This window comes from Stenotrophomonas sp. SMYL41 (assembly GCF_036319965.1).
GTDB classification, from domain to species: domain Bacteria; phylum Pseudomonadota; class Gammaproteobacteria; order Xanthomonadales; family Xanthomonadaceae; genus Stenotrophomonas; species Stenotrophomonas maltophilia_R.
In genome coordinates this window covers 1-55113 of sequence record NZ_JAWIRX010000024.1, presented here as the reverse complement: position 1 = coordinate 55113, position 55113 = coordinate 1, and the positions used below count along the sequence as shown (strand labels likewise).

56 protein-coding genes (1 of these 56 only partly in view) are annotated in these 55113 nt (G+C 68.2%); 20 read left to right on the top strand and 36 right to left on the bottom strand.

All coding sequences use genetic code 11. From position 1 onward, the window contains the following. Positions 1–179 carry the final stretch of a TonB-dependent vitamin B12 receptor gene (gene btuB / locus V3B30_RS20755; protein ID WP_262083029.1) on the top strand. 1663 nt of this gene lie to the left of the window's left edge, so 179 of the gene's 1842 nt are visible here — the last part of the coding sequence; its start codon lies beyond the left edge, outside the window; it ends in the stop codon at positions 177–179. An 85-nt stretch (positions 180–264) separates the two neighbouring features. Here btuB and gph read toward each other — a convergent pair whose 3' ends face one another. From gph to V3B30_RS20740, 3 genes are all read right to left on the bottom strand, one after another. Beyond that, positions 265–933 carry a phosphoglycolate phosphatase gene (gene gph / locus V3B30_RS20750; RefSeq protein ID WP_262083028.1) on the bottom strand — a complete coding sequence of 223 codons (669 nt, stop codon included), beginning with the start codon at positions 931–933 and terminating at the stop codon, positions 265–267. 76 nt (positions 934–1009) lie between these two features. After that, complete coding sequence (locus V3B30_RS20745) at positions 1010–1801, bottom strand: class I SAM-dependent methyltransferase (protein ID WP_100471170.1); 792 nt, start codon at positions 1799–1801, stop codon at positions 1010–1012. After that, positions 1798–2727 carry a LysR family transcriptional regulator gene (locus tag V3B30_RS20740; RefSeq protein ID WP_262083027.1) on the bottom strand — a complete coding sequence of 310 codons (930 nt, stop codon included), beginning with the start codon at positions 2725–2727 and terminating at the stop codon, positions 1798–1800. The genes V3B30_RS20745 and V3B30_RS20740 overlap by 4 nt, the downstream gene beginning before the upstream one ends. Before the next feature lie 108 nt (positions 2728–2835). On the opposite strand from V3B30_RS20740, the gene V3B30_RS20735 reads away from it, so the two are divergent. Beyond that, a complete protein-coding gene (locus V3B30_RS20735) occupies positions 2836–3474 on the top strand; it encodes an NAD(P)H-binding protein (protein WP_262083026.1) in 639 nt (212 codons plus the stop codon). 91 nt (positions 3475–3565) lie between these two features. Further along, a complete protein-coding gene (locus tag V3B30_RS20730) occupies positions 3566–4477 on the top strand; it encodes an MBL fold metallo-hydrolase (protein WP_262083025.1) in 912 nt (303 codons plus the stop codon). Positions 4478–4819: 342 nt separating this feature from the next. Here the strand turns inward: V3B30_RS20730 and dinB are convergent, their stop codons facing one another. Further along, positions 4820–5914: a DNA polymerase IV gene (dinB, locus tag V3B30_RS20725; protein ID WP_262083024.1), complete on the bottom strand. Its 1095-nt coding sequence runs from the start codon at positions 5912–5914 to the stop codon at positions 4820–4822. 191 nt (positions 5915–6105) lie between these two features. Here dinB and fabA point away from each other — a divergent pair, with 191 nt between their 5' ends. Continuing rightward, positions 6106–6621 (top strand): 3-hydroxyacyl-[acyl-carrier-protein] dehydratase FabA, encoded by a 516-nt coding sequence (gene fabA / locus V3B30_RS20720; RefSeq protein WP_100471165.1) that lies wholly within the window; start codon positions 6106–6108, stop codon positions 6619–6621. Further along, positions 6621–7829 carry a beta-ketoacyl-ACP synthase I gene (gene fabB / locus V3B30_RS20715; RefSeq protein ID WP_262083023.1) on the top strand — a complete coding sequence of 403 codons (1209 nt, stop codon included), beginning with the start codon at positions 6621–6623 and terminating at the stop codon, positions 7827–7829. The genes fabA and fabB overlap by 1 nt, the downstream gene beginning before the upstream one ends. Positions 7830–7942: 113 nt before the next feature. Here fabB and V3B30_RS20710 read toward each other — a convergent pair whose 3' ends face one another. The 3 genes from V3B30_RS20710 to V3B30_RS20700 are packed head-to-tail and all read right to left on the bottom strand — an operon-like array spanning position 7943 to position 10385. Next, positions 7943–8626, bottom strand: a complete 684-nt coding sequence (locus V3B30_RS20710) for an HAD family phosphatase (RefSeq protein WP_262083022.1) — start codon at positions 8624–8626, stop codon at positions 7943–7945. Next, complete coding sequence (locus V3B30_RS20705; RefSeq protein ID WP_262083021.1) at positions 8623–9324, bottom strand: 16S rRNA pseudouridine(516) synthase; 702 nt, start codon at positions 9322–9324, stop codon at positions 8623–8625. The genes V3B30_RS20710 and V3B30_RS20705 overlap by 4 nt, the downstream gene beginning before the upstream one ends. Beyond that, a complete protein-coding gene (locus tag V3B30_RS20700; RefSeq protein WP_100471161.1) occupies positions 9321–10385 on the bottom strand; it encodes a class I SAM-dependent methyltransferase in 1065 nt (354 codons plus the stop codon). Before V3B30_RS20700 ends, V3B30_RS20705 begins: the two co-directional genes overlap by 4 nt. Positions 10386–10543: 158 nt before the next feature. On the opposite strand from V3B30_RS20700, the gene V3B30_RS20695 reads away from it, so the two are divergent. Then, a complete protein-coding gene (locus V3B30_RS20695) occupies positions 10544–10807 on the top strand; it encodes a hypothetical protein (protein WP_005407925.1) in 264 nt (87 codons plus the stop codon). A 49-nt stretch (positions 10808–10856) separates the two neighbouring features. On the opposite strand, the gene V3B30_RS20690 is transcribed toward V3B30_RS20695, so the two are convergent. Both V3B30_RS20690 and V3B30_RS20685 read right to left on the bottom strand, forming a co-directional pair. Next, positions 10857–11150, bottom strand: a complete 294-nt coding sequence (locus V3B30_RS20690) for a DUF3247 family protein (RefSeq protein ID WP_100471160.1) — start codon at positions 11148–11150, stop codon at positions 10857–10859. Between the two features lie 43 nt (positions 11151–11193). Then, positions 11194–13182, bottom strand: a complete 1989-nt coding sequence (locus V3B30_RS20685) for an ATP-binding protein (protein WP_262083020.1) — start codon at positions 13180–13182, stop codon at positions 11194–11196. Positions 13183–13425: 243 nt separating this feature from the next. Between V3B30_RS20685 and V3B30_RS20680 the strand changes: the two genes are divergently transcribed. Then, complete coding sequence (locus V3B30_RS20680; RefSeq protein WP_100471158.1) at positions 13426–13989, top strand: DUF3016 domain-containing protein; 564 nt, start codon at positions 13426–13428, stop codon at positions 13987–13989. Between the two features lie 88 nt (positions 13990–14077). On the opposite strand, the gene alr is transcribed toward V3B30_RS20680, so the two are convergent. After that, positions 14078–15145, bottom strand: coding sequence for an alanine racemase (gene alr, locus V3B30_RS20675; RefSeq protein WP_100471157.1), 1068 nt, complete (start codon positions 15143–15145; stop codon positions 14078–14080). Next, a complete protein-coding gene (locus V3B30_RS20670; protein ID WP_100471156.1) occupies positions 15124–16428 on the bottom strand; it encodes a D-amino acid dehydrogenase in 1305 nt (434 codons plus the stop codon). The genes alr and V3B30_RS20670 overlap by 22 nt, the downstream gene beginning before the upstream one ends. A gap of 149 nt (positions 16429–16577) precedes the next feature. Between V3B30_RS20670 and V3B30_RS20665 the strand changes: the two genes are divergently transcribed. Continuing rightward, on the top strand, positions 16578–17057 hold the full coding sequence (locus V3B30_RS20665; RefSeq protein WP_005407919.1) for a winged helix-turn-helix transcriptional regulator: 480 nt from the start codon (positions 16578–16580) through the stop codon (positions 17055–17057). Between the two features lie 64 nt (positions 17058–17121). On the opposite strand, the gene V3B30_RS20660 is transcribed toward V3B30_RS20665, so the two are convergent. Together V3B30_RS20660 and V3B30_RS20655 are read right to left on the bottom strand one after the other, a co-directional pair. Then, entirely contained in the window at positions 17122–17304 is a 183-nt protein-coding gene (locus V3B30_RS20660; protein WP_032128744.1) for a hypothetical protein, read from the bottom strand. Between the two features lie 144 nt (positions 17305–17448). Continuing rightward, positions 17449–17823: a classical arabinogalactan protein 4 gene (locus V3B30_RS20655; protein WP_262083019.1), complete on the bottom strand. Its 375-nt coding sequence runs from the start codon at positions 17821–17823 to the stop codon at positions 17449–17451. A 139-nt stretch (positions 17824–17962) separates the two neighbouring features. On the opposite strand from V3B30_RS20655, the gene msrB reads away from it, so the two are divergent. The 5 genes from msrB (at position 17963) to V3B30_RS20630 (ending at position 21193) form a co-directional block, all read left to right on the top strand. Beyond that, positions 17963–18430: a peptide-methionine (R)-S-oxide reductase MsrB gene (gene msrB, locus V3B30_RS20650; protein WP_262083018.1), complete on the top strand. Its 468-nt coding sequence runs from the start codon at positions 17963–17965 to the stop codon at positions 18428–18430. A 91-nt stretch (positions 18431–18521) separates the two neighbouring features. Continuing rightward, positions 18522–19376, top strand: a complete 855-nt coding sequence (gene motA, locus V3B30_RS20645; protein WP_005407915.1) for a flagellar motor stator protein MotA — start codon at positions 18522–18524, stop codon at positions 19374–19376. 3 nt (positions 19377–19379) lie between these two features. Further along, positions 19380–20318 (top strand): flagellar motor protein MotB, encoded by a 939-nt coding sequence (gene motB, locus V3B30_RS20640; protein WP_329809772.1) that lies wholly within the window; start codon positions 19380–19382, stop codon positions 20316–20318. Positions 20319–20415: 97 nt separating this feature from the next. Continuing rightward, the gene (locus V3B30_RS20635) at positions 20416–20904 is read left to right on the top strand and encodes a hypothetical protein (protein ID WP_049463467.1); all 489 of its coding nucleotides are present in this window, start codon (positions 20416–20418) and stop codon (positions 20902–20904) included. Between the two features lie 13 nt (positions 20905–20917). Continuing rightward, a complete protein-coding gene (locus V3B30_RS20630; RefSeq protein WP_262083016.1) occupies positions 20918–21193 on the top strand; it encodes a DUF4031 domain-containing protein in 276 nt (91 codons plus the stop codon). A 123-nt stretch (positions 21194–21316) separates the two neighbouring features. Here V3B30_RS20630 and V3B30_RS20625 read toward each other — a convergent pair whose 3' ends face one another. Further along, positions 21317–21859 (bottom strand): hypothetical protein, encoded by a 543-nt coding sequence (locus V3B30_RS20625; protein WP_100471151.1) that lies wholly within the window; start codon positions 21857–21859, stop codon positions 21317–21319. A gap of 90 nt (positions 21860–21949) precedes the next feature. On the opposite strand from V3B30_RS20625, the gene V3B30_RS20620 reads away from it, so the two are divergent. Then, positions 21950–22204: a DUF3297 family protein gene (locus V3B30_RS20620; RefSeq protein WP_262083015.1), complete on the top strand. Its 255-nt coding sequence runs from the start codon at positions 21950–21952 to the stop codon at positions 22202–22204. A 42-nt stretch (positions 22205–22246) separates the two neighbouring features. Here the strand turns inward: V3B30_RS20620 and V3B30_RS20615 are convergent, their stop codons facing one another. The 3 genes from V3B30_RS20615 to V3B30_RS20605 all read right to left on the bottom strand — a co-directional run bounded on the left by V3B30_RS20615 (position 22247) and on the right by V3B30_RS20605 (position 25244). Continuing rightward, positions 22247–23896 (bottom strand): Na+/H+ antiporter, encoded by a 1650-nt coding sequence (locus V3B30_RS20615; RefSeq protein WP_100471150.1) that lies wholly within the window; start codon positions 23894–23896, stop codon positions 22247–22249. Between the two features lie 117 nt (positions 23897–24013). Beyond that, entirely contained in the window at positions 24014–24802 is a 789-nt protein-coding gene (locus tag V3B30_RS20610) for a class III extradiol ring-cleavage dioxygenase (RefSeq protein WP_100471149.1), read from the bottom strand. Positions 24803–24833: 31 nt separating this feature from the next. Then, a complete protein-coding gene (locus V3B30_RS20605; RefSeq protein WP_262083014.1) occupies positions 24834–25244 on the bottom strand; it encodes a DoxX family protein in 411 nt (136 codons plus the stop codon). Between the two features lie 96 nt (positions 25245–25340). Between V3B30_RS20605 and V3B30_RS20600 the strand changes: the two genes are divergently transcribed. After that, positions 25341–26222, top strand: a complete 882-nt coding sequence (locus V3B30_RS20600; protein ID WP_100471147.1) for a LysR family transcriptional regulator — start codon at positions 25341–25343, stop codon at positions 26220–26222. A 47-nt stretch (positions 26223–26269) separates the two neighbouring features. On the opposite strand, the gene V3B30_RS20595 is transcribed toward V3B30_RS20600, so the two are convergent. Next, positions 26270–29332 (bottom strand): EAL domain-containing protein, encoded by a 3063-nt coding sequence (locus V3B30_RS20595; protein ID WP_262083013.1) that lies wholly within the window; start codon positions 29330–29332, stop codon positions 26270–26272. 176 nt (positions 29333–29508) lie between these two features. Between V3B30_RS20595 and V3B30_RS20590 the strand changes: the two genes are divergently transcribed. Further along, a complete protein-coding gene (locus V3B30_RS20590) occupies positions 29509–31620 on the top strand; it encodes a M13 family metallopeptidase (protein WP_262083012.1) in 2112 nt (703 codons plus the stop codon). A 113-nt stretch (positions 31621–31733) separates the two neighbouring features. Here the strand turns inward: V3B30_RS20590 and V3B30_RS20585 are convergent, their stop codons facing one another. Both V3B30_RS20585 and V3B30_RS20580 read right to left on the bottom strand, forming a co-directional pair. Further along, positions 31734–32906: an MFS transporter gene (locus V3B30_RS20585; RefSeq protein WP_262083011.1), complete on the bottom strand. Its 1173-nt coding sequence runs from the start codon at positions 32904–32906 to the stop codon at positions 31734–31736. Further along, positions 32903–34117 carry an MFS transporter gene (locus V3B30_RS20580; protein WP_262083010.1) on the bottom strand — a complete coding sequence of 405 codons (1215 nt, stop codon included), beginning with the start codon at positions 34115–34117 and terminating at the stop codon, positions 32903–32905. The genes V3B30_RS20585 and V3B30_RS20580 overlap by 4 nt, the downstream gene beginning before the upstream one ends. A gap of 133 nt (positions 34118–34250) precedes the next feature. Here V3B30_RS20580 and V3B30_RS20575 point away from each other — a divergent pair, with 133 nt between their 5' ends. After that, positions 34251–34838 (top strand): TetR/AcrR family transcriptional regulator, encoded by a 588-nt coding sequence (locus V3B30_RS20575; RefSeq protein WP_262083009.1) that lies wholly within the window; start codon positions 34251–34253, stop codon positions 34836–34838. Between the two features lie 87 nt (positions 34839–34925). On the opposite strand, the gene V3B30_RS20570 is transcribed toward V3B30_RS20575, so the two are convergent. Further along, a complete protein-coding gene (locus V3B30_RS20570) occupies positions 34926–35855 on the bottom strand; it encodes an oxygenase MpaB family protein (protein ID WP_262083008.1) in 930 nt (309 codons plus the stop codon). A 309-nt stretch (positions 35856–36164) separates the two neighbouring features. On the opposite strand from V3B30_RS20570, the gene V3B30_RS20565 reads away from it, so the two are divergent. After that, positions 36165–36779 (top strand): hypothetical protein, encoded by a 615-nt coding sequence (locus tag V3B30_RS20565; RefSeq protein WP_014035825.1) that lies wholly within the window; start codon positions 36165–36167, stop codon positions 36777–36779. Positions 36780–36818: 39 nt separating this feature from the next. Here V3B30_RS20565 and V3B30_RS20560 read toward each other — a convergent pair whose 3' ends face one another. The 13 genes from V3B30_RS20560 to V3B30_RS20500 form a co-directional block, all read right to left on the bottom strand. Continuing rightward, positions 36819–37163, bottom strand: coding sequence for a hypothetical protein (locus V3B30_RS20560; RefSeq protein WP_262083007.1), 345 nt, complete (start codon positions 37161–37163; stop codon positions 36819–36821). A 35-nt stretch (positions 37164–37198) separates the two neighbouring features. Next, positions 37199–37969 carry a LytTR family DNA-binding domain-containing protein gene (locus V3B30_RS20555; protein ID WP_262083006.1) on the bottom strand — a complete coding sequence of 257 codons (771 nt, stop codon included), beginning with the start codon at positions 37967–37969 and terminating at the stop codon, positions 37199–37201. Continuing rightward, a complete protein-coding gene (locus V3B30_RS20550; protein ID WP_088023868.1) occupies positions 37959–39218 on the bottom strand; it encodes a histidine kinase in 1260 nt (419 codons plus the stop codon). The genes V3B30_RS20555 and V3B30_RS20550 overlap by 11 nt, the downstream gene beginning before the upstream one ends. Before the next feature lie 220 nt (positions 39219–39438). Continuing rightward, the gene (locus V3B30_RS20545) at positions 39439–41088 is read right to left on the bottom strand and encodes a M28 family metallopeptidase (protein WP_100471137.1); all 1650 of its coding nucleotides are present in this window, start codon (positions 41086–41088) and stop codon (positions 39439–39441) included. Between the two features lie 270 nt (positions 41089–41358). Then, on the bottom strand, positions 41359–43011 hold the full coding sequence (locus tag V3B30_RS20540) for a CsgG/HfaB family protein (protein ID WP_262083005.1): 1653 nt from the start codon (positions 43009–43011) through the stop codon (positions 41359–41361). Positions 43012–43027: 16 nt separating this feature from the next. Continuing rightward, complete coding sequence (locus tag V3B30_RS20535) at positions 43028–43714, bottom strand: hypothetical protein (RefSeq protein WP_262083004.1); 687 nt, start codon at positions 43712–43714, stop codon at positions 43028–43030. 99 nt (positions 43715–43813) lie between these two features. After that, complete coding sequence (locus V3B30_RS20530) at positions 43814–44914, bottom strand: hypothetical protein (RefSeq protein WP_262083003.1); 1101 nt, start codon at positions 44912–44914, stop codon at positions 43814–43816. Beyond that, positions 44905–46101: a hypothetical protein gene (locus V3B30_RS20525; protein WP_262083002.1), complete on the bottom strand. Its 1197-nt coding sequence runs from the start codon at positions 46099–46101 to the stop codon at positions 44905–44907. The genes V3B30_RS20530 and V3B30_RS20525 overlap by 10 nt, the downstream gene beginning before the upstream one ends. 106 nt (positions 46102–46207) lie before the next feature. Further along, positions 46208–47470, bottom strand: coding sequence for a sigma-70 family RNA polymerase sigma factor (locus V3B30_RS20520; RefSeq protein ID WP_262083001.1), 1263 nt, complete (start codon positions 47468–47470; stop codon positions 46208–46210). 45 nt (positions 47471–47515) lie between these two features. Continuing rightward, positions 47516–47872 (bottom strand): DUF1428 domain-containing protein, encoded by a 357-nt coding sequence (locus V3B30_RS20515; RefSeq protein WP_262083000.1) that lies wholly within the window; start codon positions 47870–47872, stop codon positions 47516–47518. 23 nt (positions 47873–47895) lie between these two features. Further along, a complete protein-coding gene (locus V3B30_RS20510) occupies positions 47896–48306 on the bottom strand; it encodes a VOC family protein (RefSeq protein ID WP_100471131.1) in 411 nt (136 codons plus the stop codon). 36 nt (positions 48307–48342) lie between these two features. Next, positions 48343–48765, bottom strand: coding sequence for a VOC family protein (locus V3B30_RS20505; RefSeq protein WP_100471130.1), 423 nt, complete (start codon positions 48763–48765; stop codon positions 48343–48345). A gap of 67 nt (positions 48766–48832) precedes the next feature. Continuing rightward, positions 48833–49246 carry a YciI family protein gene (locus V3B30_RS20500; protein WP_100471129.1) on the bottom strand — a complete coding sequence of 138 codons (414 nt, stop codon included), beginning with the start codon at positions 49244–49246 and terminating at the stop codon, positions 48833–48835. Between the two features lie 721 nt (positions 49247–49967). Between V3B30_RS20500 and V3B30_RS20495 the strand changes: the two genes are divergently transcribed. Further along, a complete protein-coding gene (locus tag V3B30_RS20495; protein ID WP_004153945.1) occupies positions 49968–50375 on the top strand; it encodes a YciI family protein in 408 nt (135 codons plus the stop codon). Here V3B30_RS20495 and V3B30_RS20490 read toward each other — a convergent pair. Further along, on the bottom strand, positions 50353–52434 hold the full coding sequence (locus V3B30_RS20490; RefSeq protein WP_262082999.1) for an NHL repeat-containing protein: 2082 nt from the start codon (positions 52432–52434) through the stop codon (positions 50353–50355). The two genes, V3B30_RS20495 and V3B30_RS20490, sit on opposite strands and share 23 nt — an antisense overlap. Positions 52435–52594: 160 nt before the next feature. Between V3B30_RS20490 and V3B30_RS20485 the strand changes: the two genes are divergently transcribed. Continuing rightward, complete coding sequence (locus V3B30_RS20485) at positions 52595–54115, top strand: hypothetical protein (protein WP_262082998.1); 1521 nt, start codon at positions 52595–52597, stop codon at positions 54113–54115. 7 nt (positions 54116–54122) lie between these two features. Here V3B30_RS20485 and V3B30_RS20480 read toward each other — a convergent pair whose 3' ends face one another. Continuing rightward, positions 54123–54899 carry a lytic transglycosylase domain-containing protein gene (locus V3B30_RS20480; RefSeq protein ID WP_262082997.1) on the bottom strand — a complete coding sequence of 259 codons (777 nt, stop codon included), beginning with the start codon at positions 54897–54899 and terminating at the stop codon, positions 54123–54125. Between the last annotated feature and the right edge of the window lie 214 nt (positions 54900–55113).

The window sequence follows — 55113 nt, the reverse complement described above, 5'->3', positions numbered from 1 at the left end:
ACGCGGTGAAGGTTGGCGGCTACGGTACCTTGGACCTGCGCGCCGAGTACGCGCTGACGCCGGAATGGTCGCTGCTGGCGCGTGCCGCCAACGTGTTCGACCGCCGCTACGAGACGGTGGCGTGGTTCAACCAGCCCGGCCGCGAGTACCAGCTGAGCGTGCGTTACCAGCCGAAGTAAGGAAATGCGCCGGGCATTGCCCGGCGCATCCTGACGCCATCGACGCATGGCGTCGATCTACTGTGAGCCGAGCGTGGGCTCGGCTCTATACCGGAATGCCCGTGGCCAACCCCGGCAGCTCACGCAGGTCGTCGATCACCGCCACCGCATGCGCGGTGGCCAGGTCCAGGCCGCGCGGATAGCCGTAGCGCACCAGCGCGATCGGCATGCCGGCATCTTCGGCGGCACGGTAGTCGGTCAGCGAATCGCCCACCATCAGGCAGGCATCCACCGGCAACCCGAAGTGCGCGGCGATGTGTCGCAGTGGCTCACCGCTGGGCTTGCGCTGCGGCAGCGAATCGCCGCCCAGTATCAGCGCGAACGCATCACCGATGCCCAGGTGCTGCAGCAGCGGTGGCACCAGCGCTTCGGGCTTGTTGGTGCAGATTGCCAGCGGCACATGGCGTGCACGCAGCTGGGCCAGTGCCTCGGCCACGCCATCGAACAGGCGCGGGCTGCGCAGCAGGCACTCACGGTAGTGCACCATGAACACCGGCATCACTTCGCCCATGTCGACCTCGCGGCCGGCCGCATGCACGGCCTGTTCGACCAGGCGGCGCACACCGTCGCCGATCCAGCCGAGCACCGTGGTTTCCGGCACGCGTGCCACACCGATGGCCTCCAGCGTGCGGTTCAGCGCTTCAGCGATATCAGCCGCGCTGTCGACCAGCGTGCCATCGAGGTCGAACACGACCAGCGGATAGGGATACGACAAGGGACGGCACCTGTTGAACGTGGGGCCGTCCATTGTACGCCGCCGCTTTTTCCGCAGACCCTTCTGCCGCTGTGCCTCAGCCGATCCTGCGTGCGCGGGTGGCGAGGAAGGTGGGCAGATAGCGGTCGATCAGGAAGCGCGGCTGCGGCTGCCAGTCTTCCATGAAGCGGTCGATGACGAAGCCGGCATCCAGCTGCCCACCGATCAGTTCGGTCAGGCTGTGGCCGAAGGTCAGCGCATCGCCACGGGCCAGCTTTGCCTCGCGCTCGGCCGGCGCCAGGTCTTCCAGGTCCGAATAGGGAATGGCGTACCGCGGCCGGATCAGGCCCTGTGCATCCAGCTGCGGATCACGTGCACCGACGAACAGCACCGGGTTGTAGAAGCTGGCCATCAGCATCCCGTCGCGCGCCAGCACACGGCGGCATTCGGTCCACACCGGACGCACGTCGGGCACGTACAGGTTGGAGATCGGGTGGAACACCACGTCGAAGCTGTCGTTGGCGAACACGTGCAGGTCGCGCATGTCGCCCTGCACCGTGCGCAGCTGCAGGCCGTCGCGCGCAGCGACCCGGCGGTCCTGTTCCAGCTGCCCGTCGGACAGGTCGAACACGGTGACGTCGGCGCCGGCCGCCGCCAGCACCGGCGCCTGCTGGCCCCCGCCCGAGGCCAGGCACAGGATGCGACGGCCGCGCACGTCGCCCAGCCAGTCCAGTGGCAACGCGCGGGGCGTGAGGTGCACCTGCCAGCGGCCTTCGCGCGCGGCGGCAATGGTTGAACTCTCCACCGGGCGCGACCATTCGCGCACTTCGCTGGCCTGGCGGTCCCAGGCAGCACGGTTGTGGTCGATCAAGGCCTGTCCATGGTTCATGTGTTCTCCTTGCCCGGTGGGCGCCAATCCAGATCCTGGAAGGCCGGGCTGGCGAAACACTCGGCCAGGTAGTCCAGGAATCGCCGCATGATAGCGGGCTGCTGGCGCCGCGACGCGTACACGGCATGAATGCCGAGCTCATCCAGGCTGAATCCGGGCAGCAGTTCGATCAGCTCGCCACTGCGCAGCAGCGGCGCCACCTGGTAGGTCGGCAGCATGGCAATGCCGGCACCGGCGCGCACCGCCTCCAGCAGCAGCGAGGCCTCGTTGGCACTGATGTTCCCGCCTACCGCCACCGACAACGAACGGCCATCGCGGTGCAGCTGCCACAGGCTTCTGCCGACGTAGTGATGGGTCAGGCAGTTGTGCGCGGCCAGGTGCTCGGGGGCGGTCGGTGTGCCGCGTGCCTGCAGGTAGGACGGCGTCGCGCACAGTACCGAGCGGCAGGTGGCCAGCCGCCGTGCGATCAGGCTGGGGTCGATCTGGCGCGCGATACGCACCGCCAGGTCTACCCGCTCCTCCACCAGGTTCACCGTACGGTCGACCAGCAGCAGTTCGATGCGTGCCGCCGGATGACGCGCAACAAAGCCGGCCACCGCCCGCGCCAGGTGGCTCTGCCCGAACGACACGCTGGCAGTCACCCGCAGCGTGCCGTGCGGCTCGGGATCATCACTGGCCAGCTCGCCCTGCAGTTCTTCGCCAATCGCCAGCATCTGACGGAAGCGCGCCAGCGCCGCCTCGCCCGGGCCGGTCAGGCTGACCCGGCGCGTGGTCCGGTGCAGCAGGCGCGCACCCAGCCAGCCCTCGACCTCGGCCAGGTAGCGGCTGACCATCGCCCGCGACATGTCCAGCACCTCGGCGGCAGCGGTGAGGCTGCCGCGCTCGGCCACTTCGACGAACACGGTCATGGCGGTCAGTCGGTCCATATGCTCGATCCATGCAACAAACAAGCGCGTTATACGCTGTTTTTCGATCGACTGCAGCGGCCTAGAGTGGCCCCATTCCCACCCCACACCGCCCCACGGAGTCCTGCCATGAAGATCGCCCTCGTTGGTTCCACCGGCAACATCGGCCGCCAGATCGCCCGCCACGCGCTGGCCCGCGGCCACGAACTCACCGTCATCGTGCGCAGCGCACAGGACCTTCCGGCCGAGCTGGCCGGCGCCCACCCGGTGATCGCTTCGCTGGATGACCTGGACGCGCTGGTCGCCGCCATCGCCGGCCACGACGTACTGGCCAGCGCCTACGGCCCGCGCCCGGGCGATGACATCGGACGCGTGGGCGAGGTTGCCGCGCAACTGGCCGCCGCCGCATGCAAGGCCGGTGTACCGCGCCTGGTGGTGGTCGGTGGTGCCGGCAGCCTGGAAGTGGCCCCCGGCGTGCAGCTGGTCGATACCCCCACCTTCCCGGAGGCCTACAAGCCGTACGCACTGGCCCACCGCGAAGCGTTCAACCGCCTGCAGGCGGTGGATGACCTGGACTGGACCTTCTTCTCGCCGGCCGCCGAAATCGGCCCGGGTGAAGAGCGTGGCCAGTACCGCGTGCAGCCCAAGGCGCTCCTGGCCGATGCCAGCGGCCATAGCCGCATCAGCTACGCCGACTACGGCGCCGCGTTCGTCGCTGAGCTGGAAGCGCACGCGTACCCGAAGCAGATCATCACCGCGGCGTATTGATCCACGTGCGTCCCTTGTAGTGCCGAGCCTGCGCTCGGCGCTACGCGAACCTGCAGCCGGGCATTGGCTCGGCGCTACACAAGGAATTCCGATGCGTACCGCTGCCCTGCTGCTTCCCCTCGCCCTTGTCGCTGGCTTCGCCAGTGCGCCGCTGCTGGCGGCGCCGGCCGCTGCCGCTCCGGCCACGGCGACGAAATCCCAATTGCACCTGCAGACCTTCCATCCCGGCCCGCAGGCGATGTTCTCGGTGTCCTCGGTGCTGATCGAAGGCCGCCACGACGCGATCCTGGTCAATGCGCAGTTTGGTGCCAGTGACGCGCGCAAGCTGGTCGCGCTGATCCGCGCCAGCGGCAAGCAGCTGACCACGATCTACATCAGCCACGGTGATCCGGATTACTACTTCGGCCTGGCCACCGTGCAGGACGCGTTCCCGCAGGCACGCATCGTCGCCACCGCGCAGACCGTCGCCCACATCCAGCAGACCCAGGCCGGCAAGCTGGCCTACTGGGGGCCGAAGATGGGTACCGACGTGCCCGCGCGCATCGTGGTGCCGCAGGTGCTGGACGGCGATGCCCTGCAGCTGGAAGGCCAGCGCCTGCCGCTGATTGGCCTGGATGGCCCGACCCCGGACCGCACGGTGCTGTGGGTGCCGTCGCTGCGCGCGATCGTCGGTGGCATTCCGGTGGTGGCCGGTGAACACGTGTGGATGGCCGACACGCAGACGCCGAAGTCGCACACCGACTGGCTGCAGACCCTGCAGCGGCTGCAGGCACTGAAGCCGAAGGTGGTGGTGCCGGGGCATTACGCGCCGGGTGCGGCGCTGGATGCCAGTGCGCTGCGCTTCACCGCGGACTACATCCGTGCGTTCGACGCCGAGACGGCAAAGGCCAAGGACAGTGCGGCGCTGGTGAAAGCAATGCAGGCGCGCTACCCGAAGCTGGACGGCGTGGCATCGCTGGAACTGAGTGCGAAGGTGGCCAAGGGCGAGATGCAGTGGCCATGAGCTAGGGGGTTTTCTTTTGCAGGGCTGCACCCTGCACCCGCAGAGGCAACAGCAACAGCCGAAGCAACAGCAGAAGCTGGTTTCCTGAGGGTGGGCGGGGGGGGGGGGGGGGGGGGGGGGGGGGGGGGGGGGGGGGGGGGGGGGCGGGGCGGGGGGGGGGGGGGGGGGGCGCCGCCCCCCCCCCCCCCCCCCCCCCCCCCCCCCCCCCCCCCCCCCCCCCCCGCCTTCGATAGTTTCCCGCTAACTGTCGGAACCTGCTGCTGATGGTGGGTGCCGACCGTTGGCCGGCACGGGGTCGGATCCCGTTGCTACGCAACGGGCTCTGACCCCACTGTTTGATGATTAGGTATCTGTGGGATTGTTCATGTCGTGCTCGAACAATTCCCCCTGCACCACCGGTTCCTTTTCGCGGAAGCCGCCGAGTCCGACGCCGACCAGCCGGTAGCGGGTCTCCGCTGGCAGGTCGACGCGGGCACGCAGGGCCAGGGCGATGTCGCGCAGTTCTTCCATCGACTCGGGCGGGCGCTCCGGAGTGAAGCTGCGGGTGAGGATGCGGAACTGCGCGGTCTTCAGCTTCAGCACCACGGTGTGGCCGACACGCTCGGTCTTGCGCGTGGCATTCCAGGTCTTCTCCGCCAGCTGCACGATCGCTTCGCCGAGGTCTTCCAACGGCAGGTCCTCGGCGAAGGTGTCCTCCGAGGAGATCGACTGCACCTGCTGGTCCGGCTCCACCGGCCGCTCGTCGATGCCGCGCGCACGGTTGTACAGGCTGCGACCGAAACTGCCGAACGCCTCTTCCAGATCGATCAAGGCCCACTGCCGCAGATCGCCGCAGGTGACGATGCCACGTGCGGCAAGTTTTCCTTCCATCACCTTGCCGACGCCGGGCACCCTGTTCACCGGCAGTGGCAGCAGGAAGGCGTCCACCCGCTGCGGCGGAATCACGAACTGGCCGTCGGGCTTGCGCCAGTCCGATGCGATCTTGGCCAGGAACTTGTTCGGCGCGATCCCGGCTGAAGCGGTCAGGTTCGTCTCCTCGCGGATCTGCGCACGGATGGTGCGGGCGATGTCGGTGGCCAGTTCGATGCCGCTCTTCGGCTCGGTCACGTCCAGGTAGGCCTCGTCCAGCGACAACGGCTCGACCAGGTCGGTATGGCGCAGGAAGATCCCGCGTACCTGCTGTGACACCGCCTTGTAACGTGCGAAGTCCGGCGGCACGAAGATCGCGTCCGGGCACAGGCGCTCGGCACGCACGGCGGGCATCGCCGAACGCACGCCGAACACGCGTGCCTCGTACGAGGCCGCGCACACCACCGAGCGTGCGCCGCGCCATGCCACAACCACCGGCTTGCCGCGCAGTGACGGATCGTCGCGCTGCTCCACCGACGCGTAGAACGCGTCCATGTCAACGTGGATGATCTTGCGCAGTCGGGTCATGTCAGGCGGAAAAGGCGGGGGCGTGCCGAACGGGCCACACGCCGAAGTATGGTCGTTGCACATCAACAGGATGCGCGTATTCCCTTGAAAACACTACGGTTGCGTACGGTTGAAATGTTTGATCGGCACAGTTTCCACGGGCATCCTCGAGGACTTGTTTTCCCGTTTCCCCGCTTCCAGGATTGTGCTTCATGACCCGTCTCCACGCGTTCAACCGCGAACAGCTGCTGGCCAGCGCACGCGGTGAACTGTTCGGCACCGCCGCCGGCCGTTTGCCCAACGATCCGATGCTGATGTTCGACCGCATCACCGACATCCGCGAGGACGGCGGACCGCATGGCAAGGGCATGGTACGCGCCGAGCTGGATATCCGCCCGGACCTGTGGTTCTTCGGCTGCCACTTCATCGGTGACCCGGTGATGCCCGGCTGCCTGGGCCTGGATGCCATGTGGCAGCTGACCGGCTTCTTCCTGACCTGGCTGGGCGCCCCGGGCAAGGGCCGCGCACTGGGCTGCGGCGAGGTGAAGTTCACCGGCCAGGTCCTGCCGGAGGCCAAGCGGGTGCGCTACGAGATCGACATCAGCCGGGTCATCAACCGCAAGCTGGTGATGGCCCAGTCGGACGCCCGCATGTACGTGGATGATCGCGAAATCTACAGCGCGCGCGACCTGCGCGTCGGCCTGTTCACTGAAACCGGGAGCTTCTGATGCGTCGCGTCGTCATCACCGGCATGGGCATCACGTCCTGCCTCGGCAATGATCTGGATACCGTTTCGGCTGCGCTGCGCGAAGGGCGCTCGGGCATCACCGCCCTGGCCGACCACGCCGAAGCGGGCCTGCGCAGCCAGGTCGGCGGTCGCGTCGACCTCGATCTGGAGGCGCTGATCGACCGCAAGCAGAAGCGCTTCATGAGCGATGCGGCGGCTTTCGCCTACCTGTCCATGCGCGATGCCATCGCCGATGCCGGGCTCAGCCCCGAGCAGATCAGCAACCTGCGTACCGGCCTGATCGCCGGTTCCGGTGGCGGCTCCAGCGAGTGGCAGATCGGCGCGGTCGACCTGCTGCGCGAACGTGGCGTGCGCAAGGTCGGCCCGTACATGGTGCCGCGCACGATGTGCTCGACGGTCTCCGCCTGCCTGGCCACGGCCTACCAGATCAAGGGCGTCAGCTATTCGCTGTCGGCCGCCTGCGCGACCTCGGCGCACTGCATCGGCGCCGCCGCGGACATGATCCGCCATGGCGCGCAGGACATCATGTTCGCCGGGGGTGGCGAAGACCTGCACTGGTCGATGAGCGTGATGTTCGACGCGATGGGCGCGCTGTCGACCAGCTTCAACGACACCCCGGCCAGCGCCTCGCGCCCGTACGACAAGGACCGCGACGGCTTCGTCATCGCCGGTGGCGGCGGCATGCTGGTGCTGGAGGATTACGACCACGCCGTCGCGCGCGGTGCGCACATCCATGCCGAGCTGATCGGCTATGGCGTGACCTCCGATGGCGCCGACATGGTCGCCCCGTCCGGCGAAGGCGCGGTGCGCTGCATGAAGATGGCGCTGCAGGGCGTCGATCGCCCGCTGGACTACCTCAACACCCACGGCACCTCCACGCCGCTGGGCGACGTCACCGAGCTCAACGCAATCCGCGAAGTGTTCGGCGACGCGATGCCGCCGCTGTCCTCCACCAAGGCGCTGTCCGGCCATTCGCTGGGCGCGGCCAGCGTGCACGAGGCAATCTACTGCCTGCTGATGATGCGCGATGGTTTCGTTGCCGGTTCGGCCAACATCGGCGAACTGGACCCGAAGGTGGAGAGCTTCCCGATCCTGCGCGAGAGCCGCGAGCAGACGCTGGATACGGTGATGTCCAACAGCTTCGGCTTCGGTGGTACCAACGCTGCGCTGGTGTTCGGGCGGGTGTGATTGGGCAGGTGTGCCGACCAACGGTCGGCACCCACCTGGGCAGGGGGGTGTGCCAACCAAGGTTGGCACCCACCAAAGCAGTAAAGAGTGCCGACCAGCGGTCGGCACCCACCTTACCTCGGCAGCAGCGGCAGCAGCAGCGCGTGCGCGTCCACCAGCGAGCCGACGATGCGGTGGCCCAGTGCGCGCAGCTCTTCATCCGGATGCACCAGATCCGGCACCTGGATCACGGTCATGCCGGCCGCCAGTGCGGCGCGCGTGCCGGCCGGTGAGTCTTCCAGCGCCAGGCAGCGCTCGGGCACCTGGCCCAGCCGCTGCGCGGCCAGCAGGTAGATGTCCGGCGCCGGCTTCGGCCGCGCCACGTCACCACTGGTGATCACGGCATCGAAGTACGGCAGCAGGCCTGCGGCCGCCAGCTTGCGGTTGGCGCGCGGCTGCCGCGTGGTGGTCGCCACCGCACGCGGTACCGCGTGCGCCTTCAGCAGCTCCAGCAGCTCCAGGATGCCTGGTCGCAGCGGCAGCCCGGTCTGCGTGCGTGCTTCGTACAGCTCATGACAACGTGCCGCCACCGCCTCGATCACGCTGTCCTCGATGCCCTGCGCGCGCAGCAACGCGTGCGTATCACGGTCACCGAGGCCGACCATGCGCAGGAACACGGCTTCTTCCAGGCCCAGCCCGAATTCGTCGGCGGCCTCGCTCCAGCAGGCCAGCGAGACGCGCTCGCTGTCGATCATCAGGCCGTCCATGTCGAAGATGACGGCGTCGGGCAGGAACGGCAGCGCAGCGATGGTGGTCATGGAGCGAACAGCGTATCCAGGTCGGTGGAAGTGAGCTGCCGCCATTGCCCTTCGTCCAGCCCCTGCAGGTCCAGCCCGCCGACGCGGCTGCGGTGCAGGGCCTGCACGTGGTTGCCGGTGGCGGCGAACATGCGGCGTACCTGATGGTAGCGGCCTTCATGCAGCACCAGCCGCGCGCGACGCGCCTCCAGCACTTCCAGTTCAGCCGGCAGCAGGGGCGTCTTCTCGGACTCCAGCATCAGCGTACCGCTGGCGAACAGCGCTACCTCGTCGCCGCGCAGGTCGTCGCTCAACTCGACCTCATAGACTTTCGGCAGCTTCGACTTCGGCGAGATGATCCGGTGCAGCAGGCTGCCATCGTCGGTCAGCAACAGCAGGCCACTGGTCTCGCGGTCGAGGCGGCCCACCGTGGACAGCACCGGGTCGCGGTCGCGGAAACGCGGCGGCAGCAGGTCGTAGATCAGGCGGCCGGTGTCCTTGGTCGAACAGGTGTAGCCGGCCGGCTTGTGCAGCGCGATCGACAGCCCCACCGGCGGGTCCAGCGGCTCGCCATCGACCCGGATCGCCTCGTGCGGCACCTGGTCGTCGGCATACAGCACCTCGCCGTCGGCGTCGGTGACGCGGCCTTCGCGGAACATCCACTGCACCTGCTTGCGGCTGCCATAGCCCAGGTTGGCGATGTGCTTGACCAGCTTCACTTGCCCTTCCCCTTCACGGCTTCAACCAGCTTGAAGCCGTCGCGCTCGGCGACCACGCGCACCGCGCCGAAGCTGTCGTTGAGAGTGTGCTCGTACGGCAGGTGGCGGTTGGCCACCACGTACAGGCGCCCGCCCGGGCGCAGTGCCTGCGCGGCCACGGCGATGAAGCGCTGGCCGATGTCCGGGCGGTCGGCACGCGACGGCGTGTGGAACGGCGGATTGCTGATGATGACGTCGTAGCCTGGCTCGATGCCGGCGGTGACGTCCTGCCACAGGAAGCGCAGCGGCAGCGCGCGCGGCGGCGGCGCCAGGTTCAGTTCGGCCAACGCCAGCGCACGCTGCTCGGCCTCGTACAGGTCCAGCGCAGTGATCTTCGGGCAGCGTTCCAGCAGCTCGCGCGACAGATAGCCGTAGCCAGCGCCCAGGTCGGCAGCGCGTCCGGCCAGATCGGCCGGCAGGTGCTCGGCCAGCAGCGCCGACGCCGGATCGATGCGATCCCAGGCGAACACGCCCGGGCGGCTGAGGAAGCGGCCACCCACGATCGGGCGCACCGCATCCAGCGCGGACCAGCGCTTGGCCAGGTCGGCGTCGTGCTGGCCCTGCAGCGGGGCGGTCCAGTACACGCGGCAGTGGTTCTTGGTCAGGCAACCACCGAGGCCGGCCAGCTGCTTGAGGTCGCCTTCACCGGAGCGCGCGCCTTCATTGTTGGACTGGCAGGCAACGATGCGGCCGCCTTCGGCGACCAGCGCCAGAGCGCGGGCGAACAGCGCACGGGCTTCTTCACGCTGGCGCGGTGGCAGCACCAGCACCAGCGGGTAACGGCCCTTGCCGGCCACATCATCCAGCTGGCCACAGACGGTCCAGCCGGCGGCCTGCTGCAGTGGCTGCGCGAACGGGGCAAAGCTCTGTTCGCAGTGCACCTCGCGGTTGCCGGCCGCTTCGCGCAGCGGCCAGCCATCGCGGGCACGCAGGAACGCCACCGGGCCCTCCGGCCAGCGCAGGGCGCCTTGGGAGAACGGCAGGAGCAGGGTCTGCAGGGGGGCGTCGTCGCTGGAGGCCATCGGCGCGGGTACTTCAAGCGTGAGGGCCGTCCATTGTACCGGCTTGGCCGCGCCGGCCCCGGCTGGTCGCTTTGCGAAACCCGAACGGGGCCTTGATGTGGCAGAAACATTGAAACGTTCAGGGTAGAGGCTCCCCCCGGAAACCCAGGAGAACCTGCATGCGAGCCTTGTTCGTCGGTGGCGTGGTCGACAACAGCGAAATGGACCTGGAAGGCAGCCATCCGCCCGTGCATTACCCCGAGGACACCGGCGGCGGCCACTCACGCTACCGGCTGCACCAGGTTGGCCATGGCGCCGACGGCAGCGTGGCGTATGCGGTGTACGGCGCGCCGGACCTGGCCGATGACGAGGTGGCCCGGGTCGCTGAAGAACGTGCCTACGCGCGCCGGTTCGAAGCGACGCCGACGTTGTTCGAGCATTGAGCGTGAGGGATCGGCAACCGGTCGCCGGGCATGGCCCGGCGCTACCGGTTTACGCGGTCCTCGGTGGCAACTGCCGGATGCTGGCAATCTCGTCCAGCCAGACATGGTGCTGCTGCACCGGCGTATCGTAGTCATCCAGGCGCAGCTGGCCATTGCTGCCTTCGTCACCGGCCTCGTTGCGGTACTGCTGCACCGTCGGTCTCACCGCGACGGTGCCGAGCAGGCGGCGACCATCGTGCAGGGTCAGTTCCACCTGCGTTTCGCCTTCCAGCTGCGGCAGCAGGGCTTCCAGGCGCGCGATCTGCGCCGGGTCGGTATGGATGCGGGGAGCTATGCGGGACATCGGCGACCTCCTGCAGGCAGGGTCGCCGATCGGCCGTGAATGCTCAGTGCAGCGCGCTGTCCGCGCGGGGTACCTGCACCTTGCGCACCGCAGCCACCAGCTGCGCCACCGAGTACGGCTTGGCCACGTGTTCCTGGAAGCCCGACGCCAGCGCGCGCCGGCGGTCATCGGCACGCGCCAGCGCGGTCACGGCCACCGCGGGCAGGGTCATGGCGTCCACGCCCATGTCCTCGCGCAGCGTACGCACCAGGCCATACCCATCCATGCCCGGCATGCCGATGTCGGTCAACATCACGTGGTACTGCAGATGGCCGGTATCGGCCAGCAGCGCCAGCGCCTCACCGGCCGAACTGGCCGCGGACACGCTGGCGCCCTGCTCTTCCAGCATGCGCCGCAGGTACTCCAGCACTTCCGGCTGGTCTTCCACCGCCAGCACGTGCATGCCGCGCAGCGGGTACGGCTCGACGATCACCGGTTCCAGGATCGGCCCGCTGATCACTTCGCGCAGCGGACGCCGCTCGGCATCGGGAATGTGCTTCGGCAGGCGCACGGTAAAGGTGGAGCCGTGGCCGTGGCCCTCGCTGGCCGCGGCGACCGTGCCGCCATGCAGTTCGACCAGCTGCTGCACGATCGCCAGGCCCAGTCCCAGTCCACCATGGCGTCGGGTGGTGGTGCCATCGGCCTGGCGGAAGCGGCTGAACAGATGATTGAGGAATTCGGGCGCGATGCCATCACCGGTATCGCGCACGGTGATCTCCCAGTGATTGCCATCGGCCCGCAGCTGCAGGTCGATGCGGCCTTCAGCCGGGGTGAACTTGATCGCGTTCGAGAGCAGGTTCCAGAACACCTGCTGCAGGCGCGTGGCATCGCCCAGCACCAGGCTGGGTTGCCCGGGCAGCTGCAGGTGCACGTCCAGCGCCTTGCCTTCGGCCACCAGTTCCTGCGCGCCGAGGGCCTCACCCAGCACCGTGCTCAGGTCCAGCACTTCCACCTCCAGCTGCACCTTGCCCAGCAGCATGCTGCTGAGGTCGAGCATGTCCGAGATCAGCCGCTTCTGCGCGCCGGCGCTGTTGGCGATCACGTTCAGGCCCTTGTACAGCGGGCTGGTGTTGTCCACGCGCTGCAGCAGCAGCTCACTCCAGCCGAGGATGGTGGTCAACGGCGTACGCAGCTCATGCGACAGCGTGGCCAGGAATTCATCCTTCAGCCGCGCCATGTTTTCCGCCGCACTGCGCGCAGCGCGCTCGGACTGCAGCAGTTCCTCGCGGGCCAGTTCGATCTCGCGGCGTTCGGTCACGTCCGGGCTGCTGCCGGCCAGGCCGATGAAGCGCCCCATGCGCGAGAAGCGCGGGCGGGCATTCATCTCCAGCCAGCGCCACTGCCCGTCGGCACGGCGCGCGCGCACCAGCGCATGCATCGAGCGCTGCGCCTTCAGCGCTTCCTGCAGTTCGTACTCGAACACCGACGCATCGTCCGGGTGCACCAGGCCACGCCAGACGTCTTCCGGCACACGCGTCTCGTCACCGCCGAAGAACTCGCTGAAGGCGCTGTTGACGAATCGGGCATGGCCGCGCTCGTCGAGCACCCACACCGGCATCGGCAGGCCATCGGCCAGCGCGCTGAAGCGGGCTTCGCTCTCGCCCAGCTCCACTTCCATCTGCTTGCGCGCGGTGATGTCGAAGAACAGGATGCCGACCTTGTCCTCGCCCGGCCGGCCCACGCGCACCGCGTCAACCGCGAACGAGCGGCCCAGCGCGCGCGCTTCCATCTCGAACTGGGCGGGGCGACCGCTGCGTGCGACCTCACCGTAGATGCGGAACCAGTCTTCCTCATGGTGCGGTTCCAGCACGCTCATGCGCTGGCCGCACGCATCCTTCAGGCCGGTGTGGCGCTCGAAGGCGTCGTTGACCTCGATGAAACGATAGTCGACCGCACGATCGCCCTCGAACAGCACCTGGATCACGCAGAAACCGGCGTTGATGCGCTCAAGCACGCCATGATGCAGGTCGGGTTCGGGCGCCGGCACCATCATCGGTGGGCGCTCCACGAGGGGCGGCAGTGTGGACAAGGGCGTCTGTGCGGGCCGGGTTGGAGGCACAGCATCTTCCAGAGGGCGTATTCACAGCGTCAAGCGCCGTCAGTCATGGTTGACGACGATGAATTGGCGGCAACCACCCTTGTGCCCGACGCATCAGGCCATTGCTGTCGCCTGAAAGCAGGATCACACTCGATCTGTGATCAACATCGCCCCATCGAGGGGACGCAGGAGACCGTCATGAAACGCTCAATCGCGATTGCCCTGTTGGCAGGGGCTCTTGTGGCGGGCGGCGCCAACGCGGCACCGCGCACCGTGACCGACCCGGAAGCGCCGCGCGCACTGCAGGCCGATGGCCCGGTCAATGTGAAGTGGGACGATCCGGCCAAATTCACCGAGATCCGCCAAAGCACCAACCGCTTCGAGGCCGAGCGTGGCGACTGGGTGCAGCAGCTGGCGCGCTACCTGCAGACCGCCGCCGCCAAGCCGCTGCAGCCAGGGCAGACGCTCGATGTGACCCTGGTCGACATCAAGCGCGCCGGTGACTACGAGCCATGGCACGGCCCGCGCGGCCGCGACATCCGGATCATGCGCGACATCTACCCACCGCGGATCAGCCTGCAGTACACCTTGAAGGATGCCAACGGACGCATCGTCAGCGAGGGCGATGCGCGCCTGAGCGATACCGGCTACCTGCACAACGTCGGCCTGAAGAGCGACAGCGATCCGCTTCGCTACGAGAAGCGCCTGATCGATGACTGGGTCAAGCGCCAGCTGGCCAGCGAGGCGACCGCTGCGCGATAAGCCCATCGGCAGGTGTCGACCTTGGTCGACACCCATTCACGGCACCGGCCAAGGTCAGCCGCCACCAGAGCCGAGCGCGGGCTCGGCCCTACACGTACACCTTCGCCACGCGCTTGACCGCACACGGCAACTGGTACGCGCTCACGCCACAGCGCGGCGCCAGTTCAGACAGCGTCGGCGCAGATCCCCACAGCTCCACCACGCTGCCGATGCCGGCCTGCGCATGCGCGGTCAGGTCCACGGTCAGCATGTCCATCGACACGCGCCCGATCAGGGCACCGGGCTGATCGTCAATCAGCACCGGGGTGCCATTCGGGGCGAACTGCGGATACCCGTCGGCATAGCCGAGCGCGACCACGCCCACGCGGGTGCGCGCCTTGGCCACGAAGCGGGCGCCGTAGCCCACCGGCTCACCGGCCTCGATCCAGCGCTCGGCGATCACCTTGGACTGCATCGTCATCACCGGGCGCAGGCGCCCGGTCAGCACGGTGTTGTCCGGCAGCGGATTGGCGCCGTACAGCATCAGGCCCGGGCGTACCCAGTCGCTGCGTACATCCGGCCAGCCCAGCAGCGCCGGCGAGTTGCACACGCTGGTCTCGCCCTGCAGGCCATCGATGGCGCGCGCGAAGGTCGCGGCCTGTTCATGGGTGCGTTCGCTGTCCAGTTCGTCGGCGCGCGCAAGGTGGGTCATCAGCACGATGCGCTCGACCTGCGGCAGCGCCGACAGGCGCGCATGCGCGGCGCGGAAGCTGTCCACGTCCAGGCCGAGGCGATGCATGCCGCTGTCCAGCTTCAGCCACACCGTCAACGGGCGCGGGCTGTCGAACGCGACCAGCGCTTCCAGCTGCCACGGCGAGCCCACCGCAAACCAGAAATCGTGTTCGGCCACCAGCGCCATGTCACTGGGCTCGAAGATGCCTTCCAGCAGCAGGATCGGCGCACGGATGCCGGCCTGGCGCAGCTCCAGTGCTTCTTCGATGGTGGCCACGCCGAAACCATCGGCCTCACCTTCCAGCGCCTGCGCACAGCGCACCGCGCCATGGCCATAGGCATCGGCCTTGATGATCGCCAGGGCCTTGCCACCGCCCAGTTCACGGGCGAGCCGGTAGTTGCTGCGCAGGGCGCCCAGATCGATCAGCGCGCGGGCAGGACGCATGTGCGGTTCTCTTGTTGCGGGGCGTGACCGTACTGGCCGTAGCGGAAAATATCCAGGCCTTCAGTGCTGATCTGCGGCTGGCGCGCGCTCATCAGGTCGGCCAGGTAACGGCCCGAGCCGCAGGCCATGGTCCAGCCCAGGGTGCCGTGGCCGGTGTTGAGGTACAGGTTGCGGAACGGCGTGGCGCCGATCACCGGCGTACCGTCCGGCGTGGCCGGGCGCAGGCCGGTCCAGAACTGCGCGCGCGACAGGTCGCCGCCCTTCGGGTACAGGTCGCTGACCACCAGTTCCAGGGTCTCGCGACGGCGCTGCGACAGCGACAGGTCGAAGCCGGCCACTTCGGCCATGCCACCGACGCGGATGCGGTCGTCGAAGCGGGTCACCGCCACCTTGTAGCTCTCGTCGAGGATGGTGGAGGTCGGCGCCATCGCCGGGTCGGTGATCGGCAGGGTCAGCGAATAGCCCTTCAGCGGGTACACCGGCAGGCGCATGCCCAGCGGAGCCACCAGCGCCGGTGAGTAGCTGCCCAGCGCGACCACGAAGCGGTCCGCGCTTTCCAGCTTGCCGTCGATGCGCGCGCCGGTGATGCGATCGCCATCGAACTCCAGGCCGGTGATGTCCTGGTCGAAGCGGAACTCGACGCCGGCATCCACGCACATCTGCGCCAGGCGGCGGGTGAACAGCTGGCAGTCGCCGGTCTGGTCACGCGGCAGGCGCAGCGCGCCGACCAGGCCATCGACGTGGGCCAGGGCTGGTTCGGCCTGGATGATGCCGGCGCGGTCCAGCACCTCGTACGGCACGCCGTACTGGGCCAGGATCTCGATGTCCTGCGCCGAGGCATCCAGCTGCTGCTGGGTACGGAACAGCTGCGTGGTGCCCAGGTCGCGGCCTTCGAACTCGATGCCGATCTGCGCGCGCAGCTCGTTCAGGCAGTCGCGGCTGTACTCGGACATGCGCACCATGCGCGCCTTGTTGATCGCGTAGCGCTCGTGGGTGCAGTTGCGCAGCATCTGCCACAGCCAGCGGTACTGGGCCAGGTCCATGCCCGGCTTGATCGCCAGCGGCGCGTGCTTCTCGAACAGCCAGCCGATGGCCTTCTTCGGCACGCCCGGGGCTGCCCACGGCGAGGTGTAGCCGAACGACAGCTGGCCGGCATTGGCAAAGCTGGTCTCCAGCGCCGGGCCGGGTTGGCGGTCGATGACCGTGACTTCAAACCCGGCCTGTCGCAGGTACCAGGCACTGGTGGTGCCGATCACGCCGCTGCCGAGAACTAGGACTCGCATGGGACTTCTCCAACCCGATCATTCCCTGCACTGGAGCGTGCCGGGACCATAATTGGGGAAGTATAGACAGCCAATACCAGTTGATTTGCCTGATTTGAAATCAAACGGCAGGATGTTCTCCTGCAATTCATTCCCCAAGGTTGACGGCCATGGCCACCCGTACCCGCGAACTGGACAAGATCGACCGCAAGATCCTGCGCATCCTGCAGGCCGAGGGCCGCATTTCCTTCACCGAACTGGGTGAGCGGGTCGGCCTGTCGACCACCCCATGCACCGAGCGCGTGCGCAGGCTCGAGCGCGAAGGGGTGATCACCGGCTACCACGCCCACCTCGACCCGGCGGCGGTGAAGGCCAGCCTGCTGGTGTTCGTGGAGATCAGCCTGGCCTACAAGTCCGGTGACATCTTCGAGGAGTTCCGGCGCGCCGCGCTGAAGCTGCCGAACGTGCTGGAGTGCCACCTGGTCTCGGGCGACTTCGATTACCTGCTGAAGGCGCGGATCAGCGAGATGGCCTCCTACCGCAAGCTGCTCGGCAGCACCCTGCTGACCCTGCCGCATGTGCGTGAATCGAAGAGCTACATCGTGATGGAAGAGGTGAAGGAGACGCTGAGCCTGCCGATTCCGGATTGAGGCGTTTGCAGCAGGATGGGGTCAGAGCCCGCTGTGCGGGATCTGACCCCGGTCATGGCAACAGTCAGCGCTGCTGCGGGTGCTTCTGCGAGCGCTGCTCCTGCTGCTTGCCGCCCTTGTGCGGCTGCTGCGGCTCCATCTGTTGCTGTTGCTGCTGTTGCTGCTGCGGGTTGCGACCCTGCGGTTCCTTGCCGGGATGACGGTTCTGCTGGTTTTTCATGATCGCGATCCAGTGGACGAAGGACATGCGGCGGCGGAATGCCGGCGCAGGGCCACGGTGGTCCCGGAACGGTTAATCGCAGGCGAAAAAGCAGTGATCGGCAGGACGTTGTTTTCGTGCGTTCAGGCCGTACGGCGTGGTCTCGCCGCCCGCCCTGGCTGGCACCCGAGGTCAGCGCTTGATCTGCTGGCCGTCGCCGGCCGGCACGCTGTCGTAGTAGCGGCCGGTGCGCGAATCGAACACGCGGTTCGGGCCAGCCGGGCGCACACCAGGCACGATGCGGCCATTGCGGTCATAGACCTTGTCGGCCGGCTTCGGCGCCGGGGCGGGCGCAATCCGGGCAGGACCGGTGGACCTGATCGGCTGCGCCGGCTGCGGCGACGGCAGCACCTGCGGCTGCGGGCGGGCGGCCTGCGGCGGCGGTGCGACCGGCGTCGGTGCCACAGTGCTCGCACTGCGGGTGGCCGTCGGGTCGGCAGTGGGCACCTGGGCCAGCGCCAACGTGGGCAACAGGGCCATCAACAGCAGGGGAAGGGTCGCTTTCATGGCACGCTCCGGCGTGGATCATATGTACCTTGCGCCTGCACCCGTGTGCCGCCCATGAACGGCCGTCACACTTGCAAGCGCGCGCCAGCACCCCCACGTTTTCCGGCATCCCAGGCCATCGACCCCACGGAGAGCCGGCATGACTGCCTTCGACCTGACGCCCCCCACTGCCACCCAGACCGAGGCGCTGATCGCCGGCCTCAGCAGCGAAGAACGCCGCGTGCTGCTGCAGCACGGGACCGAAGCGCCGTTCTGCGGCGTGTTCCTGGACAACAAGCGCGAGGGCGTCTACTGCTGCCGGCTGTGCGCGCTGCCGCTGTTCCGCTCCAGCACCAAGTTCGATTCGGGTACCGGCTGGCCCAGCTTCTTCGCCCCGTTCGACCCGGCGCACGTGCGCGAGATCCGCGATACCAGCCATGGCATGGTGCGCACCGAGATCACCTGCGTGCGCTGCGGCAGCCATCTGGGCCACGTGTTCCCGGACGGTCCGCCGCCCACCTACGAGCGCCACTGCCTGAACTCCGTCTCACTTTCGTTCACCGGCAATGGCGAGCCCTGGCCCGACCCGTTGCAGCGTGGCGGTGCAGAAAGCGGCGTGGCGGGCTGAAACACCCTGCTGACCGATTTCACAGAATTCCCTCTTCAGAAATCCGGGCGACGGGCCGACAAGGAGATATCCCCTCTCCTTGCGTCGCCCCATGCTCATCATCGTTGGATTCCTGGTCGTCATCATCAGCGTGATCGGGGGCTACCTCGGTGCCCACGGCCGCCTGGGTGCCCTCTGGCAGCCCTACGAGCTGGTCATCATCGGCGGTGCCGCGCTCGGCGCTTTCCTGGTGGGCACGCCGGCCAAGACGGTCAAGCAGACCCTGCAGGCCATGGTTGGCGTGTTCAAGGGCCCGCGCTACAAGCAGCAGGACTACATCGATGTGCTCAGCCTGCTCTATGAACTGCTCAACAAGGCCCGCCGCGAAGGCTTCATGGCGCTGGAAGACCACGTCGAACGCCCAGCCGAGAGCGCGCTGTTCGGCAACTACCCCAAGGTGCAGGCCGACCACCACCTGATCGACTTCATCACCGACTGCCTGCGCCTGATGATCGGCAGCAACATCGAGCCGCATGAGCTGGAGCCGCTGCTGGAACTGGAGCTGGAAAAGCACCACGCCGAGGCCATGGCACCGTCGCAGGTGCTGACCAAGGTCGCCGACGGACTGCCCGGTTTCGGCATCGTGGCGGCGGTGCTCGGCATCGTCATCACCATGGGCTCGATCGGCGGTGACATCGTCGAGGTCGGTGGCCATGTGGCCGGCGCGCTGGTCGGCACTTTCCTGGGCATTCTGCTGGGCTACGGCTTCGTCGGCCCGATGGCCGCCGCGATGGAGGCCCGCGCCGAGCAGGACAGCCGCATCTACGAATCGGTCAAGACCGCCCTGCTGGCCTGCCTGCGCGGCTACAACCCGAAGATCGCGCTGGAATTCGCCCGCAAGACGCTGCCGTCGAACGTGCGCCCGGCCTTCTCCGATTTCGAGCAGCACCTGAAGACGGTCAAGTAAGCCATGGCCGAGACCAAGCCCACCGTCATCGTCCGCCGGGTCAGGAAGGCCGGCCACGCCGCCCATCATGGCGGTTCGTGGAAGGTGGCCTATGCCGACTTCGTGACCGCGATGATGGCCTTCTTCCTGGTGCTGTGGCTGATGGCCACCACCAACAAGAACGACCGTGCGGCCATTTCCGAGTACTTCCGCAACCCCAGCCCGCTGAGCGGGCAGAACGCCACGCCGGCGCCCGGCATGGCCGGCCCGGGTGGCGCCAGCACCTCCATGATCAAGCTGGGCGGTGCCACCGACATCTCGCGGGGCAGCAGCAACGATCCCTTCCAGAACCAGAAGGAAGCGGTGCCGCAGCCGGTGGACCCGCAGCAGCGCGACAAGCAGCAGCTGGAAGCGCTGATGAAGGAACTGCAGGAAGCGATCAGCAGGAGCCAGGCACTGGAGCCGTTCAAGGACCAGCTGCTGCTGGACCTGACCCCGGAAGGCCTGCGCATCCAGATCGTGGACAAGCAGAACCGGCCGATGTTCGACCTCGGCAGCGCCACGCTGAAGCCGTACACGCAGCAGATCCTGCACGAGCTGGCCAACTACCTGAACCACGTGCCGAACCGGATCAGCCTGACCGGCCACACCGACATCACCGCCTATTCGGCCGCGCGCGGCTACGGCAACTGGGAACTGAGTGCCGATCGTGCCAACGCCGCACGCCGCGCACTGGTGGACGGTGGCCTGGAGGACAGCAAGATCACCCGCGTGGTCGGCCTGTCGTCGTCGGTGCTGTTCGACAAGGCCGACCCGCAGAACCCGATCAACCGCCGCATCAGCATCGTGGTGATGACCCAGGCCGCCGAAGCGGCGGCCCTGGCCGGGGCCGGCCCCCTGGCGGGGCTGACGGCCCCCCGTGCCGACCCGGACGTGCAGGCCGCGCAGGGGCCTGCGCGCTGAATCGGGGTCAGATCCCTTTCCATGGGAAAGGGATCTGACCCCACCTGCACGCGGCCGCTACAATGGCGGTCTTTCCGTTTCCAGGTGACCCCACCCCATGTCCCAGAACTCCAAGGCCAAGCGCGACAAGCGCAAGAAGCAGCAGGCCAAGCGCCCGTTCCTCCGCCTCAACGCCCAGCAGCAGGTGCAGAACCATGCCGTGCTGACCAACGAAGACGGCCAGGTGGTCGCGGCCATCGGCCTGCAGGGCCGTGAGTGGCTGCTGGCCATCGGCGGCCAGACCATGGGCAACGCCGAGAACCCGGTGCCGATGCTGGCCATGCTCAAGCACCTGGCCAACGTGCAGGAGAAGGAAGGCCGCAAGGTCAACCTGGAGTACTCCGAACTGCTGCAGAAGCTGCTCGACACCCTGGCGGCCGAATCCGAGCAGACCGCTGACGAGTACCTGGACAAGCTGGTCGCCGAGTTCGAAGGCGTCGACGCTGCTGAAGGCGAGGAAGGCGAAGCCGCCGAGGGCGACGTGGCCGAAGAAGCCGCTGCCGAGGCCACCCCGGCCGCCGACAGCGACAGCAAGCCGCAGGCCTGAACCGGCCGCGGCGGTGACGGTCTACGTCGATGACGCGGTGCATTCCTGGCGCGGACAGCGCTGGGCGCACCTGATGGCCGACACCCTGGCCGAGCTGCACGCGATGGCGGCGCAGCTCGGCATTCCCCCGCGGGCCTTCCAGAACAAGGCCAGCGGTGCCCACTACGACGTCACCGCCGAGCTGCGCGCGCAGGCGATCGCGCTCGGTGCGCGGGCGATTTCCCGTCACACCGACCGCGAGCTGGTCAAAGCCGTGATCGCCAACGCCAGGGCGCAATACCGGCCGTAGGCAGGCGCTGGCGGCTGCCGCGCGCTGGGGTGGGTGCGGACCGTGGTCCGCCCATCAGGCACAGGGCATGCCGACCAAGGTTGGCATCCACCCATGGGCGAGCTCCGCACCCACCTACCCTGCTCAGAACGGGTCGCTGCCCAGCCGGATTTCCACGTTCAGCAGCGAACACAGCGCCAGCATCGCGTCGTCGTCGCGGGTCAGCGCCATCACGCCGGTGAAGCCGTCGCTGCCGGCATCCACGCTCCACAGCGTGTAGTTGTGCTCGCGCAGGCGGTCGAAGGCGGTGGACATCAGCTGCACGCCGTCCAGGTCTGCGATGAAGTCCTCGTCGTCCAGGTCGCCGCCCCAGTCCAGCTGCAGGTTGAAGCGCGCCGACAGCTCGTTCACCGCCGACTGCAGCGATTCCAGGTCGTCACGCTCGACCTCGAAACCGGACTGCCAGGCAATGGCCGTGAACAACGCCGGCAGCCAGTCGCTGTCCGCCTCCAGCGGCTGCCCGTCCTCGGCCAGGTGCTCGCGCCAGCGGTTGAACTGCTGCAACGCCAGCTCTTCGTCGCCCGGGTTGATCAGCACCAGCAGGTTCCAGACCCGCGCCTCGAAGCCCTCCTCGTCGAAGTCGTGGATGTCTTCCTCGAAGTCGAAATAGTCGCTGTTGTCGGGCATGGCGGAACGTCCTCTGGGGCAGGCCGGCATTCTACGGTTTATCCTGTGCCGCTGAAGCCGGCCTTGGTGGCCGTCACTGTGAATGAAACGATGAGCGATACCCCTCCCGACCACCTGGCGATCAACCCGGCCAGCCCCTTCCATGATGCGCAGGCGCTGGAGCGCGGCGTCGGCGTGCGTTTCAACGACGTCGAGCGCGACAACGTCGAGGAATACTCGGTCAGCGAAGGCTGGATCCGCGTGCAGGCCGGCAAGGCCCGCGACCGCCGCGGCAACCCGATGACCATCAAGGTCAAGGGCAAGGTCGAGGTGTATTTCCTGGAAACGAAGCCGGAACAAGGCTGAAAGGTGTGCGGACCAAGGTCCGCACCCACCCGGGGTACACGGTCATTCGCGCTTGCGCGATTCCAGCAGGTCCAGGTTGCGGATCAGGCGCCGCGAGATCTCGTCGGAGATCACCCCGCGCCGGGTCAGGCGGAACAGTTCCTCGCGCTCGGCATTCAGGCCCGCGCTGCGCAGCTGGCGGTACCCCAGTTCCATGCGCCGTACCTTGTCAGGGTCCACGTCGGGCCCGTCGTTGTCCTTCTCCAGGTGCCGCTGGTACAGCAGGCTCACCCGCGAGGCGGCGTCGTTGTACAGCTGCACGTTCTCGGTGTTCTGGTTCATCACCAGCTGCTGGCGCATGCGTTCGACCCCGGCCAGCGCGGCCTTGGAGGACAGCTTGCGTGCCAGGTCCTCTTCCTTGCGCTCGCCCGAATCGGCTGGCAGCTGCAGGCCCTTCAGCAGCTGCGGCAGCGCCACGCTGGCGCCGATCAGCGAGAACAGGATCACCGCCGCCGCCAGGAAGATCACCAGGTCGCGCGCCGGGAACGCACTGCCGTCGGGCAGGAACAGCGGCAGGGTCAACACACCGGCCAGGGTGATCGCACCGCGCACGCCGGCCACCGAGGTCGCCACCACGATGCGCCAGTTCGGCGCCTCGCCCCGCTCCAGGCCGCGGCGGCGCGCGCGCAGCAGGTTCCAGCGCAGCGACAGCCATACCCACAGCAGGCGCAAGGTGATCAACGCCAGGTTGATCACCACCACGTACACCACCAGCCACCACGCACTCTGGTGGCCGGACTCGTTCATGGTGGTGGTGGCGCGTTCGACAATGCCCGGCAGCTGCTCGCCCAGCAGCACGAACATGATGCCGTTGAAGCTGAACTGCAGCATGTTCCAGACCCCCGCACGCTGCACGCGCATGCTGCCGGAGACGCGGCCGGTCAGCTCGACGTAGCTCATCGCGATACCGGCTGCCACGGCGGCAAGGATGCCCGAGGCATGGATTTCTTCGGCCAGCAGATAGGCCGCGAACGGGATCAGCAGGTTGACCAGCATCGCCGCACCCGGCTCTTCGCCGAACCGGCGCCACAACCAGCGCTGGAACGTGGACACGCCCAGGGTGACCGCCACGCCCACGGCAAGGCCGGCCACCGCCACCCACAGGAAGGTCAGCGAGGCCGTGGCCAGCGAGAAGGAGCCGGTCATCACCGCCGCCACCGCGAAACGGAAGCAGACCAGGCCGGACGCATCGTTGAGCAGCGACTCGCCTTCCAGGATGTGCATCAGCCGCTTGGGGATCGGTGCCTTGGAGGCGATCGCCCCGACCGCCACCGGGTCGGTCGGCGACACGATGGCCGCCAGCGCGAAGCACACCGCCAGCGGCATCACCGGAATCATCCAGTGGATCAGCAGGCCGGCACCGATCACGGTGAACACCACCAGGCCGAACGCCAGTTCGAGGATCGCGCCCTTGTCGCGGAACAGCCCCTGCTTGGGAATGCGCCAGCCATCGAGGAACAGCAGCGGCGGCAGGAACAGCAGGAAGAACACCTCCGGCTCCAGCGCATGGCCGCGGTTGAACACGCCGGCGATCACCGCGCCCAGGCCGATCTGCACCAGCGGCAGCGGCAACGAGAACGGGAGGACGCGAACCAGGTAGCCGCTGGCGACAACGGCCACCAGCATCGCCAGGACGACTTCAATGGTATGCATGCTTCTTCCAGGAAGCGGCGCGCGGGGAGGTTCGGAAGCCAGCGCCGGAAACCCGGAAAAAACTACCACACGCGGCCGCAACCGCGACGGCCGGGGCCGTCGCGCGTCAGCCCCGGCTCATGCCCCGTCGAAGCGGTACAGGTCCATGGCGAGGAATCCGGCATCGATGCCGGCGTCGATGCGGCGGGCACCAAATCCGCCCTCACCGGCCGCGCCCATCGCGAAGAACAGCGGCAACAGGTGCTCGTCGGTCGGGTGCGCACGTTCGGCGAACGGCGCCTGCCGGCGGTAATCGAGCAGGGCCTGGCGGTCATCGGCGGCCAGGCGCTGCTCCACCCACTCGATGAAGGGCCGCACGTACGGCGCTTCCTTGCCGTCCTGGTAGTCGCCCCAGTCGTGCAGGTTGTGGGTGATGCTGCCCGAGCCGACCAGCAGCACGCCCTGCTCGCGCAGCGGTGCCAGCGCGCGGCCGAGCGCGAACTGGTGTTCGGGGCCGAGCAGCGGCTGGATCGACACCGGCACCACCGGGATGTCGGCCTGCGGGCGCAGCAGCCGCAGCGGCACCCACGCGCCATGATCGAGGCCACGTTGCGGGTCGATGGCCACCGGCAGGCCAGCGGCGGCGATACGGCCGGCCACCTCTTCGGCCAGCGCCGGATCACCCGGTGCCGGGTACTGCAGTTCGAACAGCGCACGCGGGAAGCCGCCGAAGTCGTGGATCGTCGGTGGCTGCGGATGCGCGCCGACCCGCGGCTGGCGGCCCAGCCAGTGCGCCGAGGCCATCACGATGGCGCGCGGCGTCGGCAGGTCACGCGCCAGCTCGGCCAGGCGCACGCCGACCTGGCCCGGATGCAGGGCGGTCATCGGCGAACCATGGGAGATGTACAGCGAAGGCAGGCGGGACATGGAATCCTCCAGTTGCAGGGTCAGGCCGCGATCAGCGCGAACGCAGGGTCCACTTGCCATCGCCGACCAGGAACAGCACCACCAGCGCCAGCGCCCAGAACGCCGGGTATTCCCAGCCGCCGCCAGCATCGGCGAAACCGAAGCCGTTGGCCCCATGCACGGTGACGATGGTGCCGAGCAGCAGCGGCACGCCGACCAGGCCCACCCAGCGCGCATAGACGCCCAGCAGGAGCGCGACGGTGATCACCAGCTCGGCGCCGATGGTGAGGTAGCCGAGCACGCCGGGCAGCCCCAGCGACTCGAAGAACGCCGCCGTACCGGCCGGGGTGAATACCAGCAGCTTGGTCAGCGCATGGACCAGGAACAGCACGCCCAGGGCCAGGCGCAGCAGGGTGGCGCCGTAGGGGGCCAGCGGAGAAACCGGAGCGGTCGTGGTGTGCATGGGGAACCACCTTGAAGGGAGTGGGCACAGGTTATTGCGCCTCCGCGAGCCGATAAATACGATGGATTGACCGTATTTATTTCAAAAGGCGCAACAATGGACACCCTCGAGGCGATGCGCGTGTTCGTGGCGGTGGTCGATCGCAATGGCTTCAGCGCCGCCGCCCAGGCCCTGGACCTGTCCACTGCCGGCGTCACCCGCCAGGTCGCCGCGCTGGAAAAGCGCCTGTCCACCCGCCTGCTTCACCGCACGACGCGACGGGTCAGCCCGACCAGTGCCGGCGCCGCCTACTACGCCCAGTGCGTGCGCCTGCTGGCCGAGTTCGACGCGCTGGAGGCCAGCATCGGTGCGCAGGCGCTGGAGCCTTCCGGCACGCTGCGCATCAACGCACCGGTCAGCTGGGGCATCGCCCGCCTCGGCCCGCTGCTGGCCAGCTACCGCGAACGCTACCCGCAGGTGGAGCTGGACCTGGCCCTGTCCGACCGCCTGGTGGACATGGTGGAGGAAGGCTACGACGTGGCCATCCGCATCACCCGCGAGCCCGGGCCGACGCTGATCGCGCGCCGCCTGGGCGAATCGCGGGTGAGCCTGTGCGCCGCGCCGGCCTACCTGGCCGCACGCGGTACCCCACAGACACCGCAGGACCTGCAGGCGCACGCGTGCCTGAGCTACAGCTACTGGGCCGCCGGCGACCATTGGCCGCTGCAGGGGCCGGGCGGCGAAGTGAAGGTCTCGGTGAGCAGCCTGCTGCACGCCAACAACGGCGACGTGCTGCGCGAAGCGGCGATCGCCGGCATGGGCGTGATCCTGCAGCCCGACTTCCTGCTGGAAGACGCGCTGGCCGATGGCCGCCTGGTGCGCGTGCTGCCCGAGTGGGAGGCCTCGCCGATCGGCATCTTCGCGGTCTATGCCAGCCGCAGCCACCTGGCACCGAAAGTGCGCAGTTTCATCGACCACCTGGTGGAAGCCGGGGTATAGCCGAGTCTGGCGTCTGCCGGCCAGCGGCCGGCAGATGCGAAACCCGCTCAGGCAGGAACTTCATCCAGCGCGTCGATGATCCGTTCCAGCGGTGCCGGCCGCCCCAGCAGGTAGCCCTGCACCTGGTCGCAGCCGTGCGCGGCCAGCCAGTCCAGCTGCCCCGGCGTTTCCACGCCCTCGGCGATGATGGTCAGGCCCATGCTGTGGCCCAGTGACAGCAGCGCGCGGCAGATCGAGGCATTGCGTGGATTGGTTTCCACGTCGGCGACGAAGCTGCGGTCGATCTTCAGGATGTCCAGCGGCAGGTGCTGCAGGTAGGACATGCTGGAATAGCCGGTGCCGAAGTCATCCAGCGACACGCTGATGCCCTGCTCATGCAGGCGCTGCATGGTCTGCATCGCCTGCGCCGGCTTGCGCATCAGGCTGCTCTCGGTCAGTTCCACGTGCAGCGCACCGCGGGCCAGGCCGAAGTCCTGCTGGGCGCGGGTGAACTCGGCCACCAGGTCGCTGTTGAAGAACTGCACCGCCGATACATTGACCGCGATCGGCAGCTCGCCCCAACCGGCCTCGACCAGCCGGCGCTGCGCCTTCGCCGCCGCGCGGATCACCCAGCGGCCCAGCGCCAGGATCAGCCCGGTGTCCTCGCACAGCTGGATGAACTCGTTGGGCGGAATGAAGCTGCCGTCGGCCTGCGGCCAGCGCAGCAGGGCCTCCAGCGCGGCCGGGCTGCCATCGCTGGCATGCCGGATCGGCTGGAAATACAGCTGGAACTCGTTGTCGATGGCGGCGTGGATGCGCCCGGCCAGGCGCAGGCGATCGGCCAGGCGCGTGGTCACCGCCGCGTCGAACCAGACCACCACGTTGCCCTCGGCGCGCGCCGCGTGCGCGGCCTGTGCAGCCATGCCGATCACCTGTTCGGCGCTGTGGCCGTCACCGGCGATGTGCACGGCCACGCCGATGCGCGGTTCGAACTGGTGCAGCGAGTCCTTGCCACGCATCGGCGCCGACACGATCTGCAGCAGGTCGTCCAGCACGCGCTGGGTATCGTGCTCGGCACCGATGGCGAACACGAAGTCCTCCGCCGGCTGGAATGCCAGCGTGCCACAGCGCGCGCCCAGGCCACCGAGCCGGGTCGCCATCGACTGCAGCACCGCATCGCCGATCTCGCGGCCCAGCGTATCGGCCACCAGCTGCAGGCCGCGCAGCTGCACGAAGGCGATGGTGTAGCCCTCCTGCTGCTCGTCCAGCTGCTCGGTCAGGGCGCGCACGTTGAGCAGGCCGGTGGCCGGGTTGTGCCGTGCCTGGTAGGCCAGGTCACGCTCGTAGGCCAGCCGTTCGCTGACGTCCTCGGCCAGCACCAGGCACGCGGGCTGGCCATCGAAGTCGAGCCTGGACAGGTGGGCACGCACTTCGAACACGCTGCCGTCCTTGCGCCGGTGCAGGCGCACGGTGGCGTCCTGCAGCTCGCCGACGCGGGCCTTGGCGATCGCCCCTTTCACTTCGTCCCAGCCTTCGCGCGGCCGGATGTCGAGGATGCTCATCGCCAGGAACTCGTCGCGGCTGTAGCCGTACTGGCGCACCGCGGCATCGTTGACCTCGATGAAGCGCAGCGTGTCCGGGTCGAATACCCAGAACGGCGCCGGGTTGCGGTCGAACAACAGGCGGAAGCGGCGTTCCACCTCGCTCATCTGCTCGCGGGCCTGGTAGCGCTCGCTCAGATCGGTCAGCGCACCGATCATGCGGCGCTCGCTGTCGGCCACCTCCACCCGCTGCCCGCGCGCGCCCACCCAGCGCACTGCACCTCCGGGCAATACCAAGCGGAACACCTGGTCGAGCACCGCGCCACCGGCGAAGGCCTGGTCGAAGGCCTGCTGCAGGCGCGCGGCATCATCGCGATGCACCCGTGCGAAGAAATCGGCAACCGGCAGGGCATCGGTCTGCACGCCAAAGATCTCGCGCGCCAGCGGCGACCAGCGCAGCAGTGCGGCATCCTCGTCCACGTACCACGTGCAGACACGCCCGACCTGATGCGCCAGGCGCAGCTCGGCGTGGCCTGTCTTCAGCTCCTCGGCCATCGCCTGCTGGCTGCGGGTGCTGCGGCGCACGGCGTACAGCAGCACCAGCAACACCGCGATGTAGGCCAGCATGATCGCCACCGACGCCTGCAGGTACGGCCACCACGGCGCCAGCACGTCCTCGTCGGCCAAGCCGACCTGCACCGCCAGCGGGCTGCGTTCCAGCGTGCTGATGGTGATGATGCGCGGCACGCCGTCGACCACGCCGGGCAGGCTGCCCAGCTCGACCACCGCCTGCTTGCCGAGCAGGTCACGGCGCGGCAGATCGTAGCGGCGGCCCACCGTGCCGTGCGGGTCGGGCACGCGGGCCAGCATGTAGCCTTCGGCGTCGCTGATCGAGACCAGTCCGTTGGGGCCGACATCAAGGCCACCGACGATGCGCTGCAGTTCGCCACAGCGCAGCCGCGCCAGCAGCCAGCGGTCGCCGGCCATCGGCAGCGCCAGCGGGACCACCCAGCCGCCATCACTGGCCCGCTGCGGCGGGCCGATATACAGCGCGCTGCCCTGGCCTCGGCGTTGCGGGTCGGTCCACAGCGGCAGCTGCAGGTCGCCCTTGCCGGCCGTCAGCGGTCGGCCATGGCTGTCGAGCACCACGATGCTGTGCAGCTCGGCATGCCGGCGCAGCACGCCGCCGATGGAGGCATCCAGCAGGGCCGGCGCCTGTGCCGGCACGCTGCGGAACAGCTCGGCGGCGTCGGTGGCGATGCCGGACATGGCCCGCTCCAGGTTGCGCAGCTCCAGCGCCAGCAGGCGCTCGCTGCCCACCGCCAGCGCACGGCTCTGCCGCTGCGCCGCTTCCAGGCGACGGTGGTGGTCATTGGCCAGCATGGTGGCCAGGCCGGCCACCAGCAGCACGCCCAGCAGCACGCCGCCCCAGGTGATGGCGCGCAGCGGCCGGGCCAACGCCCGTTTCAGCGCGGGCATCGGTTGATCTTCCTTGTGCAGTCGGCTGGCTTCATGCGCGAACGAATCCTCCACGTCCCCGACCTCAACGGCCGGCGGACGCCATTCTTGACGCCTGACCCCGTCCTGCATGGCCACCTCCCCGTGTCCGCGCAGGGCTCCGGGGTCCAGCATGCACCACCCCGGTGACGGCGTGAAGATCGCGTCTGCGCGTTCAGCCAGATCCTGCACAGGGCGGGCCCTGCAGGGGGGCGGCCAGTGGCGCCGGAGCGGATTAGACTTGGGGTTTTCCGCTGCAAGAGAAGTCCATGTCCAAGCTGCGCCGTCCCACCCTGGCGCTGGCCATCGTTGCCAGCCTGTCCCTGGCCGCCTGCGACCGCCCGGCCGAACCGGCCGCCGGCACCGCCGCGCCGGCCGATGCCGCCCCCGCTGCGGCCAAGCCGATGCTGGGCAGCTTCGGCTTCGATGCCAGCGGCATGGACCGCAGCATCACCGCAGGCGATGATTTCTTCGGCTTCGCCAACGGCACCTGGGTGAAGAACACCGAGATTCCGGCCGACCGTTCGCGCTTCGGCAGCTTCAACGTCATCGCCGAGAAGACCCTGGCCGATACCCGCGCCATCCTTGAAGGGGCCGCCGGCAACACCCAGGCCAGCGGTGACGACAAGCTGATCGGCGATTACTACGCCGCCTACATGGACGAAGCCGGCATCGAGCAGCACGGCATCACGCCGGTGCAGCCGCAGCTGAAGGCCATCGATGCGATTGCCGACAAGGCCGGCCTGGCCCGCGCCCTGGGCGGCGACCTGCGCGCCGACGTCGACCTGCTCAACGCCACCAACTTCTACACCGACCGGCTGTTCGGCCTGTGGGTGTCGGTGGACCTGCTGCAGCCGGACCGCACCGCGCCCTACCTGGTGCAGGGCGGCCTGGGCATGCCCGACCGCGACTTCTACCTGGGCGGCGGCCGCATGGCCGAACTGCGCAAGCAGTACCAGGCCTACATCGCGCAGATGCTGCAGCTGGCCGGCGTCGCCGACCCGGCCGGCAAGGCGCAGCGCATCCTCGCGCTGGAAACGAAGATCGCGCAGGCGCACGCCACCCAGGAAGAAACCAACGACGTGACCAAGGGTGCCAACCCCTGGACCCAGGCCGACTTCGCTGCCAAGGCGCCGGGCATGGACTGGAACGCTTTCCTCGACGCAGCCGCGCTGGCCAAGCAGCAGGACTTCATCGTGTGGCAGCCCAAGGCCGTGGCCGGCCTGTCCAAGCTGGTCGCCACCGAGCCGCTGGATGTCTGGAAGGATTACCTGGCCTTCCACGCGCTGGACCGTGCCGCCGCTTACCTGCCGAAGAAATTCGCCGATGCCCGCTTCGCCTTCCACGGCACCGCGCTGAGCGGCACGCCGCAGCAGAGCGACCGCTGGAAGCGCGCGGTGGACGACGCCAACCATGCGGTCGGCGAAGCCATCGGCAAGCGCTATGTCGAGAAGCACTTCGACGCCAAGACCAAGGAACGCGCGGACGAGATGGCGAAGAACATCATCGCCGCCTTCGCCAAGCGCATCGATGCACTGTCGTGGATGTCGCCACAGACCAAGGCACGTGCCAAGGCCAAGGTGAACGGCCTGACCGTCGGCATGGGCTATCCGGAGAAGTGGCGCGACTACACCGGCCTTGAGATCCGCCGCGATGACCCGCTGGGCAATGCACAGCGCGCCGAGCTGTTCGAGTACCAGCGCAACATCGCCAAGCTGGGCAAGCCGGTCGACCACAGTGAGTGGGCGATGCTGCCGCAGACCATCAACGCGATGAACGTGCCGCTGGAAAACCGCCTGGTGTTCCCGGCCGCGATCCTGCAACCGCCGTTCTTCGACGGCGCCGCCGACGATGCGGTGAACTACGGTGCGATCGGCGCGGTGATCGGCCACGAGATCAGCCACGGCTTCGACAACGCCGGCGCGCTGTTCGACGAGACCGGCAAGCTGCACAACTGGTGGACCGCCGAAGACCTGAAGCAGTTCAACGCGGCCGGTGATGCGCTGGCCGCGCAGTTCAGCAGCTACGAGCCGTTCCCCGGCGTGCACGTGAACGGCAAGCTGACCCTGGGCGAGAACATCGCCGACGTGGCCGGCCTGGGTACCGCCTACGACGCTTACCAGCTGTCGCTGCAGGGCAAGCCGGGCCAGACCCTGGAAGGCTTCACCCCGGACCAGCGCTTCTTCCTCGGCTTCGCCCAGGCGTGGCGCAGCAAGAGCCGCGAGCAGGCCCTGCGCAACTCGCTGCTGACCGATGTGCATGCACCGGGCCAGTTCCGCGCACTGACCGTGCGCAACATCGACGCCTGGTACCCGGCGTTCGAAGTGAAGGAAGGCCAGAAGCTGTACCTGGCCCCGGACAAGCGGGTCAAGGTGTGGTGATGTGAATCGAACGGGCGCCGCAAGGCGCCCGTTTCATTTCCCGGTAGCGGCCACCCCTGGTTGGCACATGCCCCGCTCTGGTGGGTGCCAACCTTGGTTGGCACGGCATGGATCTACCTGCGGGTGGTGGCCGCCATCAGCAGAGCGCTCGCAGCCAACACCGCCGCCGCCCACAGCGTGGCGTGCAGCCCGATGCCATCGAGCAGCCGGCCACCGCCCCATGCACCCAGTGCGATGCCGATGTTGAACACTGCGACATACAACGCCGTGGCGATCTCCACGGCCTGCGGCACCGCTTTCATCATCCAGCTCATCAGGCCGACCGACACGCCGCCGTAGGCCAGGCCCCACAGCAGCAGCACCGCAATGCCGCCGGCCGGCGTGCCGCCCAGCCACAGGAACAACAGCGGCGTCAGCAGCAGGCCCGATGCGATCAGCAGCAGCGTGCCACGTGGATGCCGCGCGGCCATCGGCCCGGCGATGAAGTTGCCAGCGATGCCGGCCAGGCCGTAGGCGAACAGCAGTGCACCGATCCACGACGGTTCCACGCTGGAGACGGCTGTCAGCAGCGGCCGCACATAGGTAAACGCGATGAAGTGCCCGGACACCAGCAGCACGGTCAGCCACAGACCACGCCGCAGGTCGTGCTGGCCAAGCTGCTGCACGAACTGCCGCGGCCGCACCGACGCGGTGACCGGCAACGCCGGAACCACGCGCAGATGCAGCAGCATCACCGCCGCGCTGAACAGCGCCATCGCCGCAAACGCGCAGCGCCAGCCCAGTGCGTCGCCGATCAGTGCGCCCAGTGGCACGCCCAGCACGGATGCGGCGGCCACGCCGCCGAAGATGATCGAGGTGGCCAGGCCGATGCGCTGCGCAGGTACCAGACGCGCTGCCAGCCCACCGGCGATGGCCCAGATGCCGCCCATGCAGAACCCCACCAGTACGCGCGCGGCCAGCAGCCATCCGATGCCCGGTGCCAGTGCCGACGCAAGGTTGGCGATCAGCAGCAGGCCCAGCAGCACGCACAGGATGCGGCGACGATCGATGCCACCGGCTGCGATCACCACCAGCGGTGCGAACAGCGCCGCCAGCAGCGCCGGCAGGGAGATCATCAGCCCGGCGGTGCCGGTGGAGGCACCCAGATCGTCGGCGATAGGGGTCAGCAGGCCCACCGGCAGCATTTCGGTGGTGACCACCGAGAACGTGGCAAGGCCGACGGCGGAAACCGCCCACCACGGCGGACGGGGCACAGGCGCGGCGTGCGCAGGCGATGATGCGCTCACGGGATGATTCCTTCAGGGGATGTGGATGCGGCAGACGGGCGCAGTGCACGTTGCGCGAGCACGGCGAACAGCAGCACGCCGCCGCCTGCCACCAGCGCAACGACAAAGCCGCTGCGCACGCCCCCCGCATCGACGCTCTGCCCGGACAGCGCCGCGCCCAGCGCCACACCGATGTTCAGTCCGGCCAGCAACCAGGTCATGCCTTCGGTGAGGCGCGATTCGGGCACGCGCTGTTCGACCAGCGACATCGCCACGATCATCGTCGGCGCGAAGAACAACCCGGCCAGCAGCACCGCCACGGCCAGCGCCGGCAGGCTGCCGACCCACAGCAACGGCAGCGTGGTCAGCGCAGTGGCCGCAGCGCCGGTCAGCAACAGGCGCGGTAACGGCACCTGCAGCTCCAACGCACCGAACACCAGGCCCGCTGCGCAGCTGCCCAGCGCATAGGCCGACAGCACCGCGCTGGCGGCCACCGGCTGCCCCCGCTGTTCGGCGAAGGCCACGCTGGTGATGTCGACAGTGCCGACGATCACGCCCATCGCCAGCATCAGCAACGCCAACAGGCGGATCTCCGGCTGCCGCAGCAGCGAGCGCGAGGGTATTGCGCCTTCGTAGTGCCGCAGCGGTGGCTCGGTGCCCCGCTGCAGCACCAGTGCGGCGACGCCGACCACCAGCAACAGGGCGGCCGCCAACACGCCGGCCTGTGGCCATACCGCCACCGACAATCCAACTGACAACGGCGGCCCGGCAATGAAGGTGACCTCGTCGAAAACAGTTTCCAGCGAATACGCAGTCTGCAGCTGCGGGCGACCGCGGTGGATCGCGGTCCAGCGCGCACGCACCATCGCCGACACGCTGGGCATGCAGCCGGCCAGCATCGCCGCAATGAACAGTGTCCAGTCCGGCGCGGCCAGCAGCGTGCAGGCGAGCAGAGCCAGCAACCCGGTGGCACTGCCCGCCGTGGCCCAGGGCAGCACCCTGCCCTGCCCACGCCGGTCGACCCAGCGCGACACCTGCGGCGACAGCAGCGCGTAGGTCAGCACGAAGGTGGCCGACACCGCGCCGGCCAGTGCATAGCTGCCGCGCAGCTGCGACAGCAGGGTGATGATGCCGATGCCGGTCATCGGCAACGGCAGGCGTGCCAGCAGGCCCGCGAGGGCAAGGCCAGCGGTACCGGGGGTGGCGAACAGGTCGCGGTAGGGGGTGGCCATCGAATTCTCCAGGGCAGCGGCTTGCCTGGCGCACGCGGCGCCACGACAATACATACAGAGCGTATGAATAAGAGGCTACATTCATACGCCTCGTATGTAAATAATCATGCACCGCGTATGTAAGGAGCTCCGAATGGTCCGTCGCACCCGCGCCGAGATGGAAGAAACCCGCGCCAGCCTGCTGGCCGCCGCCCGCCGGGTATTCAGCGCGCATGGCTATGCCGCCACCTCGATGGATGACCTGACCGCCCAGGCCGGTCTGACCCGGGGTGCGCTCTACCACCACTTCGGTGACAAGAAGGGCCTGTTGGCAGCCGTGGTCGCCCAGCTCGACGCCGAGACCGACCTGCGCCTGCAGGCGATCAGCGACGGCGCAGACGATGCCTGGCACGGCTTCGTGCAACGCTGCCGCACCTACCTGGAATTGGCGCTGGAACCGGAGATCCAGCGCATCGTGCTGCGCGACGCGCGCGCGGTGCTCGGTGGCGCCTCACCGGAATCGCAGCGCCACTGCGTGCACTCGATGCAGCAGCTGATCGAACAGTTGATCGCGCAGGGCGTGGTGGCACCCGTGGATGCGCAGGCATTGGCATCGCTGATCTACGGCAGCCTGGCCGAGGCCGCGTTCTGGATCGCCGAGGGCGAGGACGGTGATGCGCGCCTGCGCAAAGCAACGACGGCATTGGAAATGCTGTTGCGTGGGTTGAAGGTGGCCGGGTAACGCCCATCCACGCATGGCGTGGATCTACTGCGGAAGCCGCTCGCTTCTGCGGCACCGCGTGAAACACGTGCCAACCAAGGTTGGCACCTACCCGGCAACCGCGGGCCACTCGCGCAGGACGTCCACCGGCACGCCCATGCGCGCACAGGCGCGGCTGGCCAGGCCATCGGGCAGCGCGCGGCGGAACAGCGGCGCCATGCCCTGCATCAGCTTCGCTGAAGCTGCCGCCTGCGCGCGCTGGCGCGCATTGCGTTCAAGCATGCCTTCGGCCCAGTCCGGCAGCAGTGCCGCGCCCGCACCCAGGAACACTTCGCGCGACAACCCCGGCACCGGTACCGGCAGGCGCACCCCGGACAGCACCTCCAGCACCTCGCGCGCGCGTTCGTCGACGCGCAGCTCCGGCTGCCGTGCACAGAAGTACACCGCCACTTCCGCTTCGCTGCGCGGCACATCCACCGCGCCCAGCGCCTCGGCCACGCAGCGGTATTCGTCGTAGTAGCGATCGGCGATGGGTGCCGGCACCTCGCGTCCGTAACGACGGAAACCCTGCAGGAACCCGAATGCTTCGGTCACGTGCACCCAGGTCAGCAGCTGCGGATCATCGGCGGCGTAGGGTTCGCCCTGCGCGGTCTGCCCGCGGATCTGCGCATGGATGCGGCGTACCTTGGCCACCAGCGCCTCCACCTCGCCGGTGGGCGCATAGCTGGTGCCGGCAACGAAGGCCGTGGTACGGCGCAGGCGCCCCACCAGGTCCTGGCGGAAATTGGAGTGGTCATAGACCCCGGCCAGCGCGCGGGGGTGCAGCGTCTGCAGCATCAGCGCGCACAGGCCACCGGCCAGCATCGAGGGGAATTCGGCGTGCAGCCGCCAGGTCACACTGTCCGGGCCGAACCAGCCCGGGTCGCCCTGCGGATGGTCGTAATCGATGCCGCTCTGGCCACGCGGGAAGGCCTCCAGTACCCAGCGCCGGATCGGCGCGGTGACGGGGCGGGAGAGTCGCTGCAGCAGAGCCGGCATTGCAGATCCAGGAAAGGCGGAGGAACGGCCGCACGTTGCGCGGTCGACACCGATTCTGGGCGATCACGACGGCGGCGGCGAGTCTCCGCGCTCAGCTACGATTTCATGTGCGACTGCAGCACGTTTCACCCTGCGACATCCTGTCGCAGGCTGCGACCGCGATGCTGCCATGCAACAAGATCCACCCATTCAGACAAAACCCTTGCGCCGCTTGGCATTGCGCCCATTGCACGGCTCGCTGGAAGTGCTAGAACTGAACCCGCCACACCGTCCAACGCTGATCGACGCACGTTCCACAAGGAGCCAGCCATGATTGCTTTGTTCAAGGGTTTGGGACTACTGCTTCGCGACAACGAGCTCTACAGCAGCCCGTTCGAAAAACAGGTCGCGCACTGGCGCAGCCTCAGCGAGCAGCAGATCCGCGATGAAGTGGCTGTGCTGGCCCAGGCCAAGTGCCAGTGGCTGATCGCCTCGATCGTCGGCTGGCAGGCGGCCTCGTTGCTGATCCTCGGCCTGATCACCAACTACCTGTGGCGCGACGATTACCACATCACCTTCACCCGCGTGGTCGTGGTGTTCGGTTCGTGGATCTCGATCCTGTTCGTGATCTGGTTCATGGCCAACATGTTCGACCGTACCGCCGGTTTCGAGCGCTGGATGAAGGCCTTCAACAGCCGCGCCCGCATCAGCTCCAAGGCTGACAGCGTCGAGCACGTGGCCGAGGCGCTGGACCTGGCCGAGCACTACCCGGAAGTGCTGGACTACAAGCAGGCGGTTACCGCCAAGCGCGAACTGCGCCATGAAGACATCCGCATCATGACCGAGATCGGGCGGATGAAGCAGCACTCCGAACTGGTCGGCCGCCTGAACCATGTGGGCGAGACCGAACACCATCACGACCTGACGCTGCAACCTGCCTACTGACCCTTCAGGGAAGCGGGGGGACCCACAATGCCACCGTGATCACTCACGGTGGCATTGTTCCATGGCGTCCTGGCTGACGCACTGGCGGAAGCCGTCGGGCAGGCCACGCAGGGCTTCGGTCCTGCCTGCTGCAACCGCGAACCGGCGCAGCGGCGGCGTGGCACACGCGGCATCGGGGCTGCAGGCCGGATCGAGCACCAGGTAGTGGCAGGCGCCACTGCTGCTGGCAATGCACTGGAAGCGTGCCTCGCCATCGACGACGGTGCCCTTGCTGTACAGCGTATCCACGCCGTTGGCCTGGATGCGGGTGATCGAGGTGTTGCGGGATTTTTCGCAGCCGGCCAGCGCCAGCACGACGACGCACGCAATCAGCAGACGGGGCATGTTCGTTCCTCGGTGCAGGGGTGATGCAGCTGCGGCTACATGCCGCGGAACAGGCTCATGAACGGCTGGCTGACCACCAGCGTCTCCGTGCGCCCGCGCAGGCGCAGCACGCCGCGCCCGGTGTCGTCGCGGCTCACTGCCGCCACCGCCTTCATGTTGACGATGGTGGAGCGATGGATCTGGCGGAAGTGCTGCGGATCGAGCACTTCCAGCAATTCGCGCAACGGTGTGCGCAGCAGGCTTTCGCCGGCGGCGGTGACCACGGTGGTGTACTTGTTGTCGGCGCGGAAGTAGGCCACGTCTTCCAGCATGATCAGCTGCGTCTCGCGGCCGTTGCTGGCGGTGATCCAGGCCAAGGGCGGGCGCTCGGCAGCGCCCTGCGATGGACCCAACCGCTGCAGCAGCCGCTCCAGCACGGCGTCATCCTGGCGCGTCGATGGCAGCCGGGACAGGATGCGTTCGCGGGTCGCCAGCAGGCGTTCGTCACTGACCGGCTTCAGCAGGTAGTCCATCGCACCCTGCTCGAACGCATCGATGGCGTACTGGTCGTAGGCGGTGACGAACACCACCTGTGTGCGCGGGCTCAGCTCGGACAGCGAGCGCGCGACTTCGATGCCGCTGATGCCGGGCATGCGGATGTCGAGAAAGGCGATGTCCGGCTGCGTCTCGGCCAGCTGCTCCAGCGCGCTAGCACCATCCTCGCACTGGGCCACCAGTTTGAGGTCCGGCCACAGCCGGCCCAGCTGCTCCACGAGTGACTGCCGCAGCAGTTCCTCATCTTCGGCGATCAGGGCTTCAAGCGGCATGGCTGCGCTCCTTGTGCGACTGCGGCAGGGTCATGGTCGCGGCCACGCCGCTGGGGAAGTTGGCAACGATCGCCACGCCGGCCTGCTCACCGCAGGTCAGGCGCAGGCGTTCGCGCAGGTTCTTCAGGCCGATGCCGGTGCCACTGGTGCCCTGGCCGAAGCCGAGCCCATCGTCGGCCACGGTCACGGTCACGTGGTCGTCGAAGCCACGCGCCAGGATCCAGATCGTGCCACCGCCGGGCTTGGGTTCCAGGCCGTGCTTGATCGCGTTCTCCACCAGCGTCTGCAGTGCCATCGCCGGCAGGTGCACGCCGTGCAGTTCGTTCGGTACCTGCACTTCCACCGCCAGGCGTGCGCCCATGCGGATACGCAGGATTTCCAGGTAGGCGCGGGTGCGCTCCAGCTCCACGCCCAGCGTGGATACCGATTCGTCCACCTGCGGCAACGAGCTGCGCAGGTACTGGATCAAGTGGCCGAGCATCTGTTCGGCACGCGCCGGGTCGGTGCGCGTCAGTACCTGCGCATTGGCCAGCGTGTTGTAGAGGAAGTGCGGTTCCACCTGCGCGTGCAGCAGGTTCAGCCGCGCCACCGACAGTTCCTTTTCCACCTGGGTCTGCTCGGCCGCGGCCTGCTCGTCGCGGCGCTGGTCGGCAACACGGCGGCTGATCGCGCGGGTGACCGCTTCGGCGTTCTCGTAGTTGCTGCCCTCGTCCAGCGCCAGCAGGTCGGCCCACCAGCCGGCGTCCGGTTCGAACAACAGGGTGACGGTGCTGGTGCCCTGCCCTGGCGTGACCGTGGCCAGCACGCTGTTGCGCTTGATCGCCAGCCGCGCCGGCAGGTTCCAGCGCGACGGTTGGCGGCCGTTCCAGAGGTCGACGCGGCGTACATAGGCGCGCACCTGCAGGCTGCCGGCCGAGCTTTCCACCTCTTCCACCCGCGGCAGTTCACCCACCGCCGCCTCGACCACGGCGAAGGCGTGGCCGGCATCCATCGGCAGTTCGATCTGCCGGCGCTGGCGTCCGGACAGGGTGGCACCATCGAGGCGGCCCGCCACCAGCCAGACCCGGCGCACATGGGTCACCGCACTGCCCAGCGCGGAGATCATCAGGAACATCACCAGCAGCCCGAATACCCAGCCGGGACCATCGTTCATGCCGCTGAAAATACCGCTCCAGACCATGCCGGCCACGAACAGTGCCGCGGCCCAGGCCAGCAAGTGACGGAGGATGAGGGAGAGGCTGGCGATCACGGCGGCGCCTTGGTGGAAGGGGGTGAGCCGAGCATAGGGCGGCCCATCGGGCAAGCAAGCGGGCTGCGACGAAGGCCTGGAAAGCGGGGATGGAAGGCCATCTGGTAGAGCCGGGGACTCGCCTGCGCAAGCCGTGGGCCCCTCTCAGCAGCCTCCACACCCCCGCGCCTCCGGCGCTGCCCCCTGACTCAGGGGGCGATTACTGCGGGTTGCAGGCGCCTTACTTGCGCTGGTCGGCGCTGGCGTCACGCACGGCGCGGAACGACTCGTCCTTGCTCCAGTTCGGCCAGCTGCGCGCGTTGGCCAGCTGGTTGCCCAGCGTGTACAGCACTTCCAGGTCGCGGGCGGCACCGGCGAACACCCAGTCCGGCTGCCACTCGTCGCCCTGCTGGTGGTAGCGCTTGGCGGTGTAGTCCTCGGAGGCCTTCTTGCCTGCGGCCACGCCACCGTCCACCCAGTCCTGGCCGGCCGACCAGGACAGCGCCGGCACGCCGCGCTTGGCGAACGGGAAGTGGTCGGAGCGGAAGAACAGGCCCGCTTCCGGCTTCGGGTCCGGCGTGTAGCGGATGTCCCAGCCCTTGGCCACGTCCTTCAGCTGGTCCAGCAGCTCGAAGCGCGCGGCACCGTAGATGCCGAAATCACGCGACGGGCCGAACGGTGCCATGCCGTCCATGTTGATCACCGCCACGGTCTTTTCCAGCGGATACAGCGGATGGGTGGCGTAGTACTCCGAACCCAGCAGGCCCTTCTCCTCGGCGGTGACCGCCAGGAACAGCAGCGAGCGCTGCGGGCGCTTTTCCTTGGCGAAGCCACGGGCCAGTTCGATCAGCGAGGCGGTACCACTGGCATTGTCCAGTGCGCCGTTGAAGATGCGGTCGCCGCGTGCGTCCGGCTCACCCACGCCGATGTGGTCCCAGTGCGCGCTGTAAATGATCGTCTCGTCCGGGTGACTGCTGCCTTCCAGGCGCGCGGCGACGTTGTGCGAGGTGATCACTTCGGTCTTCACCGCGTACTTCGCGTCCAGGCTGGCGCCGGTCAGCGCCACCGGGGTGAAGTCGCGCTGCTGCGCCTTCTTCTTCAGCGCCTCGAAGTCCTGCCCGGCGGAGCGGAACAGCTCCACCGCCAGGTCACGCTGGATCCAGCCTTCCAGCAGCGGATGGCTCTCGGCCGGGTTGTCGCGCACCACATCGAACATGGTGTTGGTGTTGGAACCGGCCACGGTGGCCCAGCCATACGACGCCGGCGCGGTCTCGTGCACGATCAGCACGCCCAGCGCACCCTGGCGGGCGCCTTCTTCGTACTTGTAGGTCCAACGGCCGTAATAGGTCATGCCCTTGCCGTCGAAATCACCCTGGCCGGTTTCGAAGTCCGGGTCGTTGATCAGCACGACAGCGATCTTGCCCTTCAGGTCCACGCCCTTGAAGTCGTCCCAGTTGCGCTCCGGGGCCTTCACGCCGTAGCCGAGGAACACCAGCGGGGCCTTGCTGATGTCGACGTTGCTGGCGCCGTTCATGGCGGCACGCACGGCGATCTGCTTGCCCTGCTCCAGCGCAACGGTCTTGCCGCCCTGGTGCAGCGCCAGCTGCGGTGCGCCGACGATGTCGCCCTTGCGCAGCGGCACGGCCTGGGTCCACAGGCGCTTGCCGTCCTTGAGGTCGCCGCCCGGCTGCAGGCCGGCGTCGGCGAACTGCTTGCTGAGATAGGCGATGGTCTTCTCTTCGCCGGCAGTGGCCGGCGAGCGGCCTTCGTAGGCGTCGGAGGCCAGTTCCTTGACGTCGGCGGAGATCCGCGCGCCATCGAATTTCGGGGTGGCCGCCATCAGTGCGCTCGACACCGACAGGGCCAGCACGCCCAGTACCACTCGTTTCATTGCTCTCTCCAGCAGGGAAATCCTTCTGGAGTGTAAGGGGTTCGGCAGGGCTGCGCCCTGCACCCGCAGAAACAACGGCAACGGCCGAAGCAACAGCAACAACAACAGCAGACGCAGGCATTCCGTGGGATGGCGGGGTGGGTCCGGTTGCGGGGGACGCTGCTGTTGGTGGGTGTCGACCTTGGTCGACACGGACGGAAACAAGAAGGGATCAGATCCCTTTCCCTGCGGGAAAGGCCTCTGACCCCATCGGTGTGTTGCTTGGGCCTGTTACCAGTTCGGATCTTCGGCCGGGGCGGCGGCAGGCTTGGGCTTTGGCTTGGCCGCCGGGCGCGCGGCGGCGGCCGGTGCAGCCGAGGACGTTGCGCCAGCAGCGGCGGCAGCCGGCTTGCTGCCGAGCTTCTGGCGCAGTTCGATCTGGCCCGGACGGAAGCCGCCGCGCAGCGCGTCGACGCCGTCCTCAATGGTGCCGTACGAGGTCTGTGCAGCAACGCGGTCGATGCGGATGGTGCAGCACGGGTGTTCACTGCGGCCCAGCGAGCGGCCGGTCTGCGGGTCCTTCAGTTCCTCGCCCAAGCGCACGGCCTGCCAGCGCTGGCCGGCCTGCAGGGTTTCGCCGCCCTGGCTCAGCACCACCTGGTCACCGTCCACCGAAACCACCGACACCGGGAACAGCGTGGTGACGATGGTGGTACCGATCTGGCCGGACAGTGATTCCATCATCGCCGCGGCCATGTTGCGGCCGTTGACCACGCGCGGCAGGGTGCTCGGGCCGGTCGAGGCCAGCTGGTGATCGAAGCTGTCGGACATCACCACCTGGCCGGTGGTGGCGTTGATCAGGCGCAGGGTGACGCGGCCGCCACCGGCGTACGAGGTCACCTGGCGGTCGGACATGCGCAGGTTGCGCACGCTGCGCGGGTACTCGAAGCGTTCGATGGTCGGGATCAGGATCAGGTCGGTCGCCAGCTGCTGGCCGACGCGGGCGGTGTCCTGCAGGCGCACGTTGCCGCTGTTGATGTGGTCGATCTCGGCCTGCAGTTCGTCGCCGAACTCGCGGTCCAGCACGATGAAGCGCTGGGTCTGGGTCAGCGTGTCGGACAGGCGCGCGCGGATCGCGTCGGCCACTTCATCGGCACTCACGCGGCCATCGCCCACGGCATAGCTGCCGGCCTTGGTGCGCGGCAGCGCGACCACGATCTTCGGCTTGCCCTGCTCGTCCGGTGCACGGTACTGGGCAATCTGTGCACGCACGCGCACCTTCCAGTAACTGCGCATGCTGCGATGGGTCACGTCGGAGTCGAACGAGCTGGCGCCACGCTTGGCATCGACGCTGACCTTCTCGTCGTAGCTTTCCCTGACGCTGGCCGAGCCGCCGGCACCCTTGGCCGTGGCTTCGCCGGAAGCGCTGGCAGACGCCGAACCCTTGAAGCTCCAGCCTTCATCGCTGGCGCGCACGCGTGCGATGGTTTCCTCGTCCAGCTGCCGCACTTCGTCCTGCGACAGGATTTCATATCCCAGCACCGCGCCCTGCGAGCCGGCGATCATCTGCTGGGTGAACGCGTCGGCGCGGATATCGCCGACGTGTTCGTCATCCACATCCACATGCAGGCCTGCACGCAGGCTCTGCATCTGGCTGGCCACGCGTACGCCGTTGACCTGCGCCACCGCCGACTGCAGCGCCGCCAGCACCGCCAGTTCCGGGGTGCTGCCGATGCCGTCGGCCTCGCGCGCGACCTGGGTGGTGCCGCCGAAATCCGGCGTGCCACGCAGGGGCGCGGCGTCCACTGGCGCATTGCTGGCCAGTGCACTGGTTGCCTTGTCCTTGGCGGGTGCGGGCGCTTCGGCCGGGGTGTCCTGCTTGCCACAGGCTGCAAGCAGCGCGGCGGCCAGGCCCAGGCCGATCAAACGGGAGGTCGTACGCATGGGGATTCGCCTCGGATCAGTTCATCTTGTCCAGCTGGCCCAGCATCGAGTCGGCGTTGGACGGCACCTTGACCTTGCTCTTCTTGGCGAAGGTCACGGCCGACTTGGTCGAGCCGTAAAGGCCCTGGATGAAGCCCGGCGATTCCTTGGCCACCCATGCACCAGCGGCCAGCTTGCGACCGACGGTGGCCATCTGGGTGGCGCCCAGGTTCTTCATGCCGGCGGTGAAGTTGCTGGCTTCGCCACCCAGCTTCTGCGCTTCGGCAGCCGAGGACAGCAGCGAGACCAGGCCTTCGGCGTAGTGCTGCTTGGATTCAGCGTTCAGCTCCGGCTGCGCGGCCTGGCGCTCGTCGATCGCGGCCTGGGCGGCTTCGCTGACCGACACCGACTTCTTCATCGCATCGACGCTGACCGAACCCGACGACAGCGCCTGGCGCTCGGCTTCCAGCAGCTGCACCTGCTCGGCCAGGCCGAAGGCACGGGCGAACGAGGTCTGGGCCTGCAGCGAGTGCGACTGCGAGCTGACGAAACGACGCACCAATGCTTCCTGCGCAGCTTCGTTCGGCGCGGCGGCGCTGGAGGTGCTGCTGGAGGAGCCGCTGGAGGCGCCCGTCAGGTCCTTCAGCTTGCCCAGGCCTGCATGGGCCGGCATCGACAGGGTGGCGGCCGCGATGGCCAGGACAAGAGCGGTATTGCGGATCATGTGAGAGTCCTTTGGGAGAGACGGCCGCGGTGCGGCACGTGGGAAATCGGTAACCCCGGGGCGATGCCGAGCGAGCTCGGCACCCACCGGGGTGGCGGATCAGCGGACCGCCTTGACGTTCAGTTCGTTGATCATCTGCTGGGCGGCCTTTTCGGCTGCCAGCTGCAGCGCATTAGTACGGGCCACGGTTTCATTCGGGCCGGTACCGGAGAACTGCACCGGGCCGACCGACGACACGGTGCGCGGGAAACGACCGGTGACATCCAGCACCTTGCCGGTGACAGTGACGAACACGCGGGTGTTGCCGCTGGCCGGATCGCGGTCGCGCATGCCGACGTCGAGGGTGCCGACCGCGATGTACGGGATGTTGGCTGCACGGATGCCATTGGCGGTGTCGCGCAGGGTGGCCGGGGCCAGGTCGTTGCCGGTGCTGAAATCCTTGCGGATGCGCTCGATGCTGAGCAGGCCGCGCGACTCGCCTTCCACGTATTCGGCTTCAACCACTTCGTAGCCGGCAGCGCTGAAGGCACCGGTCATCGCGGTGTTGACCTCGGCGGCGTTGGCCACCTTCCAGGTGATGTTGTCGGCGCGCGCGGTGGTGCTGCCGCCGCTGGTGACCGACACCGAACCGTTCTGGTTGATGCTGCCGTTGGTGCTGACCGAGTTGCCGCGGAAGCTGTCGCCCTCGCGGGTGTTCTCGCTGTAGCTGCTGCTGGCATCGACGCGGCGGTATTCCTTGTCCTGGAACGACTGCACGGTGTCCTGCGAGCGCGCCATGAACAGGAAGGTCAGCAGCGAGCGCTGCGCGGCGGTGGCACCGGCCACGGCCGAACCGGCATCCAGCTTGGTCTGCAGCAGGGTGGTGTTGATCTCGGCGCGGACGGTGACGCTGTAGGTCTTGGCCTTCTTGTCTTCGGTATCCGACAGCTGCACCGCGCTGAGCACGTAGCGGTCGATCTCGCCGATGAACTCGGCGCGGCGCGCTTCGAACAGGCGCAGCTTGGCCGCACCGGATTCGGCGATGTACGCCTCCAGGGCATTGACCTTGGCCTTGTTCAGGGCCTGGGCGCGGGTGTCGGCACTCAGGCGCAGGCCGTAGCTGGCCGAGCCGGTGCCGCGCGAACTCGCGGTCTGCGCAGCGACCGGCGAGGCCACCACCAGCGCGATGAGGATGAGCAGGATGGTACGCATCAACGACATGACTTGATCAACTCCTGGAGGGCTTGGGTCTGCTGCTGCAACGGGCGGCCGCCCGGCTTCTGTTCGTCCAGCCAGGCGCGCGAATCGGCGCGCTTGGCGGCGGCGCCGGCGAAGGCGTCGAAGCCGGCCAGCAGGGTTTCGTAGCTGGCCGACCACTGGTCGACCTGCCACTGCGTGACCGGCACCACCTTGGTGGCACCCTTGCGCAGCGGCTGTTCGAAATAGACCTTGCCCGAGAACGGTTCGGTCACCTTGGCGGTGAAGAAGGCGCCGAACAGCATCGTCTTCATTGCCGGGGTTTCCTCGATCACGCCGTTCTTCAGTGCATCGACCTGCAGGTGGATGACGTAGTCGGGTTCGGGAATCTTCAGCTGGTAGACCTTGCCGTCGGCAAAGCGGGCAGCCATCGCGCCACCGATCGCTTGGCCCGAGGCCGGCGGCAGCAGGCCGACGCCGGTGTTGGACGACAGCGTCTTGGACAGTTCATGGGCCAGGGTGGCGCGCAGCGGCGCGTCCCACTTCGGGTCGGGCAGCTTGGCGCGCACCGCCTCGGACAGGGTCACCCCACCCACCTGCAGGCGACGCACCGCAGCGTCGGGCAGCCGGGCCTGCGACAGGCTGGCCGCCAGTACCTGCGACAGGCTGGTATCGGCGCCGCCGTACAGCAGATCGGCGACGATCGCGTCGATATCGTCGTTGTCCGGACGGTAGTCCTGCACGTCGATGCGCTGCAGGGTGAGCGGATAGGAGGCGATCACCTGGCGCTCGCGGAAGTCGAAGAACAACGCCTGCAGCGCCACTTCCACCAGCACCTTGTACTGGTCGCCGATCGGCTCGACCGAGACCAGTTCGCGGTCCAGCGCTGCGGCCAGCACGGTGGCGCTGGTGGTGCCGTCGAGCATCGCCACCGGCTGGTCGATCAGCTCCAGGTGGGCCGGTGCGCGGCGTTTGAGCGACTGCGCCAGCGTCTGGTTCAACGGGACCAGGCCACGCCGTTCCAGCACCGCATGCGCATGCGGCGTGGTCGCCTGCACGGCGGCAGCGTCAGCGGTATAGGCAAAACCGGCCCAATAGGCCTGCTGTGACTTGTCCGCGGCCTGCACGGCCACCGGCCATGCGGCCAGGCTCAGCGCACAGGCAAGCAGGCGCGCAAAAGCGCGCGATGCGCTCTTCGTCCTTGAATACATCCAACCGCTCCTCGGTCAATACGCACGGATCGCAGACGCTCATGCGTCCGCTGGGCGCGAAACATAGCCGCTCACGGGCCCGCCGACAAGTACTGCCTTTGTCGGTTCACTCCGTGGGTGGCAGGCCCGCCCGTTGCCGCAGCAGACCGCGCTCGGCCTGGTTCTGGCTGAGCCGGGCGGCCTCGGCAAAAGCCTCACGCGCGTCCTGCTCACGCCCCAGTGCCTGCAGCAGCTCGCCGCGCACCACCTGCAGCGGCGCGTAATCGCGCAGGCGCGGGTCGACCAGCAGTGGCTGCAGCTGCGCCCACGCGGCAAAGGCACCGTCGCTGCGCAGGATCGCCACCACCCGGTTCAAGGCCACCACCGGTGAAGGTTGCACCTGCAGCAGCTGTGTATAGAGCGCAGCAATACGCGGCCAATCGGTGGCGTCAGCGCGACGCGCAGCCGCATGGCAGGCCGCGATGCGCGCCTGCAACACATAGGGGTCCTGGTCGCCGCCGAGGGCCAACGCGCGCGCCAGCACCTGCTGCCCGCGGTCGATCTGCAGCCAGTCCCAACGCGTGCGGTTCTGCTGGTCCAGCAGCACCGGTGCACCCTGCGCATCTGCGCGCGCCGCAGCGCGCGAGGCCTGCAGTTCCATCAACGCCAGCAGGCCCAGCACCGGCGGTACCGGCAACCGGTGCGCCAGGATGCGCGCGAGCCGCAGTGCCTCCTCGCACAGCGCCGGGCGCATCCAGTCGTCGCCGGCACTGGCCGCGTAGCCTTCGTTGAACACCAGATAGATCGCCTCCAGCACCGAGGCCAAGCGCTCCGGCATCGCATCCGCGCGCGGCACCTCATAGGGCACCTGCTTCTGCGCCAGCGTGCGCTTGGCGCGCACGATGCGCTGGGCGATGGTCGGCTCCGGCTGCAGGAACGCACGCGCGATCTCGGCGGTGGTCAGGCCACCAAGCAGGCGCAGGGTCAATGCCACCCGCGCGTCGGCCGGCAGCACGGGATGGCAGGCCACGAACATCAGCCGCAGCAGGTCATCGCCCAGGTCATCTTCCAGTGCCTGGCTGTCATCCGGTGCCGGCAGCGCCGCCGGATGCAGTTCCTCGCCCCATTGCGCGTGCTGCTGCGCCACCCGCTGGTGCTGGCGCAGCACATCGATGGCACGGTTGCGCGCAGTGGTCATCAGCCAGGCTCCGGGATTGTCCGGGATGCCCTGCTCCGGCCAACGCTCCAGCGCGGCCAGCCAGGTGTCCTGGGCCAGCTCCTCGGCACGGCCGACATCGCCACCGAGCAGCCGCGCCAGGCGCGCGATCAGCACTGGCGACTCCATCCGCCAGAGGGTTTCCAGACGCTGCGTCAGTGCGGGCTCGAGCATGCGCCGATCACAGCACGCACGCCCGGCCCGCACAAGCGCCGTGGCTCACGCTTCAACAATCGGCTTGAAGCCGCCCCAGAACATGCGCCGGGTATCAAACGGCATGTCCTTCGGACCCAGCGACGCCAGCCGCGGGTCGGCCATCACCCTGGCGTTGATACGGTCGCGTGCCGCGCGCGAGCGGAACACCACGAAGGCGACGATCACCGTTTCGCCCGGTTTCGCCTTGACCGCGCGCGGGAACGAGGTGCTCTTGCCCGGTTCCACATCGTCGGCCACGCATTCCATGTACTGCAGCGCGCCATGGTCCTTCCACACCGCGCCGGCCTTGCGGGCAAGGCGGCGGTAGGCCGCCACCTTGTCCTGCGCGCACGGCAGCACGTAAGCATCCACGTAAGCCATGAGGGTTCTCCCTGCGGCGGCCGTCAGCCCGGCTCGCCGTCCATGTGTGCGATTTCCCAGAGATGGCCGTCCAGGTCCTGGAAGCCCCGCTGGTACATGAAGCCCAGGTCGCGCGCCGGCTGCGGTTCGCTGCCGCCGGCGGCCAGGGCCTTGTCCACCAGCTCGTCAACTGCCTTGCGACTGGGTGCCGAGAGTGCGTTGATCACTTCCGTGTGGGTATGCGCATCGGCAATCGGCTTGTTGGTGAACTGCTGGAAAAAAGGTTGGGTCAGCAGCATCACGTAGATACTCTCGCTGATGACCATGCCCGCCGCGTCATCGTTGGTGTAAGTTGGATTGAAGGTGTAGCCCAGCGCGGTGAAGAAGGCCTTGGATTTCTCCAGGTCCTTCACCGGAAGGTTGACGAAGATCATCTGCGGTTGCGGTGCACTCATCGGTGAAGCTCCTTGTGGATGAAAGAAAGAGAGGAATCAGGGCTGCTTCATGCAGTTGACCATCCACGGCTTGCCGTAACGGTCGATCAACATGCCCCAGCGATGCGCCCAGAATGTCTCGCCAATCGGCACCTGTACCTGGCCGCCTTCGGCCAGCGCCGCGAACACGCGCTCGGCTTCCTCGATGCTGTCGACGTCGACATTGATGGTGGTCGAGCCGCCGTCGCCGCCGCCGGGGCCGTCGGCTGCCATCACGATGGCGTTGCCGATTTCCAGCTGGCTGTGCGCGACGTGGTCCAGTGTTTCCGGCGGCATCTCGTTGCAGCCCGGCGAGCCATCGGAGGGCGGCATGTCGCGGTATTTCATTTCCGAGGTGACCTGGCCACCGAGTGCCTTGGCGTAGAACGCCATCGCCTCGTGGGCCTGGCCGCTGAAGCCGAGGAAGGGAATCAGTTTCATGGCAATACTCCGTGGTGTGGTTCAGGGCGGTAGCGCCGGGTCGTGCCCGGCAGGGAGATGAATCGGGTCAACCTTCCAGCTGTGCACGCAGACGCTGTTCCTGCTGCTGTAATTCGGGAGTGAAGGCTTCGCCGAAGTCTTCAGCGGAGATCAAGGGGCGCAGTTCGAGCGTGCCACCACTGCCGAACGGCGCACGGCTCGCCCATTCAACCGCCTCGTCCAGCGAACGCACCTCCCACAGCCAGAAGCCGGCGATCTGCTCACCGGCGGGGCCGAACGGACCGGCCTCGACCTTGGGCGCGCCGCTGCCGAAGTGAATGCGTCGGCCGCGCTGGGTGGCGTGCAGGCCTTCACCGGCGAGCATGATGCCGGCGGCCACCAGTTGTTCGTTGAATGCGCCCATTTCGGACAATTCCTGTTCGCTGGGCATGCGGCCGGCTTCGGAGTCGGCGTTGGCCTTCACGATCACCATCACTTTCATTGCGGTCTCCCGTGGGGACGCGTGGTGCGTGCCCTTCACTGGGTACAACGAACCAGGGGGCGGGGAATCGACACGTCGGTTGGAAATATTTTCTTGCGCGGAAAGCGCGCCTTCGGCGGAGGTCAGCGAACGGCGGAGCCCCTCCGTGGTTGGTTTGGGTGGGTCGCTGAAAGCTCGGGTTCATGGGTTTGGCCGGGTGGGTAGGCGGGTCGGGGGACGCCGTAAACCCATCCATGGGGGCTTGGCCGCGGCATCCATGCCGCGGACACCCCCGCCCCGCCTACCCACCCGGCCCTGGACAGTTTCCTGCCTCCGGTACCCACCACGGGAAGATCAAGAGAAAAGGCAACAGCAAAAGCAAAAGCAAAGGCGGTTGGCTGGCGGGCTCGGCTTTGCGAGCGAAGCGACCCGCTTTTGCTCTTGCTTGTTGATTTCCCGTGGTGGATCGGCCGCCGGAATCTGTCTGGGGGGCGGGGGGGGGGGGGGGGCGGGCCCCGGGGGGGCCGCCCCCCCCCCCCGGGGGGGGGCGCCCCCCCCCCCCCCACCCCCCCCCCCCCCCGCCCCACCCTCAGGAAACCCGCTTTCAGCGACCCACCCAAACCAACCACGGAGGGGCTCCGCCGTTCGCCGATCTCCGCCGAAGGCGCGCCTCCCGCGCTGCAACATGCCCACGCGCCATCCTGCGCCATCATGGGCACCCCGCCCCCGCCTGGACCGTGCCATGCAGCAGTACCTGCTTCTGATCTATATCGAGCCTGCCCTGCTGCAGGCCCTGCCCACCGAAGAATTCAACGCGCTGATGCGCGACTGCCTCGCCCACGCCGACAAACTGCAGGCCGAAGGCACGCTGCTGGCCGCACAGAAGCTGCAGCCGGTCGATACCGCGCAGACCCTGCGCGTGCGCGATGGCCACAGCCGCGTGCTCGATGGGCCGTTCGCCGAAACCCGCGAACTGCTGGCCGGCTTCAACCTGATCGTCGCCCGCGACCGTGACGAAGCCATGCGCATCGCCCGCGACTTCCCCTGGGCGCGCTTCGGCAGCATCGAGGTGCGGCCGCTGGAAGACATGGACGCCGAGCGCGAACGCTGCGGCGCCCCGGCTGCCGCTATGGCAGCAGCCGTACCCTGATCTCGCGCGGGCCGACGCCTTCGTTGCCGCTGTAGTCGCGCACGCTGGCACGCACGATGTACTCGCCCGGCGGCAACGCCGCCGGCTGCCAGCGCCCGGTTTCCATCAGGCCATCACGCACGGTGTTGGTGGCCAGGTAACGGAAACGGGTCACCGCGCTGCCATGCACGGTGATGCCGCTGTCCGGTGCGTAGGCCACGCGCACCGCTTCCTTCTGCGGCGGCATGCGGTTGAACACGATGTTCCAGCGCGGCTGCTCGTAACCCTGCAGCGGCTGCCCAGCGGCATCGAGGATCTGGTAGCCCACCTGGTACATGCCCAGGCGACGGCGCGGCAGGTTGTTGTCGACCTGGTCCCAGGCCTCGATCACGATCTGCACGCCGCGGCCCTGGCGCGCCACCACCGCTACGCCGTCGCTGCCCGCCGCCATCGGCTGGTCGTTGTCGTCCAGCAGGGCCACATCGGTGATGCGCGGCGCGAAGTGGTCGGCGTAGTTGTGGAAGCCCAGCGCCACCGCATTGGTCTCGAAACCACCCGTGCCCACCGCCAGATGCACGTGCGCCTGGTTGTTGATGCTGCCCAGGCGGTCGCCGGCGTGGATGCGCATGCCGCGGCGCACGCGCATCCGCTCCAGCTTGCCCTGCTCGTCATACAGCGCCTGCCAGCGCGCATCAAACGGCTGGTCGCGCGGAGTGCGGCCGACCCGCATGTGGATGTACTTGAGGCGATCCACCGACAGCCCTTCGGCCTGCTCGCCCAGGCTCCAGGCCGCCACCGGGCTGCTGATCTTGCCGTCGGCGATCGCCAGCACGGTCTGGCCCACGTCACCGCGCACGTCGAAGCCGCCGTGCAGGTGGTGGCGACTCTCACCCTTGAAGTTGCCACGCACTTCGCCCAGCGTACCGACCACTTCATGCCAGCCCTCCTGCGGCGCCAGCGGCCAACGGCCCCCGGTCTTCGGCAACGCGGCATCGGCGGCCGGGCCAACCAGCGCCGGCGCCGGCAGGTCACCCACCGGCAGCGGGCGCAGGCGGTGCAGGCGGTAGCTGGCGGCGTCGGCGACCAGCACGCTGCCATCGGCATCCATCGCCAGGCCGCTGGGGCGGGCCAGGCGTGGCAGGCGCCCGTTGCCGACCAGAGCAATCTGGTGGCCCTGCGGCGTCACCTGCACGATGCGGCCATCGAGATCGCCCACGTACAGCACGCCGTCGTGCGTGGTGGCCAGTGACAGCGGACCATTGATCACGCCACCGGCGGCGACCACGGTGCTGACCGTGCCATCGGCGCCAACACGGCGGACCGCGTTGTTGAACAGGTCGGCCACCAGCAGGGCACCGTGTGCATCGAAGGCCAGCGCCACCGGCGTATCGAAGCGCGCAGCGGCGCCCGTGCCATCGGCCAGGCCCGGCCGATCACCACCGGCCAGGGTGCGCACGTTGCCATCGGTACCGATCACCCGGATGCGATCATTGAACGTATCGGCCACGTAGACCTGGCCCTGCGCGTCCACCGCAATGCCCATCGGCGCATCGAAACGCGCCTGCGCGGCGGGGCCATCGGCATGGCCCTGTTCGCCACCGGCCAGCGTGGTCACCTGGCCATCGGTACCGATGCGGCGGATCGCGTGGTTGCCAGTGTCGGCCACGTACAGGTTGCCCTGCGCATCAGCGGCAATGCCGGAGGGGGTATTGAAACTGGCCTGCAGCGCAGGGCCATCGACGCGCCCCTCGCCCTGCCCGGCCACGGTTTCGACGCGGCCATCGGGAAGGCGGCGGCGGATGCGGTTGTTGTCGCCGGCATCGGTGAAGTAGATGCTGCCATCGGCGCCGCGCAGCAACGCGTAGGGGTCGGCGAAACGCGCCTGCGCGGATCCACCGTCGCGGTCACCGGGATGGCCATCGCCGGCCAACGGCTCGATCTGTGCGGTCCAGGCCAGTGGCGTGGGCGCCGGGCCCGCAGGTTCGGCCAGCGTGTGCAGCGGCGTCTCCCACCAGGTTGCAGCCAATGCCACCGCCGTTGCCAACGCCACTCCTGCCGCCATCCATTGCCACCGTGCCATCGTGCTGCGCTGCTCCTGCCTGAAGAGGCACCGACAATAGACGGTGAAGGTGCGATCCGCCACGGCCAATCGTACTGCCGGATACCAGAGTTCCATGCGCCGCGCTTGTCCTCGCTGCCTGCAGCGGGTTCAATGCGGTTCCCACGGATGGAGATCCTCCATGCCCCGCATCATCCCCCTCGCCGCCCTGCTGCTGGCGGCACTGGCCGGCACACCGGCCACCGCCTCGATCACGGTGGTGCCGCAGAAGCCCTCTGCCACCGCCGATGCGGTGCATGCGGCGTACGCCACACGCTGGGACGAAGCGATCCAGCAGGCACGCAGCGGCAATACGCTGGGCGCACTGATCAGCATGGAGCGGCTGATGGAGGATCCCCTGCTGGACGACTTCGATGCCGAGCATCGTGGCCGCGCCGCGCAGGTGGCCGGCTGGACCGCGCTGATGCAGAAGAAGCCGGACCAGGCCCGCCGCTACCTGCAACGGGCGCAGGAGGCCCTGCCGGAGGATGCCCAGGTCCTGCTCACCCAGGTGTCGGTGGAACTGTCGGACAACCAGCCGGCCGCAGCCACGTCGTTCCTGGTCAAGGCACTGAAGCATGCCGACGCACCGCTGCCGATCGATCACCACGCCATCAATTACCTGCAGTACCGCCTGCGTGACCAGCCGCTGAAGCGCATGGACCTGCTGCAGGCGCTGTTCGACAACGGCTGGAAGAGTGGCGGCCTGGAACCCACCGGGCTGTGGCTGGCGCTGGCCACGCTGCAGGCCGACAACGGGCGTGGCGACGACATCCCAGCCACGCTGGCGCGCATCGACAGCCCGGCCGAGATCATCCGCCTGCGCAGCGACAAACGCTTCGACCGTTATGTCGATCGCGGCGATGCGCGCTTCGATCCGGTGCAGGCGGCGCAGCGCCACCTCGATCAACTGCGCGTCTCCGGCCTGCTCGACCGCGCACTGGATGCGCGCATGGCCGAGTTCAGCACCACCCTGCTGATGCTGGACCGCAACGAGGAAGTGCTGTCGTTGACCGAGGGCATGGCCGGTGCGGCGAGTAACGGCGAATCGCCTGCCGCCGCGGAAGCGGAATGGGTGGCCTGGCTGCTCAACAGCCGGCTCACTGCACTGCGCCGGCTGGGCCGCACCGATGAGGCCCTGGCCACCACGAAGCTGGCCGCACGCATCGGCGCGCTCGGCCCGGATGGTGCCGAGCACCAGATGAATGTCGGTTTCGTGTTCAGTTCGCTGGGGCGCATGCAGGACGCTGCGCTGGCAGTGAATGACATGCCGGGCCTCGCCGGCTACGGCAAGGCCGCGCAGGCGCTGCTGCAGTTCGCCGCCGCCCGCGAGCGCGGCGATGCCAAGGCGCGCGATGCGGCACGCGCGGTGATCCTGGCCCAGCGCGATGACGCGCGCCTGTTCCATCGCGAAATGCTGCTGGAGGAAGGCAACCTGGACGGTGCAGCCGCCGTGCTGATCGAACAGCTGCGCTCGCCGGTTGAACGCGGTGAAACCCTGGCTGCCCTGCAGGACATGCGGACCTATCCGTCCTTGCCGGGCGATGTGCGCATCGATGCCGCCTGGCGCGCACTCAAGCAGCGTGCCGACGTACAGGCCGAGGTAGCACGCGTCGGCCGCATCGAGCGCTACGGGCTGGTCAGTACCTCCACCTCGCGCTGAGTGCCGGCTAGCGCGCCGGCACCTCCGTGCGGATGCCCATCGCTTCACGATAGCGCGCGTACAGCGCCATCACCTTGTCCACGTAGGCCAGGGTTTCGGCGTAGGGCGGCACGCCCTTGTAGCGGGTAACCGCCCCGATGCCCGCGTTGTAGGCGGCCGCCGCCAGCGGGCGGTCGCCGTTGTAGCGGCGCAGCAGCGCGCGCATGTAGCGCGCGCCACCCTCGATCGACTGCTGCGGCGAGAACGGATCGCGCACCCCGTATTCCTGCGCGGTATCGGGCATCAGCTGCATCACTCCCTGCGCGCCCTTGCTGGATACCGCCAGCGCGTCGAAATTGCTTTCGGCGTGGGCGATCGCACGCAACCACGCATCATCGACCCCAGTGGCCTTGGCCGCGGCCTTGAACTGCCTGGCGTGTTGCGCCAGCTGTGGCTTGCCGACCTTGCCCAGCCCTTCATGCGCTGGCTCGCCCGGTGGCGTGGCCACGGTGAACTTCAGGAACACCCGCGAGCCGGGCAGGTTGCGCGTGGAGTAGACCAGTGCCCCGTCCTGTTCGCGCTCGTACAGCACGCCGCTGAACACGCCCATGTTGCCCCACAGGTTGGGGATCTGGATGGCGTTGTCGTCGACCTCCCTGGCGGTACAGCGCGAGCCGGGTTCCGGGGCGGTAGCCAGGCTGACGGTGTTGCCCTGCACGCAGCGATAGACGGTGCGCGCGGCAGCCAGCCCGGGCCACAGGCTGGGCAGCAGCAACAGCGCGAGCAGGAGGGGGCGACGGGACATGGCGGCCGGATGATCCGGCCGCGCCCGCGAATGTTGGGTGAATGGGGGTCGGCAGGGCTGCGCCCTGCAGCTGCAGAGGCAACGTCAACACCCTGAGCAGCGCTGGGCAGTTGAGGGCTGGTCGGGTGGGTGTGGCCCGGCAGGACCGTTGGCGCCATGGATGGCGCCATCGAGCCCCCATGGATGGGTTTACGGCGTGTCCCGCCGGGCCACA

Bases quoted from the DNA above. Each gene is read 5' to 3' on its own strand.
- V3B30_RS20745 (WP_100471170.1), bottom strand. From the start codon at position 1,801: ATGAACCATGGACAGGCCTTGATCGACCACAACCGTGCTGCCTGGGAC.
- V3B30_RS20740 (WP_262083027.1), bottom strand. From the start codon at position 2,727: ATGGACCGACTGACCGCCATGACCGTGTTCGTCGAAGTGGCCGAGCGC.
- V3B30_RS20735 (WP_262083026.1), top strand. From the start codon at position 2,836: ATGAAGATCGCCCTCGTTGGTTCCACCGGCAACATCGGCCGCCAGATC.
- V3B30_RS20730 (WP_262083025.1), top strand. From the start codon at position 3,566: ATGCGTACCGCTGCCCTGCTGCTTCCCCTCGCCCTTGTCGCTGGCTTC.
- dinB (WP_262083024.1), bottom strand. From the start codon at position 5,914: ATGACCCGACTGCGCAAGATCATCCACGTTGACATGGACGCGTTCTAC.
- fabA (WP_100471165.1), top strand. From the start codon at position 6,106: ATGACCCGTCTCCACGCGTTCAACCGCGAACAGCTGCTGGCCAGCGCA.
- fabB (WP_262083023.1), top strand. From the start codon at position 6,621: ATGCGTCGCGTCGTCATCACCGGCATGGGCATCACGTCCTGCCTCGGC.
- V3B30_RS20710 (WP_262083022.1), bottom strand. From the start codon at position 8,626: ATGACCACCATCGCTGCGCTGCCGTTCCTGCCCGACGCCGTCATCTTC.
- V3B30_RS20700 (WP_100471161.1), bottom strand. From the start codon at position 10,385: ATGGCCTCCAGCGACGACGCCCCCCTGCAGACCCTGCTCCTGCCGTTC.
- V3B30_RS20695 (WP_005407925.1), top strand. From the start codon at position 10,544: ATGCGAGCCTTGTTCGTCGGTGGCGTGGTCGACAACAGCGAAATGGAC.
- V3B30_RS20690 (WP_100471160.1), bottom strand. From the start codon at position 11,150: ATGTCCCGCATAGCTCCCCGCATCCATACCGACCCGGCGCAGATCGCG.
- V3B30_RS20685 (WP_262083020.1), bottom strand. From the start codon at position 13,182: ATGATGGTGCCGGCGCCCGAACCCGACCTGCATCATGGCGTGCTTGAG.
- V3B30_RS20680 (WP_100471158.1), top strand. From the start codon at position 13,426: ATGAAACGCTCAATCGCGATTGCCCTGTTGGCAGGGGCTCTTGTGGCG.
- alr (WP_100471157.1), bottom strand. From the start codon at position 15,145: ATGCGTCCTGCCCGCGCGCTGATCGATCTGGGCGCCCTGCGCAGCAAC.
- V3B30_RS20670 (WP_100471156.1), bottom strand. From the start codon at position 16,428: ATGCGAGTCCTAGTTCTCGGCAGCGGCGTGATCGGCACCACCAGTGCC.
- V3B30_RS20665 (WP_005407919.1), top strand. From the start codon at position 16,578: ATGGCCACCCGTACCCGCGAACTGGACAAGATCGACCGCAAGATCCTG.
- V3B30_RS20660 (WP_032128744.1), bottom strand. From the start codon at position 17,304: ATGTCCTTCGTCCACTGGATCGCGATCATGAAAAACCAGCAGAACCGT.
- V3B30_RS20655 (WP_262083019.1), bottom strand. From the start codon at position 17,823: ATGAAAGCGACCCTTCCCCTGCTGTTGATGGCCCTGTTGCCCACGTTG.
- msrB (WP_262083018.1), top strand. From the start codon at position 17,963: ATGACTGCCTTCGACCTGACGCCCCCCACTGCCACCCAGACCGAGGCG.
- motA (WP_005407915.1), top strand. From the start codon at position 18,522: ATGCTCATCATCGTTGGATTCCTGGTCGTCATCATCAGCGTGATCGGG.
- motB (WP_329809772.1), top strand. From the start codon at position 19,380: ATGGCCGAGACCAAGCCCACCGTCATCGTCCGCCGGGTCAGGAAGGCC.
- V3B30_RS20635 (WP_049463467.1), top strand. From the start codon at position 20,416: ATGTCCCAGAACTCCAAGGCCAAGCGCGACAAGCGCAAGAAGCAGCAG.
- V3B30_RS20625 (WP_100471151.1), bottom strand. From the start codon at position 21,859: ATGCCCGACAACAGCGACTATTTCGACTTCGAGGAAGACATCCACGAC.
- V3B30_RS20620 (WP_262083015.1), top strand. From the start codon at position 21,950: ATGAGCGATACCCCTCCCGACCACCTGGCGATCAACCCGGCCAGCCCC.
- V3B30_RS20615 (WP_100471150.1), bottom strand. From the start codon at position 23,896: ATGCATACCATTGAAGTCGTCCTGGCGATGCTGGTGGCCGTTGTCGCC.
- V3B30_RS20610 (WP_100471149.1), bottom strand. From the start codon at position 24,802: ATGTCCCGCCTGCCTTCGCTGTACATCTCCCATGGTTCGCCGATGACC.
- V3B30_RS20605 (WP_262083014.1), bottom strand. From the start codon at position 25,244: ATGCACACCACGACCGCTCCGGTTTCTCCGCTGGCCCCCTACGGCGCC.
- V3B30_RS20600 (WP_100471147.1), top strand. From the start codon at position 25,341: ATGGACACCCTCGAGGCGATGCGCGTGTTCGTGGCGGTGGTCGATCGC.
- V3B30_RS20595 (WP_262083013.1), bottom strand. From the start codon at position 29,332: ATGCAGGACGGGGTCAGGCGTCAAGAATGGCGTCCGCCGGCCGTTGAG.
- V3B30_RS20590 (WP_262083012.1), top strand. From the start codon at position 29,509: ATGTCCAAGCTGCGCCGTCCCACCCTGGCGCTGGCCATCGTTGCCAGC.
- V3B30_RS20580 (WP_262083010.1), bottom strand. From the start codon at position 34,117: ATGGCCACCCCCTACCGCGACCTGTTCGCCACCCCCGGTACCGCTGGC.
- V3B30_RS20575 (WP_262083009.1), top strand. From the start codon at position 34,251: ATGGTCCGTCGCACCCGCGCCGAGATGGAAGAAACCCGCGCCAGCCTG.
- V3B30_RS20570 (WP_262083008.1), bottom strand. From the start codon at position 35,855: ATGCCGGCTCTGCTGCAGCGACTCTCCCGCCCCGTCACCGCGCCGATC.
- V3B30_RS20565 (WP_014035825.1), top strand. From the start codon at position 36,165: ATGATTGCTTTGTTCAAGGGTTTGGGACTACTGCTTCGCGACAACGAG.
- V3B30_RS20560 (WP_262083007.1), bottom strand. From the start codon at position 37,163: ATGCCCCGTCTGCTGATTGCGTGCGTCGTCGTGCTGGCGCTGGCCGGC.
- V3B30_RS20555 (WP_262083006.1), bottom strand. From the start codon at position 37,969: ATGCCGCTTGAAGCCCTGATCGCCGAAGATGAGGAACTGCTGCGGCAG.
- V3B30_RS20545 (WP_100471137.1), bottom strand. From the start codon at position 41,088: ATGAAACGAGTGGTACTGGGCGTGCTGGCCCTGTCGGTGTCGAGCGCA.
- V3B30_RS20540 (WP_262083005.1), bottom strand. From the start codon at position 43,011: ATGCGTACGACCTCCCGTTTGATCGGCCTGGGCCTGGCCGCCGCGCTG.
- V3B30_RS20535 (WP_262083004.1), bottom strand. From the start codon at position 43,714: ATGATCCGCAATACCGCTCTTGTCCTGGCCATCGCGGCCGCCACCCTG.
- V3B30_RS20530 (WP_262083003.1), bottom strand. From the start codon at position 44,914: ATGTCGTTGATGCGTACCATCCTGCTCATCCTCATCGCGCTGGTGGTG.
- V3B30_RS20525 (WP_262083002.1), bottom strand. From the start codon at position 46,101: ATGTATTCAAGGACGAAGAGCGCATCGCGCGCTTTTGCGCGCCTGCTT.
- V3B30_RS20520 (WP_262083001.1), bottom strand. From the start codon at position 47,470: ATGCTCGAGCCCGCACTGACGCAGCGTCTGGAAACCCTCTGGCGGATG.
- V3B30_RS20515 (WP_262083000.1), bottom strand. From the start codon at position 47,872: ATGGCTTACGTGGATGCTTACGTGCTGCCGTGCGCGCAGGACAAGGTG.
- V3B30_RS20510 (WP_100471131.1), bottom strand. From the start codon at position 48,306: ATGAGTGCACCGCAACCGCAGATGATCTTCGTCAACCTTCCGGTGAAG.
- V3B30_RS20505 (WP_100471130.1), bottom strand. From the start codon at position 48,765: ATGAAACTGATTCCCTTCCTCGGCTTCAGCGGCCAGGCCCACGAGGCG.
- V3B30_RS20500 (WP_100471129.1), bottom strand. From the start codon at position 49,246: ATGAAAGTGATGGTGATCGTGAAGGCCAACGCCGACTCCGAAGCCGGC.
- V3B30_RS20495 (WP_004153945.1), top strand. From the start codon at position 49,968: ATGCAGCAGTACCTGCTTCTGATCTATATCGAGCCTGCCCTGCTGCAG.
- V3B30_RS20490 (WP_262082999.1), bottom strand. From the start codon at position 52,434: ATGGCACGGTGGCAATGGATGGCGGCAGGAGTGGCGTTGGCAACGGCG.
- V3B30_RS20485 (WP_262082998.1), top strand. From the start codon at position 52,595: ATGCCCCGCATCATCCCCCTCGCCGCCCTGCTGCTGGCGGCACTGGCC.
- V3B30_RS20480 (WP_262082997.1), bottom strand. From the start codon at position 54,899: ATGTCCCGTCGCCCCCTCCTGCTCGCGCTGTTGCTGCTGCCCAGCCTG.